Here is a 57,671-nt window from a genome sequence, read left to right as displayed (position 1 = left end):
GAAGCCGGTCGGCGTCGCCCAGAACAGGCCCACGGTTCCGGCGATGAGGGCGGCATAGGTCGCCATCATGCGCGTGGGGGCCTTGACCAGACGCAGGGTGAGGCGCGCGTAGCTGGCGCTCATGCGGTCGAAGCCGTGGTTGAACTTGTCCGCACCCGACTGGAGCGCGCGGCGCCAGCGCGGGGCTGCGGGTCCGACCCGCTCCTTGTGCTTGAGCAGCAGCGCGGCCATCGCGGGCGAGAGCGTCAGCGAGAGCACCAGCGAGATGACCGTGGCGGTCGAGATCGTCACTGCGAACTGCTTGTAGAACTGGCCCGAGATGCCGGTGATGAACAGCGTCGGCACGAACACCGCGCAGAGCACCAGTACGATCGCGACCAGCGCGCCGGACACTTCGTCCATCGAGCGGCGGGCGGCTTCGAGCGGGGTCAGCCCCTCCTCGATGTAGCGCTCCACGTTCTCGACCACGACGATCGCGTCGTCGACGACGATGCCGATGGCGAGCACGAGGCCGAACAGCGAGAGGTTGTTGAGCGAATAGCCCACCGCCATCAGCATGATCGCGGTGCCGACCAGCGAGACCGGGATCGCGAGGATCGGAATGATCGCCGCGCGCCAGTTCTGCAGGAACACGAGGATGACGAGGACGACGAGGATCACCGCCTCGAACAGCGTGTGGTACACCGCGTCGATCGACTGGCCGATGAACTCGGTGGGGTTGTAGATCACCGAGTATTCAAGCCCCTTGGGGAACTTGGCCTGCATGGCGTCCATCTCGGAACGCACCAGCTTGGCGGTTTCGAGCGCGTTGGAGCCGGGGCGCTGCATCACCGCCATGACGACGGTAGGGTTGCCCGAAAGGTATGTGTTGGTGGTGTAGTCCTGCGCGCCCAGTTCCACGCGGGCGACGTCGCGCACGCGGACCTGATGGCCGTCCGCATCGGTGCGCACAATGATGTCGGCGAACTGCTGCGGCTCGGTCAGGCGGCCCTGTGCCTCGACGCCGATCTGGTAGGCGTTGCCCTTGTCGAACGGGGGCGCACCGATGGCACCCGCCGAAATCTGCACGTTCTGCGCGCGCAGGGCGGCGACGATCTCGCCTGCCGTCAGGTTGAGCTGCGCGGCGCGGCCCGGATCGATCCAGATGCGCATGCCGTAATCGCGAGCGCCGAAAGTCTGGACGTCGCCCACGCCGTCGAGACGGGCGAGGCGGTCCTTCACTTGCGTCAGCGCATAATTGGAGATGTAGTCGCGGTCGTACGTGCCGTCGGGCGACTGCAGGTTGACCACCATCAGGAAGTCCGGGCTGGCCTTCTTGGTGACCACGCCCATCGAGCGCACCGCGTCGGGAAGACGCGGCTCGGCGATGGCGACGCGGTTCTGCACCAGCACCTGCGCGGCGTCGAGGTCGGTGCCGATCTTGAAGGTGACGGTGATCGTCACCTTGCCGTCGCCGGTCGACTGCGAGTCCATGTAGAGCATGTTGTCGACGCCGTTGATCTCCTGCTCGATCGGAGCGGCGACGGTGTCGGCGACGGTCTCGGCCGACGCGCCGGGATACTGCGCGTTGACCGTGACGGTGGGGGGGACGATGTCCGGGTACTGGCTCACCGGCAGGCCGATGAACGCGATGGCGCCGACGATGGTGATGATCACCGCGACGACGCCCGCGAAGATCGGACGGTCGATGAAGAAGCGGGAAAGTCGCATTGGGAGTGCCCCTGATGGGCGCGCGTCAGTCCGGGCTGCGGGCGGTGTGCCTGCAACTTGGGAAGCCGGGCGCGCCGGTTGGCGCGAAAGTCGGGTAAGCGGAGCCCCGGCGCCCTTTGCTGGGGACGCATGGGTTCCGCGCAAAAACTCCCGTCATCCCCGCGAAGGCGGGGACCCATCTGATGCCCGTTCGACAGGCACCGGCAGGAGATGGGTTCCCGCCTTCGCGGGAATGACGGGTCTGTTACTGTGCAGTCATCAGTTGAACGTCGCCTGCGCCGCCGCCGGCTCGGCCGGCGCCGGAGCGCTTTCGACCTTGCCGCGCTCGATCCGGCCCACCTTGGTAGTCACCTTGGTGCCCGGGATCGCCGCCTGGTAGTTGGAAACGATCACCGAATCGCCCGCATCCAGCCCGGAGCGGATCACGCGCAGGTCGTCCACCAGCGGCCCGACCTCGACCGGCTTGGCGGCGACGGTGCCGTCCTTGCCAACGACCATCACCACCTTGCGGGTCTGGTCCGAACGCACGGCGGCGTCGGGAACCAGCGTCGCCTTGACGGTTCCGCCATTGGCGAGGCGCATGTTGCCGAACATGCCCGGCGTCAGGAAGCCGTCCTTGTTGTCGAGGCTGGCGCGGATGCGGATGGTGCCGGAGCTGGGGTTCAACCCGTTGTCGGTGAAGTCCAGCTTGCCCTTCCAGCGATAGGCGGCTTCGTCCTGAAGACGCACCTCCACGTCGGAAGTGGCGCCCTTGGCCTTGTCGCGCTGCGCCTTGAGGAACAGCGATTCAGAGGCGTCGAAGGTGAAGTAGATCGGGCTGACGGCGTTGATCGTGGTCAGCAGCGTGGCGTTCGCCCCGGCATCGCCCGAGACGAGGTTGCCCGCGTCCACCCGGCGATCCGACACGCGGCCCGAGATCGGCGCGCGCACGGTGGCGAATTCCACATCGAGGCTGCGCGAACGCACCCGCGCCTGAGCCGCCGCAAGAGCAGCCTCGGCGGCACGGACGCGCGAGCGCAGGTTGTCGACTTCGCTGGCGGCCATCGCCTCGTCCCCGGTCAGACCGGCGACGCGGGCATAGTCCGAACGGGCGAGCGCGAGGGTGGCGCTGGCCGAAGCCGCATCCGCCCGCGCTTCGGCGAGCGAGGCGGCGTAAGGGCGCGGATCGACCACGAACAGCGCCTGTCCGGCCTGCACGTAGTCACCGTCCCTGAACAGCACCTGGGTAATGGCGCCCGAGACGCGCGGACGCACTTCGACCGTCTTGCTGGGGGCGAAGCGGCCGACATAGTCGTCCCACTCGGTGACGTCCTTCACCAGCGGATGGGCCACCTGCACCAGTGCGGGCGGGGGTAGGGCAGCGGCGGGTTCGGTGCCGCCGATGAACTTCCAGCCAAGCCCGGCGACCGCGACGAGCGCCAGCGCGCCGATGGCGATCTGGGCACGTCGTGATCCGGTGCGCTGCTCGGTGGTCTGTTCGCCGGAAGCGTATTCGGAGGGGATTTCGAGTTTGGTCGCGACTGTCACGCGGCGATGCTCCGGAAGGGGGCGCGGGTGCGCCCGATGGTGTCGATGACGGCGCCGATCTTGGCCTCGGACCAGCCTGCTGCGCGGGCTTCCTTCAGCGCCGAGACCGGCAGGGTGTAACCATGGTGCCAGGCGCGCACGGCCAGACGGCGCAGCGCTTCGAGGCGTTCGTTCGCCAGCGTGGGCGAAGGCGGCGTGGGGCCAAGGACGAAGCGCAGGAACCAGCCGCGCTTGCGCGCCGGTTTCAGCGACTGCATCCCGTCGGTCCGCGCAAGAGCGAGGATGCGCCGCTCGGTAAGGGTCAGCGTCTCGCTGGCGGTGTTGGCCGAAGGGGCCAGCGAGATGGGCAGCGCCTGCAGCGCTGCATCGGAGAAGTCGATGAAGGCCATATCCGTGCTCCTGCGTAAGTAGGGCGAGTTCAGGTGTGCCCCGGCACGCACCCCGGGACAGGGGGGAAGGGTGCGCGCCGGAGCGGCTTCCGGCTTGGGGCAGCCGGAAGGGTGCGGGTAAGGCTCTCCCGTCGCCGGACACGCGAATGTCCAGTCGTCGGCACGAGCCGGATGTGTGTCATCGAGCCGCTTCCCGGGAGGGAGTGCAGCTGTCAGGCGGCCGGTCGGGACCGGTCGGTGATGGGAATACCCGAGGCCGGGGGGAGGCGATTCGGGCGGTTCGTTTCTATACCAAGCGGTATATATTCAGGTCCGGGTCACGTCAAGCAGGTTTCTGTACCGACCGGTAAATTAGGACTCTGAAGAGGGTTTCAAGAGGCTGAACGCCCGTTGAACGAATTTTTTCCGCAAGTGCGAAGGCCCACCTCGCTGCGACTACGCCCTGCGGGCCAAGTCTCGCGACCCTCCCGCATGCGGGAGGGTGAAATGGTGCGCTATACTTCTCCCCTCCCGCTTGCGGGAGGGGTTGGGTTGGTTCAGCGCCCCGGCCACATCGCCAGGAACGTATCCGCAGTACCCTGCAGCTCTTCCGGCCCGGCGCCGCCCTGTGCCTTGACCGAAAGGCCCTGCAGCACCGTGGTGAGGCAGCCCGCGAGCTTGGCGGGGCAGACGCTGTCGGGCAGGTCGCCCTCATCGCGAGCCTGTTCGAAGCGCTTGATGACGGCGGCTTCCGAAGAGGCGCGGCGCTTGATCACGTCGGCGCGGATCGAGTCCGCCTCAGGCGTGCAGGCCACGGTGCTGATCACGCCGAGGCAGCCGTGAGGGTCCTTCTCGCCGCAATGAGTCGCCAGTGCGCCGGTCAGCAGCCGCTCGGCCACGCCGCGCGCGGTCGGCGCTTCGAGCGCCTTCCCCATGTAGGCCAGCTTGTCGCGCTCGTAGAGGTCGAGCGTCTTCTTGAAGAGCGCTTCCTTGTTGCCGAAGCAGGCATAGAGGCTGGGCTTGGTGATGCCCATGGCCTCGGTCAGCTCCGCCATCGAGGCGCCTTCGTAGCCGCGCGTCCAGAACACCCGAAGCGCGGCTGCAAGAGCCTCGTCGGGGTCGAATTCGCGGGGACGGCCCCGGGCGGCTGGGGGCACCGCAGTTGGTGCTGAGCATTTCATACCGGGCGGTATATAGGTTGGGGGTCGGGCAGAGTCCAGTGTGACGGGACTGTCATTTTGGGTAGCCTTCAAGGTCATGGTTGAAGGCGCGGTAACCGATAAAAGCTGTCGTCACCCTGAATTCCATGCGCCGGGATGCCGGGGCAAGTTCGTGTGCTGCATAACCTCAGTCATTCCCGCGAAGGCGGGAACTCATCTCCTGACGCTTCATGTCGCACCGTCATCAGTTGGGTCCCCGCCTTCGCGGGGATGACTGAAATGGTTTGGCTTCAATACGTTCCACTCACCCCGGAAGCATTGTGCCCGTATCGATGAACCGCTGGTGCCACGACAGCGCCTCGCTCGGCAGCGACGGCGCGTGTCGGCCATAGCTGCCGTGGTAGGCGCGGTCGTAATAGTCGCGCAGCGCGTCGCGGTACATCGGGTGCGCGCAGTTCTCGATCACCAGCGCGGCGCGCTTGCGCGGGGTCAGGCCGCGCATGTCGGCAAGGCCCTGCTCGGTGACCAGCACCGCCACGTCCTGCATGATGTGATCGACATGCGCCGCCTGCGGCACGATCGCGGAAATCGCGCCGCCCTTCGCCGTGGAGGGCGTCATGAAGATCGAGACATAGGCATTGCGCGCGAAGTCGCCCGAGCCGCCGATGCCGTTCTGGATACGGCTGCCCATCACGCACGTCGAATTGACGTTGCCGTAGATGTCCGCCTCGATCAGCCCGTTCATTGCGATGCAGCCGAGGCGCCGGATCAGTTCGGGGTGGTTGGAGATTTCTTGCGGGCGCAGGATCATCCGGCTGGCATAGCGCGCCATCTCGGCATTGATCCGCTCGGCCGCCTCGGGGCTGAGCGAGAACGCCGTGGCGGAGGCCACACGTAGTTTGCCCGCGTCGATGAGGTCCAGCATGCCGTCCTGGATCACCTCGGTGTAGGCCGTCAGATCGTCGAACGGGCCATTGACGAGGCCGGTCAGCACGGCGTTGGCGATGTTGCCGACACCCGACTGCAGCGGTAGCAGCGATGCGGGCAGGCGGCCCTTCGCCACCTCATGGCTGAGGAACTCGATGATGTGGTCGGCGATCTTCAGGGCGCTGGCATCGGGCGCGGTGAACGGCAGGTTGCGGTCGGGCGCGTCGGTCTCGACGATGGCGACGATCTTGGCGGGATCGCACTGCAGCGTGGCCTGGCCGATCCGGTCGTCGGGGCGGACCAGCGGGATCGGCACGCGGGCAGGGGGCAGCGCGGTGCCGTAATAGATGTCGTGCATCCCCTCCAGCGCCGGGTTCTGCCACGCGTTGACCTCGAGGATCACCTTGTCGGCACGGTCGAGCCAGGTCTTGTTGTTCCCCACCGAGGACGAGGGAACCAACGAGCCGTCCGGCCGGATCGCGGTCACTTCCACCACCGCGACGTCGAGGGGGCCAAGGAACCCCTGCCACGCCATCGGCGCCACTTGCGACAGATGCATGTCGAGGTAGTCCATCTCGCCCTTGTTGATCCGTTCGCGCGCGATCGGGTCGGAGTTGTAGGGCAGGCGCAGTTCGATGCCATCGGCCTTGGCCAGCGCGCCGTCGAGTTCCGGGCCGGTCGAGGCGCCGGTCCAGACCTTCACCCGCATCGGGCGACCGGCGGCGTGCTCGTCCTCGATCCGCGCGGCCAGCGCCATCGGCACCGCCTTGGGATAGCCGGAGCCGGTGAAGCCGCTCATGCCCACGGTCTGGCCGTGATGGATAAGCGCGGCGGCGTCGGCTGCGGACATGACCTTGGAACGCAGGTCGGCGCGGGCGATACGATCTGTCATGGGATGCCTCTCAATCTCGGTGACTTTCTGGGGGCCGCCGCTCCCATTCGATCCGTGCGTGTGTGAAGACAATATATCAAATATGCACACCACTTGTGCTATATACGTTCAGATGAGTGACCTGATCCGATCCTTGCGGCTATTCGTGCGCCTGAACGAAGAGGGCAGTTTCTCGGCGCTGGGCCGCCGCCAGAACCTCAGCCATACCACGATTGCGCGGGCGATCAGTGATCTGGAACAACATTTCGGCGTGCGCCTGTTTCAGCGCACCACGCGCAGCCAGGCGCTGACGGCGGATGGGGAGCGACTGCTGGAGCACGCGGTGGCGATTCTCGATCAGGTAGGGCTGGCCGAAGCGGACCTCGTGGGAGCGGTGGCGGCGCGCGGACTGGTGCGCGTGGGCGTAACGACGGCGCTCGGCTTCCATTACGCGCAGCGGCTCGGAAGCATCGCGGCGCAGCATCCCGATTTGATGATCGAACTGCTCGTCGCCGACTGGCGCGATGCGGCAGACCACGGTGGTCTGGACCTGTGGCTTTGGGTAGGAGACGGGAGAAACGCCGCCGGAAGCACGCTGCTGGGGCAGCTTCCGCGCGTGCTGGTCGCCGCGCCGGACTATGTCAAGCGTCATGGTGTGCCTGTGACGGCCGGTGAACTGAAGCAGCATCAGTGCCTGACATATGGCTACGCGGCGCGGCCGGCGCCATGGTCGATCGACGGCCGCGAACTCGAGGTGTCGGGTTTTCTGCGCGCCAATTCCAGCGAGGCAGTACTGCGCGCGACGCGAGGGGGACTTGGCATCGGGCTGTTGCCGCGCATCCAGGTCCAGGAAGACATCGAGCGTGGCCTCCTGAAGCAGATCATGCCTGATGCGGATATTCCGTCCATCCCGGTGATGCTCGCCAACGGCTTTCGCGGCATGCGCATGCCGATGCGTGCGCGTGTAGTGATGGACTTCCTTGAGACGGATTTTCCAATCTGACGCATGCCTCAAGAAGAAAGCATTCTGGTCCTTCAATGCGCTTTAAGTTGATAATGTATCTTATGTAAAATAACGAATGACTGATCGGAGGCTGGTCATCAGCCGACCCTCAAGCCGGACCTGCAGTAGATGGGATCGAGTTGGTCGAGCACGGCAAGCTCCTTGCAGGAATTGCATCCGTTATAGACCTCGAGAGCGCACCAAACTTTTCCCTAAGCCTCTAAAGCATTTGGTTCCCGGATATTTCCCTCGAAATCGGAGGGGAACGCAATTGGCGAATCCCGGCGCGTGATTATTCCCTAGCCTGTACGGAGCGCCAGCATGCTCTGCGCGGGAGGTGCACAATGCCCGTTGAGGCCAAGATCTCGTCCGACCTGTCCGGCGTGCGCATCGCCCCTGTCCAAGCCGTGGAAGGTTCGGTTTCGGTCGCCCCTGGCAGCAGCATCGCCCTGAACGTGGCACCCGAAGCGGTGACCGGCTTCAGCCGCGAAGGCACGGACCTCCTGGTGCACCTGCGAACTGGCGAAACCGTGAGAATCGCGAACTTCTACGTCGATCCATCCCGGTTCTCGCAACTGATGCTGGTCGAGGAAGATCACCTCGTGGCCGCGGACGTAGCGCAACTATCCGGCAGCAGCCTTGCCACGCCTGCCTACGTCCCGATGGATGTCATTGCCGGATTTGCCGCTCCGCCTGCGACCGAAGCCGCCGGCATGGTCGCCGGAGCGGCGTCCGGCGCCGGTCTGGGCGCGGGCGTGATCGTTCCGCTTGCGGTGCTCGGTGGCGGCGGACTCATCGCGGTCGCGGCAGGCGGCGGTGGGGGCAATCGCGGCGGCAACGATACGCCGACGACACCTCCCGACACGACCGCGCCGGCCGCACCGAGCAATCTCGTCGTTTCGGCAGCCGGAGACCGCCTCACGGGGCGCGCGGAGGCCGGAGCTACGGTGCTGGTCGATACCGATGGCGACGGAACGGCGAACTACACGTCGATCGTCGGTGCCGACGGCGCTTTCACGGTTGTCCTGGCACCGGCACTCGTCAATGCGGAGCCGATCAGCGTCACTGTCCGCGATGCCGCCGGAAATGTCGGTCCGGCGGCGGGCACGAACGCGCCTGATCTCACTCCGCCCGAGAACGCCACGCAACTCGGTGTCGCGGCGGACGGCACCGGAATCACAGGCACCGGCGAACCCGGAGCGACCGTCACCATCGACATCGATGGTGACGGCGAGCCCGACTACACGGCGACGATCGCCGCCGATGGAACATTTTCGGTCCTCTTCGCTGCTCCCGTCGACAATGGGCAGCCGATCACGGTCAGGGTCACCGACGCGGCGGGCAACATGAGTGACGCGGCGACCGTCCGGGCGCCCGACCTGACTCCTCCACCGGCCACTGCCCCCACCATCGCCCCCAGCAACGGTACCGCGTTGACCGGCACCGCCGGAAGCGGCATCGCGGTTATGCTCACGGATGCCGCAGGGCATACGGTCGGTCAGGCTACGATCGCGGCAGACGGAACATGGTCATTCACTCCGCAACCGCCGCTGACCAATGGGACTGTGATCCGCGTCGCAGCGGTGAACCTGGAGGGGCAGGCTGGCCCGGCGGCCAGCATAACCATCGACTCCCTCGCTCCCGACGCTCCGACCCTTTCACCAAGCAACGGCACCGAGATCGGCGGTAAGGCCGAAGCCGGAACCACCATCTTGGTCACCGATGGCAGCGGTACGCCGCTTGGGCAGGCAATCACCGGCATTGACGGGGCTTGGTCGATGACGCCCGCCAATCCGGTTCCCGATGGCACGATACTGATCGCGATTGCGCGCGATGCCGCAGGCAACAGCAGCCCTCCAACCAGCACCGCCGTCGATGCGATGGCGCCCCCGGCCCCGACATTGGCGCCGCCCAATGCGACGACGGTGTCCGGCACTGCGGAGCCCGGGGCAACTCTGATCCTGTCCGACGGCAACGGCGATCCGATCGGAGAGACGAGCGCCGATAGCGACGGGAACTGGACTTTCACGCCGTCGCCGCCGCTGGCAGATGGAAGCACCGTCGTGGTGGCTGCGCGCGATGCGGCGGGCAATGTCGGTCCTTCGACCAGCGCTGCGGTCGATGCCACTGCGCCTGCGGCTCCCGACATTGCCCCATCCAAAGGTGACGTGATTTCCGGCACCGGCGAGTTGGGCGCAACGGTGGTCCTCACCGACGGCAGCGGCAATTCCCTCGGCCAGACGGTCGTAGGCACAGGTGGAACCTGGACCTTCACGCCGGGATCTCCGCTGCCCGACGGCACCAGCGTCAATGCCGTGGCTCGCGATGCGGCCGGCAACGAAAGTGCTTCCGATAGTATCGTCATCGATGCCGTTTCTCCCGCAGCACCCGAAATCGCACCGACCAACGGCACGGTGATATCCGGCACCTCCGAGCCCGGAGCCCTCATCCTGCTCACCGCCGGCAATGGCGATCCCATCGGCCAGACGCTCGCCGAGGCAGACGGGAACTGGAGCTTCGTTCCCGGCCCCCCCTTGGCGGACGGCACGGGAGTCAGCGCCACCGCCCAGGATGCCGCGGGAAATGCCAGCCCCGCATCTACCACGACGGTCGACGCGATCGCTCCAGACGCGCCGAGCATAGATTCCACCGACGGCAATGCGCTCACCGGCACGGCTGAGCCTAATACGGTTGTCACCCTGACCGATGGCGACGGCAATCCGATCGGAGACACGAGTGCCGATGGCGGCGGAAACTGGAGCTTTACGCCCGGCGCTCGGCTATCGGACGGCACTGTCGTGACCGCCACGGCACGAGATGCGGCAGGCAACGTCAGTCCCGCATCGACTACGACGGTGGACTCCACTGCCCCAGCCGACCCCACGATCGATCCCACCAACGGCTCGCTCGTCACCGGCACGGCGGAACCGAATTCGACCGTGGTGCTGATGGACGGGACGGGCAATACATTTGCCGCCTTCTCGCCGCAGGCGAGTCCGGGCGGCTTCACGGTATTCGCAGCCTCGTCTGCGGTTCCCGATTATGGCTTGCCGCTTGGACAGGTTACGACGGATCCGCAGGGCAACTGGACGTTCACCCCCCTGCTCCCCTTGCCCGATGGCACGGTGGTCATCGCGGTATCGGTCGACGCCGCAGGCAATGTAAGCGGACCGGTCAGCACCACCGTGGACGGCGTGCCACCGGCGATTCCGACCATCGACCCGACGACCGGTGCGCTGCTGGAGGGCAATGCCGAACCGGGGGTGACGCTCCTGCTCAGCGATTCGCTGGGCAATCCGATCGGAGAAACGACCGCGGACGACAATGGCGACTGGACTTTCGTACCCACCCTCGCCTTGCCGCACGATACCGTCGTGGAGGTCGTCGCCGTCGATGCGGCCGGTAACACCAGCCTTCCGGCCAGCACGGTGGTCGATGCCGTTGCGCCCGTCGCACCGATCATCGCCGCGAGCAGCGGCGACGTCCTTACCGGGACGGCCGAACCCGGTACGACCATCATCCTGACGGACGGGCTGGGTATCCCGCTGGGCGAGGCCATCGTCGATCAAAACGGCGGCTGGATCTTCACGCCATCCACGCCCCTTCCCGATTCCACGGTGGTCGAGGCATTCGCCATCGATGCCGCAGGCAATATCAGCCCGGTATCCACCGTCACGATCGATGCGACCGCTCCTGACAGCCCTGTCCTGACGCTGGTTTCGGGCGGTGAACTTCTGCTCATATCAGCGGAACCAGGCGTTACCGTTCGGGTCGTGATCGATGGGGAAACGGCCAATCCAATACAAGTCACGGTCGATGGCAACGGTAACTTCAGCCTCCCGTTGCTCACCCCGTTGATCGCCAACGAGACCGTGAGCGCCATTGCCATCGACGCCGCGGGAAACCAGAGTTTGCCCACGGTCCTGATCGCCCCCGACATCGCGCCCTTGACGATAGCCGTGGTCGAGGCGGACGACGGCTACATCAACGCGAACGAGGCGGCAGACGGCATCCAGGTCGAAGTCACGCTCAGACCGACGATGCAGGCCGGGCAGCAGATCACGGCCGCGCTGAACGGCCAGGGCGGATATCAGGCGCAAGCCACCCATGTCCTGTCGGTGGGCGACATACTGGCCGGGGTCGTCGTCCTCACGATCGCGCCCGCAGGTGGTTTTCCCGAGGGAGCATCATCCGTATCGGCCAGCATCGGCGGAGGAGATGGGGCATCGCCCGTCAACTTCGTGATAGACACGAGCCCCCCCGCAACGCCCGTCCTGTCGCTGTTGGCCAGCGCTCTGACCATATCCGGCGAGCCCGGCTCGCAGTTGACGGTCACGGCGACCGTGGGCGGATTGACAACCAATACCGTGGTCACAGCCGACAACAGCGGCCTGGCTTCGCTCAACCTGTTGACGGACCTTGGCATTCGGCTCGACTGGGCGCAGTTGCTCGACGCTCGGATCTCCGTCACCAGCGAAGATCCGGCCGGCAACACGAGCAGCGTGGCGACGATCGATGTCGCGCCCAACATCGAAGCGCCGCCGACTATCGGAGGCTTCGGTCTGGCCGTCAGCCTCAACCCGCTCAACCCCCAATTCGGCATAAGCGGTACGACCGAGCCCAACTCCACGGTGGTGATCCGGGTCGTCACTCCGGTGCTCAACGTTGAATTGCTGCCCCTTACCGCCGATGGCAGCGGCCATTTCACGCTCAATCTCCTGAGCCCGGCCATCCTGACCCAGTTGGGCCTGAACGTTACGGACATCCTCAATCTTGGCTCCCAGATATCGTTGGGAATGGTGGCCACCGATCCGCAAGGGCATGAGAGCGCGATCTACGGCTTGTCCCTCAGTCCCAATGGCCTGTCCCTGAACCTGGGACAAATCGATGTGAACGGCTCGCTGGCGGACGACATCATATCGGGCACAACCGGGGCGGAGCACATCAACGGCAACAGCGGGAACGATCTCGTCCTGAACGTCGGCGCAGGCGATCACGTGCTGACCGGTCCGGGGCACGACACCGTCGAAGTGCTGGCCACCAACTTCTCCACCATCGACGGCGGTGCCGGGTTCGATACGATCCTGCTCGGGAACGGCATCGATCTCGATTACGGAGCGCCGGGGGTCGGCACGCTGTCGAACATCGAGCGCATCGATCTCGGCACGGGCGACAGCGGTAGCGTGTTGACCCTGACGGCGTCGGAAGTCAGCGCAATCACCGATGCGGGACACACCCTGCAGATAACCGGTGAGTCCAACGACGTGCTGAACATCACCGGTGCCGTCGACACCGGATCGACGCAGACGCTCGATGGCCTCGTATACGACGTCTATACATTCGGGGTGAGCACCATTCTGGTCGAGGACAACACAGTCCAGGTCGTCGTGTGAGGGCAGCGGGGGGAGGCTGCGCAGATGCTCTGTTCGTTCTTGGCATGATCGCTTTCATGACCGTTTGCCCAGCTCTGCGGCGGGCGGAGGCCATGACGGTGGAGGAAGCCGTAGCTGCCGCGATAGCGCGTCATCCGGCGCTCTCCGCGGCAGCGTCGGAGGTGAAGGCCGCGCATACCGAGGTGAAAGTGGCGCGATCCGGATACCTCCCGTCGATCTCCGCATCGGGTGGCCCACAGGAAGTGTCGACGGAGAAATGGGCTTATGAAGTGACCGCTGCGCAGATGGTCCACGACTGGGGGCAGACGCGCAGCAGGACCGACGGCGCGCGGGCGGCCGAACGGCAGGCCCGCGCAGAATGGTCGATGACACGCGACGAAGCGGTCCGAGACGTGATCGAAACCTACCTCGATGTCGTGCTGGCGCGCCTGCAGCGCGAAGTCGATCTCGCGCAGATTTCGACGCTCGAGGATCTGTCGCGCATGACCGGCATGCGGGCGGATGGCGGATATGCCGATCGCAGCGAGCCGGACCGGGCGCAACTCGAACTGGCCCGCGCGCATCAAAGGCTGGCCAGCGATGACGGACAAGCCGCCAATGCCGGTGCGCAGTTCGAAACGCTTGTCGGAACGCCCCCCGGACATCTGGAGCAGCCCGTACCGGCCTCGATGGTCCGGCGTATCGAAACGCAGAATATCGATACGCTGATCGACGAGGCTCCCGCCTTCCGCAAGGCGCTCGAGGAAACGCACTACGCCCGGGCCCAGTTCGACGATGCCCGCTCGTCGATACTGCCGCGCGTAAATCTCGAGGCGACTGCGCTCAGTCGTGAGATCGGCGGCAGGATGGCAAGCGATGCGGTCGTCGCACTGCGCCTGCGCATGACGCCGCTACAGGGCCTTTCGTTATTTGACCGGGCCGATGCAGCAAGGCAGCGCGTGAACGCCGCACAATTGAAAGAGGCCGCGGTTCGGCGCGATATCGCGCGCGAGCTGCGCAACCTGATGACGACGGCAACCGCGCTCGAGCAGCAGGCACAGGCACTGCGCGCCCAGGTTTCGGATGCCGGCAACCTGAGCGGCCTCTATCGCGAGCAGTTCGAGGTCGGTCGCCGCGACATCGTCGATCTCGTGACGATCCAGCGCGAGCATTTCGATGCCCGGCGATCGCTCAACGAAGTCATGCTGCAAATGGCCAGGACTCAATATCGGATAGCGGCACAGCTGGGCCGGCTGTCCGATCTGGTCGCTTTGCCGCCGGAACTGCCGTGACGGATGCCGGGCCAGACAAATGCGGATCATCGCCGCGCAGGCAGGATAGCTTGCGGGCAGGCCTGGTCCTCCTCGCGGCCGTGCTGGGGCGGCATACCAGCGTGGCCGAACTGGGCGACGGGATGCCGCTCGTCGATGGCACTATACCTCTGGACATGGTGCCAAGGGCCATGCGGCGGCTCGACATAGCCGCGCAGGTCCGGCGCTGCGATCTCGATCTGCCGAGTTATCTGCTACCGGTCCTGTTGTTACTCAAGGACGGGAACAGCGTGGTTCTTGCCGGGCGGGAAGGTGACGTGGCGCTCCTGCTGTTGCCCGATGCGGATGGCGGCATGCAGCGAATACCTGTGGCCGAGCTGGCGGTATTGCACACAGGCATCGCGGTCTTCGCCAAGCCGCGCTTCAAGTCGGAGCCCCGGGCCGCCGCATTTGCGTCCACCGATGGTCGGCATTGGTTCTTTGGTGCACTGAGACGGTATCGCCGTGCTTATCTGGAAGTGGCTCTCGGCGCGATGATGGCCAACCTGCTCGCCATCGCGACGGCCATTTTCGCGATGCAGGTCTACGACCGGGTCGTGCCCAATTCGGCGTTCGATACCCTCTGGATACTTGCGAGCGGGGTCGTCATCGCCATCGTGCTCGAAACTATGCTGCGTTATATGCGCGGGCATCTTCTCGATGCGATGGGCAAGAGCCTGGACCTGAACCTGTCGACACAGCTGTTCGCGCGCGTGCTGCAGACGAGACTTGCCGCCCGCCCCGCCTCGCTTGGAGCCTTCACCAGCCAGATCCGCGAGTTCGAAGGCGTCCGCGAATTCTTCACCTCGTCCAGTGCAGCCATCGCCAGCGACCTGCCATTCACGCTCATATTTCTCACGATCATCGCGCTGATCGGCGGCCCGGTCGTCGTCGTGCCGATTGCTACCGTCCTGCTGATGGTGCTGCCCAGCCTCCTCATGCAGGGCCGGCTTGCAGACCTTTCGCGCAGGAACCTGCGGGAAGGTGCGATCAAGAACAGCATCCTCATCGAGGCGGTGGAGAACCTGGAGGCGATCAAGGCCGGGCGCGGCGAAGGGCGTGCCTTGCGCTTGTGGGAATCGCTGACCGCCCAACTCTCGGAAACTGCGCGGCACAGCCATTCGTTGTCGAGCGCGCTGACTTATGGCGCAGGAATGGTGCAGCAACTTTGCTACGTCGGCGTCGTCGCCTTCGGCGTGTACCGCATCGGCGAAGGGGCGATGACCGTCGGCGCGCTCGTCGCATGCTCGTTGCTTGCGGCAAGGGCCGTTGCGCCGATGTCGCAGGCTGCGGGAATACTGGCACGATGGCAACATACCCGGGTCGCGCTCGAAGGGCTGGACCAGCTCATGGCCGCTGCGGTCGAGCGCCCCGGGAACCGTGTATTCGTCCGCGCAGAGCGATTGCGGGGACGGTTCGTCCTGACGGACGCCGCGGTTCGATACGACGACGAACCGCCGGTGGTGAAAATCGCCGCACTCACCATCGCCGCCGGAGAGAAAGTGGCGATACTGGGCGGGAATGGCGCCGGAAAATCGACGCTGCTGCGCCTTCTGTCGGGCCTTGGCGACGCGACGTCGGGCACCGTCATGCTCGACGGGATGAACCTTGCCCAGATCGACCCTTCGGATCGGCGGGCGGCAATCGGCTTCCTGCCGCAGGACATCGCCCTGATGCAGGGCTCGCTGCGAGAGAACCTCAATCTCGAGGGCCGCGCCATATCGGATGCGGAGATCTTCACGGTTCTCGACGATGTGGGGCTGGGGCGCTTCGTACGGGCCAATCCCATGGGGCTGGACCTGCCCCTGCTCGGCAACCGCAGTCTGTCCGGCGGACAACGACAGGCGGTGGGTCTTGCCCGGGTGATCCTGCAGGACCCGCAGATCGTGCTGCTCGACGAAGCGACGGCGTTCTTCGATCAGGCAGCCGAGGACCACCTGGTTACGCGCCTGCAACCCTGGCTGGGCGATCGCACGCTGGTCCTGACGACACACAAGCGTTCGATGCTGGCGCTGGTCGATCGCGTTATCGTCATGCGCGATGGCGGTGTGGTGATGGATGGCCCGATCGGCAGCGTCGTCTCCGGCAATCAGGTGGCCGCGCCCGAGCGCATGGCGGCGGGAGCGGCGCATGGCGGTTGAAACCTTCCCGGCACAAGGGTTCCACCGCGAACCGGACGATCCATTCCAGACCGGCCCGCATCCCCTGTTTCGCCCCTTGTTGTGGGCAGTAATGGCCAGCATCGTGATCGCCATCGTGTGGGCATCCCTTGCCCGTATCGACGAAGTCACGCGCGGTGAAGGAAGAGTCGTCCCGGTCAGTCGCATGCAGAAGATCCAGAGCCTGGAGGGCGGCATTCTGGCAGACCTTCTGGTCGGCGAAGGCGATATCGTGGCCCGGGGGCAGTCGCTGGTCCGGCTCGATCCCACGCATTTCAGGACCTCCTACGAAGAATCAGCGAGCCAGGCGGTCGTTCTCAAAGCCGCGATAGCCAGGCTTCAGGCGGAAGTGCTCGGCAAGGGTTCGATCAGCTTTCCTCCACAGGTCCAGGCCGATGACGCGCTCGTCCGTTCCGAGCGCGAACTGTTCGCTTCCCGGCGCAGCAAACTGGAGGAAGGGCGGCGCACCCTGCAGCAGCAGATTTACATCGCGCGAGGGCAATTGGCCATCGTGCAGCCTCTGACCGCCCGCAAGGTCGTCAGCGAGATGGAGGCGCTCAAACTGCGGCAGGACATCGCGACTTATACCGGCAAGCTGGTCGAACTCGAAAACACCTATGCGCAGGAGGCCTATACCGAACTGGCCAACAAGCAGGCCGAGTTGAGCGCCGTCACCCCGATCGTCCAGCAGCGCGGCGATCAGCTGCGGCGCACCGAAATCCGTTCACCGGTACGGGGGCGGATCAATACCGTCCTGATCAATACGCGCGGCGGTGTGGTTCAACCCGGCGAGCCGATCATGGAAGTCACGCCGATCGAAGATCGCCTGTTGATCGAAGCACGGGTTCGCCCGCGCGACGTGGCGTTCCTGGTCCCCGGCATGCCGGCGAAAGTGAAGATCACGGCATACGACTATACCGTCTACGGCGACCTTAACGGGCGGGTCGAGCGCATCAGTGCCGATACCATCGAGGAGGAGACGGTGCGCGGCAAGGACGCCTACTATCAGGTCTTCGTCCGCACCGACGGCGCGCATCTCATGCGGGACGGCAAGGCGCTGCCGATCATTCCCGGCATGGTCGCCGAGGTGGATATCCTGAATGGAAAGCGCAGTGTTCTCAACTATCTGCTACGCCCCCTTCTCAAGGCACGTTTACATTGAGCATCAGGCCGCCGAACGTCGTTCCTCCGAGGTCTCTTCACACTCGACATGGCCGCTGATTTCCGACCCTGCATCCCTTGAAAAGCGCAGGTTCCAGATGGTGGCGGTGAGTGAGATCGCAGTGACGACCCAAAACGCTACCGAAAAATCGCGCAACGTCGGTGCTGAATTGCCATTGGCGATCATGGCAAGGTGCAACGCCATGGCCGCCACGCAAATGCCCAGAGACAACATCAATTGCTGGAACGTGGAATAGAACGCCGTCGCGCGGCTCATGTGCTGCTTATCGACACCATCATAAGCGATTGTATTATAAGCCGTGAACTGGAAGGACATGAAGAAGCCGCACAGCACCAGAACCGCGAACATCGCCCAGGTCGGCCAGGCGGGGCCGAACAGGCCGCAGATGGCATAGCCGCCGGTTGCGATCACCCCATTCCAGATCAGGGCACGGCGGAAGCCGAAACGGCGAAGAACGCGCTGCGCGAAGCTCTTCATCGCCAGCGAGCCGATCGCGGTGGCGACGGTGATCGTCCCGCTCTTCGCTGCGGTGAATCCAAGGCCCACCTGCATCATCAGTGGGAGCAGGAATGGCTGGGCACCTTGGGTAATGCGCGTGATCGATCCCGCAATGACCGAAAGGCGAAACGTCGGGTCACGTAGCAGTTCAAGGTCGAGGATGGCACCCTCGCGGTTGCGGGCATGGCGGACATAGAAGATGCCTGCGATCAGGCCGATAGCCACCAGCACTCCTGCCATGACGCTTTCGCCGGGACGGCTGACCATCTCGAAGCCGAAGAGCAGGCACCCTAGCGAAAGGCCACTGAGGATGAAGCCGGGCGTGTCGAAGCGGCCAGGCTCATCCTCGCGAATGTTGGCGATATAGCGACCGACCAGCCAGAAGCCCAGCGCCCCCATCGGCAGGTTGATGTAGAATATCCACCGCCAGTCCAGATAAGTCACGATGAACCCGCCCAGTGGCGGCCCCAGTATCGGGCCGATCAACGCGGGAACCAGCAACCACGACATTGCATTGACCATGTCGCGCTTGGCGACGGAGCGCAGCAGGACCAGTCGCCCGACCGGTATCATCATCGCCCCTCCCACGCCCTGCAGGAAGCGCGAGGCGACCATCATTTCCAGGGAGCGCGACTGCCCGCAGGCAAGGCTTCCCAGCACGAACAGCAGGATTGCGGTACGGAAAACCGTGCGCGATCCGAAGCGATCGGCCAGCGAACCGGAGGCGGGAATGAAGATCGCAAGCGCCAGCAGGTAGGACGTCAGCGCAACGCTCATCTCTTGTGGACGCACGGAGAAGTCCCGCGCCATGGTGGGAAGCGCCGTGGCCAGCACCGTCGCATCGACGAATTCCATGAACAGGGCTGATGCAATGATAAGCGCGACAAAACGGTAGTTTGCGCCGGACTCCGCAGGTCCTTCATCACGCGTCTTGGCCAGTGCTCCGGCCGCAGGAACGATCCCGTCCCGCACTTCGGCATTGACCGAGGCGATACCGCGCCGCCGCGGCCTCAACATGGGACCAGAGGGCAGCGGGCAAGAAGATACATGTTCAGCTTTCCGGGTTACGGACGAATGGGCCTCTCCAGTCCAAGGGCCGTCCATCGTGTCGCGGGCGTACCGGAACCCTTCATATAAGTGCGATGCGCCGTATTGAAACCCCTTCCCTTCGGAAAATGGCCCTTCGCGCCGCGCTTTCAGCCGATTTCCATCCGCGTCACGACATTGCCGGAGGCTTCAGAAACGGGTCGTCCGGCAGGGGGATGAATTCCTTATCGTCCGCGTCTGGCAGTTTCATGCGGCCGGCTTTCCAGTCCTCCGCAGCCTGACGAAGCCTATCCTTGGAAGATGAGACGAAGTTCCAGTAGAGGAAGCGCTCGCCGACCGGCTCGCCACCCAGCACCATCACGGTGGATCGTTCCACGGCGATTACACTGGATACGTCGGCGCCAAGAACCAGCATATTGCCCGCTTCGTAGCGGCTGCCATCGACTTCGACCGCCCCGGTAGCGACATAGACCGCCCGCTCCGCGTGGCCCGGCGGCACTTCGGCTCTCGCGCCTGCATCGAGGTCCAGATGTGCGTAGAACAACGGAGAATGCGTGCGCGCCCCGGCAGTAAGGCCGTAGGCGCTGCCTGCAATCAACTGGCCGCGCACGCCCGCTTCGCTCCATTGCGGAAGATCGTCTCCGGCGTGGTGAGAGAACGAGGGCGCCACTTCCTCGTCGCCTTCCGGCAAGGCGACCCAGGCCTGGATGCCGTGGAGATGATCGCCGACGGCGCGGGCCTTTTCGAACCGTTCGCTATGCGTAATGCCGCTGCCCGCCGTCATCCAGTTCACTTCCTGCGGGCGGATCGTCTGATGCGAGCCGACACTATCACGGTGCACGATCTCGCCGGAGAACAGATACGTCACGGTAGACAGGCCGATATGCGGGTGCGGCCGCACATCGAGGCTGCGATCGGCGCCTGCCGCGACGTCGAGCGGTCCCATGTGATCGAAGAACACGAACGGCCCGACCATGCGCCGTTTGGCGAAAGGCAGAACCCGGCCCACGTCCAGACCGCCGCCAAGGCTGCGCCGCCGTTGCTCGATCACCATTTCGATCATGTCGTCTCGCCCGTTGTTTTCCTTGCCCGGCCAGATATGCGGCATCGCCGAGGGCCGTGCAACTTGCGAGCCGACACGCTGGGTATTCCGCATTTTCCGAGTCATCAGGTGATCCCACCTGATTAGAAAATGCTTTAGGCAGTCGTCATGACTGTCACGCCCATAGCCGAACGGATCGGCATCGTCGGAACCGGACGCGTCGCGCAGGCCTTCGCGCTGGGACTGCGTGACCACTCGCGGTCCCAATTGCTACTTTGGGGGCGCAACCCCACGCGCGCGGTGCAAGCTGCGCGGCACATCGAGCGATGCGTGATCGCGGATAGCTTGAGCACCCTCGCTGCGACCTGCGATCTCATCGTCATCGCCGTTGCCGACGATGCGATCGAGATGGTGGCGGCAGAGATGGCGAGAGAGAGTCTGCCCGGCGCGCCCTTCGTCTGCCATCTCAGCGGAGGAAGCGGAACTGCCCCCCTCTCCTGCCTGCAGGCTATCGGCGCAAGGACGGCTGCGGTCCATCCCGCCATGACTTTCACCGGCGAGCCGCAGATCGAGGTCGAGCGCATGGCCGCCGCCCACTTCGCAGTGACCGGGTCGAGCCCGGCCGCGACGGTCACCGGAATGACACTCGTGCGCGCACTTGGCGGCGTGGCCGTAGAGGTCACCGATGCCGACCGGCCTCTGTACCATGCGGCATTGTGTCATGGGGCCAACCATCTGGTCACCCTCATTGCTGGTGCAGGCGACGCCCTGAAGCTGGCCGGTATCGCCGCGCCGGGGGCTTTTCTTGCCCCTCTGGTTCGCGCGGCGCTCGAAAACAGCCTCGATCGTGGACTGGCGGCTCTATCCGGGCCTGTGCTGCGAGGGGACGCGGGCACCATCGAGCGCCATCTCGACGTCATCGCCAGGGACGACCCCGCGCTGATGTCACCTTACCGCGCCATGGCGCTGGCAACGCTCGACGCACTAGGCGACCGAGGCGCGCAGGAGCGCAAGGAGCTTGAACGACTCCTCGCGCCCGGCCGGATCGATTTCAGCCTAGAAAGCGGGCTTCCGACAGATCCAGTTCGCGAGTGAGCTTGCGGGCGGTTTCGCTGCTGATGTTTCGCGCGCGAAGCAAGTGCGCAAGTGCCGCCCTCTCCGCCTTGACCCCGACGAGGCGGAAGTCGCGGAGCAGTCTGTCTCCGGTGCGCGCCTCTGCGGATTGGCGCTCGCTCAGGCCTTCGATGCGTTCGCGGTAGAGGGTCATCACCTGCCCCCCGGCATCCGCGAACAGATCGGCCTCGCCGTGGCTTTCGGCGAGGGCGTGCTGGTGCCGCTCGATCGCCTGGATCGCGGCTTGCGCGACTGCGATCCTGGCGGAATCCTCCTCCGCCTGACGCGCCGGTTCGGGCGGCATGGCCAATCCCTTGAGCAGGAACGGCAAGGTCACGCTTGCCAGTACCAGCGAAACGACGATCACCCCTGCGGCAAGGAAGATCGCAAGGTCGCGAGTGGGAAACGGCGTTCCGTCGTTGAGGGTCAGCGGCAAGGTCAGCACACCGGCCAGCGTGATCGCCCCGCGCACGCCCGCCACCGAGGTCGCGGCGATCAGGCGCCAGTCCGGCGTCTGCACGCCGACGCCGCGCTTGGCCTTGCGCAGGATCGTCAGCTTCAGCGATGCCCACACCCACACGAAGCGCAAGGTCGCCAGACCCGCGACGATCGCCAGCGTGTAGATCGCGAGCCACCAGGCCTCGCTATGTCCGGTTACCGCGACGGTCTGGCGCGCTCCGGCGAGGATGCCCGGCATTTGCTCGCCCAGCAGCACGAAGATGATGCCGTTAAGGGTGAACTGGATCATGTCCCACACCGAGTTGCGGCGCATCCGGGTAACCGCGAGAGCCTGCCGCGAAATCTCGGCATACGTCATCGTCACGCCCGCGCTGACTGCCGCGAGAATACCGGAAGCGTGGAAATGCTCGGCCAGCAGGTAGGAGCCGAAGGGGATCAGCAGGCTGACCAGGATCTGGGAGCCGGTGTCTTCTCCCCAGCGCTTCGTCACCCACGCCTTCACGCGCGTCACCACCAGCGTCACCGCGACACCGATGACGAGGCCGCCGCCCGCGACCCACAGGAAGTTGAGCGCCGCGCTTCCGGCCGAGAACGTGCCGGTCAAAGCCGCCGCCACCGCGAAGCGCAGGCAGACCAGGCCCGAGGCATCGTTGAGCAGCGATTCGCCTTCGAGGATGTGCATCATTCGCTTGGGGATCGGCACGCGGGCGGCAATGGCCGACACCGCGATCGGGTCGGTCGGCGAAACCACGGCGGCAAGCGCGAAGGCCACCGCCAGCGGCATCGCCGGGATCATCCAGTGGATCAGGAAGCCCATGCCGATCACGGTCATGAGCACGAGGCCAAGGGCCAGTTCCACCACCGTGGAGGCATCCTTGAACAATTCGTCCTTGGGGATGCGCCAGCCGTCAAGGAACAGCAGGGGCGGCAGGAACAGGAACAGGAACAGTTCGGGATCGAGTTCGACCCGATGCGATGTGGACATTCCGATCACACCGCCCAGCACGATCTGGACCAGCGGCGTGGGTATCGAGAACGGCATCATCCTCGCAACGGCACCGCTGACGACGACCGCCAGCAGCAGAAAAAGTACGATCGAAACTGTCTCCAAAACCTCACTCCATATGACTACCCGTGCAGTCTAGGAGGCAGGGCGCCCGAGGGGCAACCCACTAATTGCAAAAAAGGCAATTAAATTCAGCTCTGAACGTATCTTCCGGACACACGAACGCCCGCCCCTTTGAAGGGTGCGGGCGCCTGTGACTTATCCGGATGGATCAATACTTCAGCGAGAGGGTCGCGAAGGCCGAGCGACCCGGTGCGATCGTCGCGAAGTGGGTCGAGTAGGTCTTGTCGTAATACTTCTTGTTGGCGAGGTTCTGCACGTTCACGCGTACCTCGATGTTGTCAGTGATGGTGGCGGAAGCCGTCGCGTCGAAGCGCCAGTAGCTGGGGATCGAGCGTGTGATGGTGCCGTAGGTCGAGGCACCGTAACCGCCGTACTGCTTGGAGTTGTAGATCGCGCCGCCGCCGATCTGGAAGCGCTCGGCGATGTCGAACGTCGACCATGCGGTGAAGCTGTGCTTCGGCGTGTTCGGGAACGGCTTGCCGTTGTTGATGCTGGGCGTGATGACGGTGCCGACTTGGGTGTACCCACCATCGACGATCTTGGAGTCCATGTAGGTGTAGCCACCGAAGACGCTCCAGAACGGAAGCGGCTTGCCGTTGAAGCCCACTTCGACGCCCTTGATGTTGCGCTTGCCCTGGAAGACCACATCGGCGCCGTTGGTGATGCGGGCGTTGTCGGTGTCGGTCTTGAACAGTGCCAGGTTGAGGCCGAAGGCGTCATCGAAGAACGACCACTTAGTGCCGATCTCGTAGGACTTGGTGACTTCCGCCTTGAGATCAAGGGTGGTCAGCGCGGTCAGCGCGTTGCCTTCCTGGCCTTCACCGATCAGGCTGCCGGCCGGCGTGGACGACTTGGCGATCGAGACGTAGACGCTGCCGTTGGACATCGGCTTGAGAACGACGCCCGCCTGATAGTTCAGGAAGTGCTCCTTGTTCGACAGCACGACCGGAGCAGTGGTCGTCGAAATGGTCGTCGCCGTCGTGTCGAACCAATCGTAACGCAGGCCCAGGTTCAGCAGCAGGAAGTCGGTTACCGTCACGGTGTCTGCGGCATAGAGCGCGTAAGTCGTCGCTTCGGTCTTGCCGCTGATGGCGCTCTTGACCACGGGCACGACGGTGCCGTTGGTCTGCACGTTCTGCCACGGATCGTAAGGGTTGGGGTTGGTCAGGCTGGTGCAGTTGTAAGCCGCAATGTTCAACGTGCCGCAGCGACCGTTGGCACCACTCGTTGCCGTGGCGGTCGTGACGTTGGTGTTTACGTTGAAGGTACCGCGCTTCGACTGTTCCCAGCTGGCCTCGAAGCCGGTCGCGAACGAGTGCTCGATACCGCCGGTCATGAACTTGCCCGACAGGTCGAGTTGGCCGACCATCGAGTCCACGTCGCTCCAACGCGTGTTCGCTCGGCGCCACACCAGGCCGTTCTGCACGTTGCCCTGGCTGTCGTCGGGCTGGGTGATGATGTATGCCTGTTTGACGTTGGCATACTTGCCGGTCGCGCGCAGGCGGATCGTGTCTGACAGATCATGCTCGGCGCGCATCAGCAGTTCGTCGGTATTGGTCTTGCGGAAGTCGCGGTTGGCCAACCCGTAGAAGGTGCTACGCTTGACGTCGGCGGGCTCGATCTTCAGCAGGCTTGCCGAAGTCACCTGGGCAGCAGTGCGCTCGAACGGAATGCCCGGATCGGGAATGTCGTCGCTCTGCATGTGATAGTAGTTGATGAAGGCGCGGGTCGAAGTGCCCAGGCCCAGCGCCACCGAGGGCGAGATACCCCAGCGGTTGTAGGTCACCACGTCTCGCTTGGCGACGTCGGCATCGTGCCACATGCCATTGATGCGGATCGCCGCCATGTCGCCAAGTTGGTAGTTCGCGTCGATGGTCGCGCGCTTGTAGTCGTCGGTGCCGTAGCTGAGGTCGGCGCGCGCATCGGTGCCGAGGTGCGGCATCTTGCTGACGAGATTGAGGCTGCCGCCGGCGCTGCCGCGACCGCCCATGGTGGAATCGCTGCCCTTCACGACTTCGATCTGCTCGATCGCGAAGATTTCGCGCGACTGGCCGCCGACGCTGCGCACGCCGTCGATATAAGTGCTGCCCTGGGCGTCGAAGCCGCGGATGAACGGGCGATCGCCCTGCGGGTTACCGCCTTCACCGGCGCCGAAGGTAATACCCGGCACGGTCCGTAGAGCCTCGACGAACGTGGTCGAACCGCTTTCGCGGATCACCTGCGACGGCACGACGATGACCGTCTTGGGGGTGTCGAGCAGCGGCGCGGTGTACTTGGGCGAATCCGCCTTGTTCACACGGTACGGCGTTTCCTCGATCGCGGTGTCGGACACGGTGACCCCGCCCAGGCTGCGCGCGGCGGTGTCGCCTTCGGCATCCTGTGCGAGCGCAGGCGCGGCAGCGAAGCCCACGCACGAAAGCGCGAGATAGGCAGGCGCGACGCGCGCCGATGATAGGCGAAGGCGAGACTTGGACACTTTTTTACCCCTCATGCTTGTGTCGGAAATTTCGCCGCCGCTAATGCGAATGATTTGCGACAAAGGCAAGGGATAAAATGCCGCAATGTTGCGACAATGTTTGAGCATTGATGCAGCAAGGCCTGAAAGCTTGATCGGAAATCCGCCAAAGACGGGATTTTCGATAAGACACCAGCTTCATCTCGGGATGCGGATCTGGCTGTGAGATGGCCACGCGCCCGGGCTGCACCGTGTAAAAGCCGCATCCGCCGGTTACCTTTCCGGCGTTCAGCGGTTACCCCCTGCCTATGGAGCAACAAGCCCTTGTCTTCGCGCTGATCGGCATTCTCGGGATCGGCGCGCAGTGGATCGCCTGGCGTACCGGCTGGCCCGCAATCGCCCTCATGCTCGCCGCCGGTGTCCTTGCCGGGCCGGTGACCGGGCTGATCGTGCCGGAACGAACTTTCGGCGAACTCCTCGAACCGATGGTTTCGGTGGCGGTGGCGCTCATCCTGTTCGAAGGCGGCCTCAGCCTCAATTTCCGCGAATTGCGCAAGACCGAGGGCGCGGTGACGCGGCTCATGGTGATCGGCATCCCGCTGGGCTGGGTGCTCGGCACCCTCGCCTGCTATTATGTGGCGGGGCTCGTCTGGCCGGTCGCGATCCTGTTCGCGGGCATCCTCGTGGTGACCGGGCCGACGGTGGTGATCCCGCTGCTGCGCCAGAGCAACGTCGCCCCGCGCCCGCGCGCGATCCTCAAGTGGGAAGCGATCGTCAATGACCCCTTCGGCGCGCTCTGCGCCGTCATCACTTACGAGTACCTGCGCCGCGTCGACGAAGGCGGCACCCTGCTCTCGGTCGTCGCCGCGCTGCTGGGCGCGGCGGTGGTTGCCGGGCTCATCGGCTATGCCACGGCGCGCGCGATCGCCTGGGCTTTCCCGCGCGGCCACGTCCCCGAATATCTCAAGGCCCCGGTGCTGCTGGTGGCGGTGATCGGCACGTTCGTGCTGTCCAACCTGATCCAGCAGGAGACCGGCCTGCTCGCCGTAACGGTGATGGGCGTCGCGGTGGCCAACATGCGCCTCGATTCCCTGCGCGACATTCACCCGTTCAAGGAGAACGTCACCGTCCTCCTCATTTCGGGCGTGTTCGTGCTCCTGTCGGCGTCGCTCAACTTCGAGGTGCTGCGCCTGTTCGAGTGGCGCTTCATCGCCTTCCTCCTCGCGCTGCTGTTCCTCGTCCGCCCGGCAACGGTGCTGGTCGCGCTGGCCTTCAGCAAGATCCCGTGGAACGAGCGGTTGCTGGTCGCGTGGATCGCGCCGCGCGGTGTCGTCGCGGTCGCAGTCTCGGGCCTGTTCGCGTTGCGTCTCGATCAACTGGGATATGGCGATGGCAGCATCCTCGTCACGCTGTCGTTCTCCGTGGTGGTGGCGACGATCGTGGCGCACGGGTTCAGCATCCGCTTCGTCGCGCGCTGGCTCGGCGTCATGGGTGCGCCGCAGAAGGGGCTGCTGATCGTCGGCAGCACACCGTGGAGCCTGTCGCTTGCCCGCCAGCTCAAGTCGCTCGACCTGCCGGTGATGATTTCCGACGCCAGCTGGCAGCGCCTCGCCGCACCGCGACAGGCGGGTATTGCCACCTATCACGGCGAGATCCTGGCCGAGACGACCGAGGAACGGCTGGACCTCACGCAGTTCCAGGTGCTCGTTGCGACGACCGAGAACGAGGCCTACAATGCCCTCGTTTGTAACGAATTCGCGCCGGAAATCGGCCGCGATGCTGTATACCAGCTGGGCGGCAGCGGCGATGACGAGGACCACCGCAGCCTTCCCGAAGCCCTGCGCGGGCGCGCGATGTTCGCCGCCGGACACGGCGTCGAGGAGATCATGGAGCGCGAGACGGCGGGCTGGACCTTCCGCAAGACGCGGATCAGCGAGCAGTTCGACTTCACCGACGCCCGCTCCTCGCTGCCGGACGAGGCGGATATGTTGTTCGTGCTCCGCAAGGACGGCCGCATCCGCTTCTTCACCCATGCGTCGAGGCCGACGCCGCAGGCGGGGGACATCGTGGTGTCCTACGGCCCCTCGCGCCATTCCGATCCCGAAAACCCGGCCCAACCCCACAAGAAGGAGGCGACCGCATGAGAGGCTTCAAATTGCAGAAAGGCGCCGCGCACTGGCTGTCCGCCGCCGCGATCGGGCTTGCCGTCAGCGCCTGCCAGCCCGGCAAGGCCCCGCAGGACGACCAGAGCGAAGCAGCGGCCGATGCCTCCGAAGCGATCGAGCCGGAGTTGGTAAAGAAATCGATCATTCGCGCGGAGATTGATCCCGCGCCAAGCGAAACCCCGGTGCTGCAGCCGGAAACGATCGTCGTCCCGTTCCCCGCCAAGGGTTCCGAGCCTGACGCGGCGGGCCTCGCGATGATCGACGATCTGATGACGCACCCTTCGTTCCGGGCTGGCGGCCCGATCACCATCTGGGGTCACAGCGATTCCAAGGGGTCCGATGAGCAGAACCTCGCCGCCTCGCGCCGCCGGGCCGAGGCCGTGCGCGGCTATCTGGTGAAGAAGGACGTGCCGCGCGACCGCATCACCGTGATCGCCCTCGGCGAAGCGCGGCCGATCGCGCCGAACCGCAACCTCGACGGCACCGACGATATGGAGGGCCGGGCGAAGAACCGGCGGGTGGAGATCAAGGTCGATCTGCCCACACCGCCGCAGGCCGAGGAAACCCCGGCCGCGAAGCCGGAGTAAAGCGGGTCAGACCGGTGCGATTTCGGTGACAGGGTCCACGTCAGCAAGGCTCTTGCGGAAGGCCGATCGGATCAGCCACGGCTCCAGAATCCGGCCGACGACGTAGAGCACCGTGAAGATACCGGCGAACACGAAAGCCGGATTGCGCGATTCCTTGAGCAGCCACGCGATGCCGAGGAACAGGAACGGCAGGAAGAAGCAGAACTGAAGGGTCGGGCTGTTCAGGTCGTAGCGCAGTTCGGCGCCTTGCCCGTCATCCTCCACCCACAGCGTGCCGTGGTTGAATATGGCCATCCGGTCCTGCGCGATCGGGTCCTTCTTGCTGAAGGCCAATGTGTCGCCATCGATGCGGAAGGTCGTGCCGACCGCGCGAAACAAGTGATCGAGGCGGGCGAAGACGTCCCGGGGCGCACGCCGCACATCGAGCGCTAAGGATCCCCGAACACGCCAGATCCGGTCTATGAAGGGAAGGTCCACGCGAAAGTCTCCCTTATTCGGCCGGGACGGCGGCGGGCTGGAAGCGAACCTGAATGGTGGACTTCGTGGTCCTCCAGGCTTCGGTGAAGGGGTAGGTCATCTGCTCGCGGATCGACATGCGGCGGCCGCCTTCCATGCCGAGGAGTTCCGCTTCGCCATCGACGCAAGTGCCGAACATGCGGTCGATGAAAATGTAGGTGCCCGCGTAGTTGCTGCGGCTCGCCTCGAAGTCCTGCGAGTGGTGGACGCTGTGGTGCTCGGTGGTGTTGAACAGGAAGCGCCACAGCCGGGGGGTGTTGAAGCGCACGTTGATGTGCTGGTACGTGCCGACCGCCATGCCGATCGCTCCGGCCAGCAGCGCCGCGCGCGGCAGGAAATCGAAGAACCCGCCGATGCCGAGCCCGATCAGGAACAATTCGACCGGATTCCCGACCGCACCCTTGTTGATGTTGAGCTGCGTGATGTAGTGATGGACCGAATGGGTGAGCCATAGCGGATACCAGTTGTGCATGCCGCGATGCATCCAGTATTGCCCGAAATCGAAGATGAACGAGATCAGGAACGCCTGAAAAAGCAGGGGCATCTCCTTGAAATAGGCGAATTTCTCCCAGTCGAAAGCATGCTGGATGGCCCCGACCATGGCGTCGCTGCCGATGTGCTTGCCGGCATACTTGACCAGCGTATAGCTGATGCCGACGTAGAACAGGTCGGTGACCAGTTCCTTCCATGTAAGCCGCCAGCTATCGTGGCGCGGGTTCACCCATTCGAGGCAATAAAGCAGCGCCTTAAAACCGATCCCGATGCCGATCGCGGTCGAGGCCTTGGCGATGGAATCGGGTGCGCAGAGCCAGAAGGTCACCAACGCGATCAGCACTGCAGGCTGAAACCAAGTGAAGACGAACTGTTTCACCGGGCTGCCCTCTACGCGCGGGATGTTTTCCCAGCCCACCGTGACCGGCGACTGCGTGCCGATCAGCCTCTTGCCTACGCGAACTCCGTCCATATCACCCGCCCTCGTAATACCCGACCACCCACATCGGTAATACTAAACTTTGATATGGTAATACCAAACCTTTGCGGCTGTCCATTCCCTCTTTGTGCACTGCAAAAATAATGTCACGAAATCCGGATTTCTGCCGTCTTCCGCTATACAAGTGGGCTCCGGCCCCGCGCATCGCCCTTTGCGCTGGCCATCACTCGGGCGGGAGCGGCACCGCACAAAGGCCCTTGTCGATCAACTGCCGCGCCGCGCGAAAGAGCAGTGGCTCATGTCCGGCCGCGCTGATCAACTGGATGCCCAGCGGCATAGCGAAGTCGCCCGCTAGCGGCAGCACCAGCGCGGGCAGCCCCATCAGGCTGATCGGCTGCGTGTAGATGCCAAGGTGGCTGCGAGCCGGGATCGTCTTGCCCTCGAACGTCATCACCGGATCGGCAATGGTCGGTGCGAAGCCCGGCGCGGCGGGGGTGAAGAGGACGTCGGCCAGCTCGAACTGGCGGCGCAGGCGCGCCTGAATCCAGCTCCGGAAACGCTGCGCGGCAAGGTAATCGTCGCTCGGCAATAGCAGACCTGCCAGCATGCGATCGCGCACCGGGGGCTCGAATTGCATCGGGTCGGCCTCCAGCGCGGGGCGGTGCAGGCTGGCACCCTCGGCCGCGATAATGACCGAGGCGGCGGCGCGGGCAATCTCGGAATGGGGCAGTTCGAAGCTGATGCGGCCGAGGCGGCTCCAGAACGCATCGAGCGGTCCGCGCATCTCTTCGGAAATGTTGTCGTCGAACCAACTCATCAAGCGGCCGAAGGAAATCTCGCCGCGCAGGGGCTCCTGCCGCTCGGGTGCGCCTTCGCGCAGGATCGTGCGGACCAGCGCCACGTCATCGAGATCGCGGCCGAGCACGCCCACGACATCGAGGCTCTCCACGAAAGGATACATGCCTTCGCGCGGTAGGTCGCCGTAAGTGGGCTTGAGGCCGATTACCCCGGTCAGCCCCGCAGGCACGCGCAGCGATCCATTGGTGTCGAAAGCAAGGCTGAGCGGGACCACGCCAGTAGCCACCGCCACTGCCGAACCGCCCGCCGCGCCGCCCGCGACGCGCGAAGGATCGTGGGGGTTGCGCGTCGTGCCGTACTCGGCATTCATGGTGACGAAGCCGTAGCCGAATTCGTCCATGTTCTGCGTGCCGACAAGCACCGCGCCCGCTGCTTCGAGCAGCGCGATCGCCTTGGAGTCACGGCTGGCGAACGCCGCATTGCGCCGTGTGCGCGACCCTGCGGTGGTGATCTCTCCGGCCACGTCGAACAGGTCCGCCACGCCGAAGGGCACGCCTGCCAGTGGGCCGGGATCGAGCCCAGCCTCGACCAGCTTGTCGACCGCCGCCGCCCGCGCCAGCGCACGCCGGCGCAGCAGCCGCGTGAAACCGCTACGCTCGCCGCCGAGTTGCTCGGCCTTGTCGAAAGCCTTCGTCGCCAGTTGCACGGCCGAAATTTCGCCGCCGCGCACCCTGGCGGCCATGACGATAGCGGATGACGGCGCGAGGGACATGCTCAAGCCTCGAACCGCATGGCGCTGGCACTGCGCGGATCGAGCGCAAAGGCGCGCAAGGTGGCGACGTGGTCCTGCAGGACGATCAGGTTGGACAGGACGCCCGGCAAGCACTCGTCAGGAGCGGAAACGCCCGCCTCGGCCATGCGTGTGCGCAGGCTGCCCTCGCTCGGAGGTGCCGCTTTTCCGCTCGTTTCGGCCACCAGCATGATCTCCCTCGCTCGCCATCGATCGAAGGGCCACCCTTACAGTCTTGCGATCTAGCGGCAAGGGGGCCTTTACCCGAACCGATAGGCCGAGATGTCCGCCATCATGACGTTGTCACCGAACACCTTGCGTCCGGCCGAGACCCCACCCGCCCCGGCCGCTACCATCAGCGGCAGCAGATGCTCCTCGCGCGGGTGCGACTGGCGGCCCGCAGGCGCCTCGGCCCAGTGAGAAAGCAACGTTTCACGCTCTTTGGGCGTGGCTTCGACCGCTCCCGTCAGCCATTGGTCGAACACCGCCGAGGGGCGGGTCGCCGCAGGTGTCCGGAAGCCGCGCATGTTGTGGTAGCTCATGCCCGAGCCGACGATCAGCACGCCCTCCTCGCGCAGCGGCTCCAACGCCTTGCCTGCGGCGATATGCTCGGCGGGATCGAGGTCCGCCTTGAGCGAAAGCGGCACGACCGGGATCGTAGCGTCCGGATCGACCAGCAGGAAGGGTACGAATACACCGTGATCGAAGCCGCGGGCGGGATCGGTGCGGGCGGGCAGGCCCGCACCCTTCAGCAGTTCCACGACGCGCTCCGCCAGCGCGGGGGAGCCCGGCGCCGGGTATTTCAGCTCGTAAGTATGCGGCGGGAATCCGTAGTAATCGTAGATCATCCCCGGCTCTACCGCGGTAGATGCGGTGAATGCCGACTCCTCCCAATGGCCCGAGATCACGACGATACCCTTCGGCTTTTCCGGGAGTGTCGAGACGAGCGCGCGCAGCCACGCCTCGGTCTTGTCCCACGTGTCGGCGGGGCCGCCCATCACCGACCAGTCCATGAAGAAGCACGGACCGCCTCCATGCGGAATGAAAAAGGTGGGCATCTGCGTCGAGGAAACCGTCATGTCGGCCGTCTGAGCATTCATCTTGGCGAATCGTCCCTGGTTGATCTCGCGGGCAATTTTCGACCCCACGGGTCGCTGGGTGCAAAGTCGGGTCGAGCGCGCTCTCGTGCAAGGACCCATAGTTGACGGCGCGCGAAGGAATTGTTGCGGCGCACCTATAAACACTTGGGATCGGCGCGCGGCGGGCCTTTACTCCGGCAATCGGAACCGGAGACCTGCCCATGCCGAGCGCTTCTACCCGCCTTGCGATCGCTGCCACTACCGGCAACCTCGTGTGCCTCACTGCCGCGATCAGCGCGACCTTCGGGACGTTCCTGGTGCCGATCTCGCAGGACCTGGGCTGGTCGCGCGCGGCGGTGTCGGGCGTGCTGGGCCTAATCGCGATCATCGCGGCGGCAAGCTATCCGTTGATCGGGCGCACCATGGACCGTGTCGGAGCACGACCCATGATCATGGGAGGCAACGTGGCCCTCGCGCTGCTGGTGGCCAGCCTGTCGCAGACGAGCGGCAGCCTCTGGCTGTTCTACCTCCAGTACGGTCTCATCGGGCTGGCGGGCGCGACATGCGCCTCGCCGATGATCGCCAAGATCGTGTCGAACTGGTTCGACGCCCGGCGCGGGCTGATGCTGGGGGTGACTGCCGGGATCGGCAACGGCGTCGGCGCGACCTTGATGCCGGTAGTGGCAGGCATCCTGCTGCCGCTGATCGGGTGGCGCGCGACGTACGGCGCGATCGGCGCGATCGTTCTGCTGCTGGGCTTTCCGATCATGTGGTTCTGGCTGCACGACACGCCCGGCCACGTCTCCCGCAAGGACGATGAACCCGAGCGCGTGTTCGAGGGCATGACGTTGCGCGAGGCGGCATCGACCCGCCGCTTCTGGCTGCTGTTGCTCGCCGTTGCGAGCGGCGCGGGAGGCATGACGGCGGTGTTCACCCATGTCGTGCCGATGATGACCGATCGCGGCTTCGGCCTTGGCCAGGCGACCGGCGTTGTCGCGACTTTCGCGCTTGTCACGGCGGCGTGGCAGGTGGTGACCGGCGGAATGCTGGACAAGCTGCGCACGCCGCTGCTGATCGTGCCGATGTATGCCGCCGCCATGGCGGGTCTTGGGCTTCTGCAGTTCGGACAGGGCGGTCTTGCCGCCACCGCCGCAGGCGTCCTGCTCGGTATCGGCATGGGCGCGGAATATGCGGCGTTGCCCTACTTCTGCTCGCGCTACTTCGGCCTCAGGCATTTCGGATCGATCAACGCGGTGCTCTACGCCGCCGTCATCCTGGCACAGGGACTGACCCCGGCGGCGATGGATCTCAGCTACGGGGCCACTGGCTCCTATAACGAGGCTGCACTGGCGATCATCGTGGTGCTGGGAGCGGGAATGGCCCTGCTGTTCTTCCTCCCTGGCATCGGTGCCGACGGGCGCACCCGCGTACGTCCGGTCAAGCCCGTTGCCTCCGGAGATCTCGCAATGGCGGCAGGTTGATGCTCAGGGATGCCCGCTGAGCGTACGGACCCGATCGATCGACGACAGGCTCTCCCCCACCCATCGGTCGAAAGCGTCGATGAGGGTCTGGGACAGTTCCACATAGTCCCCCGGCCGCTCGGACAGCGTGACGAAACCACGCTCCGCCGCACCCTTGAGCACGTTGCGGACATGGGTGCGCGAGACACCGCCCTGCCCGCCGGCCCGCGAATAGAAGCCCGGCGCCGTGCGATTGTCCGGATTGCCGCGTACGGACTGCATCAGGATCATCAGCACCCGAAAGCCCACTGCCTCCTGCACGAAATAGTCCATCGGCGGGTTGGCGCTCATGATCTCGTTGGCGATCTCGAGCGTTCTTAGCCCGGCGATGCGGAAGGCCTTCTGGTAACTTGTCCGTCGTTCCAGCACCGGACGGTAATCGACCTCCGGACGCAGCAGCGCGAGCGGTGCGTGGAATACCCCCAGCCATTCGCAATCGGCCGCGACCCCGCGCTCGGTGGCGCGCAGCAGCCGGGCTCGGCGATCCCTGGGGTCAGGCACGACATTCAGCAGCAGGTCCCGGCGCAAGTTGGCAACGAGATCGGCGATCCGCCTGCCGGGTGCTATACCCATGTTGGGCAGCACTTCGTTCAGCACCTGCATCGATACACCGCCCGCCGGATCGTCGGGATCGCGCAGCGCGTCGAGCGAGGCGATCAGCATGAACGTAACCCCCTTCTCGTATTCGATAAGCGTGCGCAGCCGAGCGTCGTCAATGTAAAGGCCTGCCAGCCCGTCGATGAGCAGCACCTTGGCATCCTCGAAGCGCGGATGCGCGCGTACTTGCGCGATCGAGATATGCGTATCGCCGGCACTACCGGCCCTCCAGTTCGTGTCCATCAGCCCCTCGTCGCCGCAACAGCCCCCGACGAAGCCGCGGCGAGGCTTCGTTAACGATAAGCTAGTGGATTTTACGGATTTTCGTAGCCGTTCAAGCAGCGATGGCAAAAAAATGACCCGGTGGCCGATAAGGCCCCGGGTCAGGCTGAAAGGCGGATAAGTTCCGTCCTTCGGGTCGCCTCGGTCGGATACCCCGATGGAGCCGAAAGGCAACGGAACAATTTCGTAGTATTTCAGAGTCCTTGGCCACGTATCTTCAGGTCGGGTCGATGACGGTGCCCTTGCCCGGGAAGATGCGCCGCTCGATGCGTGCGTGGACGCCCAGCGTGCCGTCCACCACTTGCGTCACGCCGAAATCGGCCGCCACGCTCATCAGCGAATAGGCGTCCTCCTTGCTCAGCCCCTGCTGTTCGTGGAGCAGGTGGAGCATGTCCATCGAACAGTTCTTCATCGCCTGGTCGAGATCCTCGCCGAAGCCGTGGACGATCCAGTTCTCGGGCGTCTCCAGCAATGGAGATGGGAAGGAAAAGTCCTTGCGCAGGATGATCTGGAACAGGCAGTCGAGCGACGCCTCGATCGCGGTGCCACTGATCTCGCCGTCACCCTGGCTGACGTGGGGGTCGCCGATCGAGAACAGCCCGCCCTTGACCTGGCACTTGTAGAACATCGTCGAGCCCGCGCCGATGCGCCAGTTGTCGATGTTGCCGCCATGCAGCCCCGGCGGGATGGTCGAGACCGGCGCATCCACCGCCGGCGCCACGCCCGCCGTGCCCAGATGCGGACGGGCGGGGATGGTGATGCCGGGCAGCGCCGGGTGCCGGTCGCACACCGGGCAGTTGGTGATGGTGCCGGGGACGAGGTATTCGCCCGGGAAATCGTAGGCATAAAGGGCGTGGGCGGTGTTCGCGCTGGGGTCCAGCTCGTAGATCGTCACCCGCTCCTTCCTGCCGAACTCCTCATACAGATGCCCCCAGTTCGCCGCGAGGTTGGAGCCGTAGTTGTTGCGCGGCGTCATCTGCAGATAGCGCACCTCGATCATGTCGCCCGGCTCGGCGTCCTCGATGTAGATCGGGCCTGTCATGATGTGGACGCCGGGCGCGCGGCTGGCGGGATCGACCTCGCGGAAGATGCGCTCCACGCCTTCGTCGAACATCAGTTCGGGCGCATCGCCTGCATGGTGCGTGATCGCCTCGGCCTGCACCAGATCGCCACTTTTGATCCTGAGCGCCGGCTTGATCTCGGGCGAGAAGTAGCCCCAGTGGATCGTCTCCGGCGTGGCCTTGAGATGCCAGATCGCCGAGGGCCGCGTGTCCGCCTTCGCCGATGTCAGAGTGGTGACCGAAGCCATGCAGTGTCCTTTGTAGAGTGGAGGATCGACCGCTTCACTCTCTCCCGAGGGACGAAAAGGGTCTTGGCCGTCAGCGCACTGGTAGTTGGCAGCGCGGTGAACTGCGGGGGCTGCGAGAGGCCGCGCCTGCCCCTTCGACAAGCTCAGGGTGAGCGGGGTTGGGGGTAAGCCTCCCGACTCCGCTCCGGGAGAGTGAATTCGGAGGAAACCTCCAATTCCGCTCAGGCTGAGCCTGTCGAAGCCCCCGCGCCACACGCCCGCCCACCTCGCGTCAACAAACCGGACGCTTGCCGCCAAGAGCCGCGCGCGCATCTGGCGCAGACCGTGAGGCACACGAGAAGGAAGCCCAAACCCCATGCCCAACACGCTCATCTTCGTAGACCTGCCCGCCGACGATCCGGCCGCCGCCGGGCGCTTCTACGCCGAAGTCTTCGGCTGGCGCGACGATCATAAGCCCGAGGGCGTCTATCACCGCATGGTGCCGGGCGGCATGTTCCCCAATCCCGACGGCACCGACAGCCAGATCGGCAACCTGCATGTCGGCATCTTCGACCCCGCCAACGCCCGCCCGCACCCGGACGCCGAAGGCATCGCCCCGCGCGAAATCGCCAAGGAGGGCCGGAAACCGCGCATCTGGGTGCTCATCAGCGACGACGACACCCCCGAACGCATCCTTTCCGCCGCCGAGGAGCGCGGTGCCACGGTGCTGTGGCGCAACCACTTCTGGGGTACTTTCAACGGCCTCAACCACTGCTTCCGCGATCCCTGGGGCAACGAGATCCTGCTCTGGGGCAAGGCCGGAGATCCTCCCAGGATTCCAGACGATTACACCCACGAGTAAGCCTTTCTCGCAAATGCAATATTGCCTTCGCAGGTGCCGCATGCACAAATGCACCTGACGGCACTCAACGGCACCTAGCGTACCCATAACAGCACTCAGGATGGTCACCATGCCCGCGCCAACCATGACGGACGACTTCATCGAATCCCTCTCCGCCTCGGCCGTGAACCTCGAGGACGCGGTCACGCTGCCGCCCTCGTGCTACACCTCTCAAGACTTCTACGAATTCGAGAAGGACGCGCTCTATTACGCCGAGTGGCAGTGCGTCGGGCGCGAGGACTGGATCCCGAAGCCGGGCGATTACTTCACCACCCGCACCATCAACGAGCCGATCATCGTCTCGCGCACCCTCGAAGGGCAGGTGCGGGCGATGTCGGCGGTGTGCCAGCACCGCGCGATGCTGGTGGCCGAGGGCAGCGGCAACGCACGCGGGTTCCTGTGTCCCTACCACCACTGGAGCTACTCGCTCGACGGCACGCTGGTGGCGGCCCCGGCGATGAACAAGACCTGCAATTTCGACCGCAAGGCGAACAGCCTGCCGCGCTTCGCGGTCGAGATCTGGAACGGCTTCGTCTTCATCAACTTCGACGAGAACGCCGCGCCCCTCGCCCCCCGCCTGATCGGGGTGGCCGAGGCGATCGCGGGCTACGACCTCGCCTCTGCCGAGGGTCCGAAGCCCGATGAGGGCGCCAGGCTCCCGTGGAACTGGAAGGTGATGTTCGAGAACAACAACGACGGTTACCACGCCAGCCGTCTCCACGCCGGGCCGCTGCATGACTTCGTGCCGTCCGGCAAGGCCGAGTTCCCGCATTCCGAACCCGAGGACGCCGGGTTCCTGCGCTTCAACGGCACGCTCCACCCCGACGCCAGCTTCAACGCCACGCAGCGCGCGGTGCTGCCGATCTTCCCGGGCCTTTCGGATGAAATGCGCAACCGGATGACCTTCGCCAACGTGCCGCCCTCGCTCAGCCTCATCATGATGAGCGACATGGTGATCTACCTGATCCTGCGGCCCGACGGCCCGGAATCGCTGGAAATGGACACCGGCCTGCTGTTCGCCCCCGGCGCGATGAAGGACCCTACGTTCGACCACAAGCTCGACATGAACATGCGCGCCACCGCACACATCATCGCGCAGGATTTCCACGTCGACGAACTGGTGCAGAAGGGCCTGCGCTCGCGCTTCGCCCCGCGCGGCCGCTATTCGTGGCAGGAAGGTGCGCAGGGCCAGTTCAACAAGTGGCTGGTCCACCGTTACCGCGCTGCACACAAGCGTCTGGCGGGATTGGAAACAGTGAGTTAGGCTGCCCCCTACAGGGTTACACAACAAGGATAATTCCGGCATGACCGGCGTGCGCTTGACCACCAATGCTTATCCCCACGACCAGCGATTGCAGGCGTGGCGTTTCGCATTGCAGCGCGTGTCGCTGGAACTGGAATCCGAGAACGAGGACATCTACGGAGACCTCGTCAGCTTCACCAGCGGGCAGAAGATCCAGTTCGTCCGCTGCACCGGCACCGCGCAGGCGATGACCCTCGACTTCCGGCAGGAGGCGCGCTGTTTCTGGCTCGTCCTCCTGCTCGAAGGGCGCATTGCCGCCAGCAGCGGAGACCGCGAAGTGGAAATCGGCGAGGGCGACATGGTCTACGGCGGCGGCGACACCCGCTGCCGCATCGCCATGGAAGGCGATTTCCGCCTGCTCATCGTCAAGGTGCCGCACAGCCTGCCCGCGCTCAAATCCCGCTCGCAGCTGCCGACCGAGATCAGCGACCTCATCGCCGACACCGCCGTGGGTCGCATGATGTCGAGCCTGCTGCGCACCGTGGCCGACACCATCCTCGACATATCAGACGACCAGATCCGCCCGGTCGAACTGGCCCTGCCCGAGATGATCGCCGCCACCCTGCTCGACCGCGCGCCCGCCAAGCAATTGGGCGGCGCGGCGGGCGGGCGCGCGGCGATCCTGGAGCGGGTGTTCCAGTCGATCGAGATGCGGCTGTCCGACCCCAACCTCAACACCCACCAGATCGCCGCCGAGCACAACATCTCGCCGCGCTACCTGCAGAAGCTGTTCGAGAGCCACGGCGAAAGCTTCGGCCATTACGTGAAGCTGCGCAGGCTGGAGCGCTGCCGCCTCGATCTCGGCAGCCCGCTCCATGCGCAGCGCTCGATCTCGGAAATCCTGTTCCAGTGGGGCTTCAACGACAGCGCCTCGTTCTCCCGCGCCTTCCGCGAGCAGTACGGGATGAGCCCGCGCGAGTATCGCAAGTCCCCCGAGATCGCGACGAGCGCGGCCGAAACTCCGCGCCGCGGACGGCCCGAAAAAGCGCGCGACGTGCGCATGGACAACCGCGAGCCGCCCAGCGTCCTCAGCGGACTACCCAGCCTCGACGATGCCGCAAGATCGCGCCGCCACCACTTTCTGCCCGCGCGGCCCGACACTATCCACTGGGGCTATTTCAGCCGCTCGCTGCAACCCGCGCTCGAAGTCCGCTCGGGCGACTACGTCACGATCGAAACGCTGACCCACCACGCCAACGACGATGCCGAGCGCATGATCGAGGGCGATGCGGGCGCCGAGGCGGTGTTCCACTGGACCACCGACGGCAAGGCGGTGGAACGGCGCGGCGCCGGGCCGTTCGACGCCTCGGCCCTAGGTCGCGGCCCCGGCGAGGGTTTCGGCGTCCACATCTGCACCGGGCCGATCGCGGTCGAGGGCGCCCGCCCCGGCGACGTGATCGAGGTCCGCATCCTCGACATGGAGAACCGCCCCAGCCAGAACCCGCTGTTCGCCGGGCGCGCCTTCGGCTCCAACGTCGCGGCCTACTGGGGCTATCACTACAATGACCTCCTGACCGAGCCCAAGCAGCGCGAGGTCGTGACGATCTACGAGATCGACAACGAGCCCGGCGGCGCCACCGCGCAGGCGGTCTACTCCTATCGCTGGACCCCGCAGACCGACCCTTCGGGCGTGGTCCACGAGCGCTACGACTATCCCGGCGTGCCGGTCGATCCCGAGACCATCACCCGCAACTTCGACGTGCTGCGCGACGTGACGATCCCGGTGCGCCCGCACTTCGGCGTGATCGCGCTGGCGCCCGCACATTCGGAACTGATCGATTCGGTGCCGCCCGCCAACTTCGGCGGCAATATCGACAACTGGCGGCTGGGGGCGGGATCGAGCTGCTTCCTGCCGGTGGGGGTGCCGGGCGGGCTGCTGTCGATGGGCGATCCCCATGCCAGCCAGGGCGACAGCGAACTGTGCGGCACCGCCATCGAATGCTCGATGACGGCGGTGATCCAGGTGATACTCCACCCCGCCAAGACCAGCCGCAAGTACATCCGCGACATCGATTATCCGCTGATCGAAACCAAGGACGAATGGGTGATCCTGGGCTTCTCGCACCCGGAATACCTCAAGGAACTGGGCGCGAACGCACAAAGCGAGGTCTACAAGCAATCGTCGATCGATGCCGCGATGCGCGATGCGTTCCGCAAAGCGCGGCGGTTCCTGATGACCTTGCGCGATCTGACCGAGGACGAGGCGATCTCGCTGCTCTCGGTGGGGGTGGATTTCGGGATCAGCCAGGTCGCCAACGGCAACTGGGGCGTGCATGCGGTGATCCGCAAAAGCCTGTTCGCCGCCTGAAGCAGCGACCGTGCGCCCGCATGGGCAGGCGCACGGTCGAGGCGGGGGCGCGCGGCGTCAGCCTTTCGGGGGGACGAGTTCGAGCATCGCCGTGGTCGCCCCGCTGCGGCCGACCCATGCATTGCTGCGGGCAGCATCCTCGCGCAGCCGGGTCATGTTCCTTTGCGCATAACCCTCCGAATTGGCGAAGAGAACGCGCACGATATACTGTTGGTCATGCCCCACCCCGCGCGGCAGCGGGTGAAGCGTGGCGATGCGCTCCACCGCGCGCACCGTTGCGCGGTCGAGGTCGCCGTGACCCGAAGTCTTGTAGAGTTGGACTTGTGAAGGCACGCCGTCTTCGCTGCAATTGAACTTGACGGCGACGATGCCTTCGCTGGCCGGCATCGTGCCCATCGGAGCCGGATACCTGACCTTACGCTCGAATTGTCGGAACACGTTCTCCGACCAGTTCTGGACGCTCGGCGGCGCAATGACGGAAAGCGTATCGGTCGCGGTTTCTGCCCGGCCGCCACTCGGCGCTACGCACAAAGTAAGACCCACGACAGCGGCTGCAACAAACTTCTGCCTGTTCATTGGAGTACCCTCCCAATGCGTCTCACATCGACCTCAGACAAGCAATATATGACGCGCAAGACGCAATTTTACATATTTTCATGAAAAACGACTCGTTTATTGCGCGAACCCTGGATCAATATTAAATCAAAATACGCACGCTGAGAGTCGACCAGATCACATAACGCGAATTAGTGTAGATTACTTTGCCTCGACATTGCTGCATATGCCGAGCGCCAGCATCAAAATCGCCATGGTTTCATGTGCATGCCAAGGGTTTGTCAGAAACGCCCTCATCCGAGATTATTTTGCAGCCACTGCCGTCGTCAGATGCATCCAGGTGTCGAATTGCCCTTGGAGCATCGCGAACTCCCCTTTGGCGTAGCCCAAGGCATCCTCTCCCAGCAGCAACACCAGCGGCGGCTCCGGCGCGGCGATGGCCGTCACAATCGCTTGCGCAATCATCATCGGATCGCTCGGTTCCTCGCCATGATGGCCGGTCAGTACCTGCCGCGCGACGTGCGCAGTCCCGGCATAGTCGGCGATCGAGGGCTCGGCCCCCAGCAGCCGCGAGGCGGCGAACTCGGTGCGCATGCCCCCTGGAGCTACGTTGGTCACCTTGATGCCGAGCGGCCCCACCTCCTGCGCCAGCGTGCGCCCGATGCAGTCGAGCGCGAACTTGCTGGCGCCGTAGATACCGGTGCCGTTCCAGCAGGCCATGCCGCTGATAGACCCGACATTGACGATATGGCCGGACTTTCGCGCCCGCAGGTACGGCAGCGCCGCCTGAATCACTGCCAGCGCCCCCCAGACGTTGACGTCGAACAGCGCCTTCGCGTCATCGATCGGCGTTTCCTCGATGGCCCCGGTATAGCCGAGGCCTGCGTTGTTCACGACCACGTCGAGGCCGCCGGTGCGCTCCTCGGCCGCATCGAACACCGCCTTCACCGCGCCGAGGTCCGTCACGTCGAGGACCATGCCGATGGCCCTCTCCCCCATCGCCTCGAAGGCGGCGACGGCATCGGCGTTGCGCACCGTGCCGACGACGGTATGCCCGGCGTCCAGCGCGGCTTGCGCAATGGCGCGGCCGAGCCCGGTGCTGACGCCGGTGATGAACCAGTTGCTCATGTCGAACTCCCTCACGAATACCCGGCGCACCTAGCGCGAGCAGGCCGACGCATCTATGCCCCTCGCGCCCGATGCCTTGAGCGGCGACAACAGCATGGGCGCAGGGTGACAAGAACCGCGCCGCGCCCCATTCTAGCCTTTGCCGAGAAATCCAGTCAGGGGAGCCCGATGATCCAAAGCCAACCGCGTCCCGAGAGCTTCGGCCTCCCGTCCGACACCGGAGGACGCGACCTCGGCATCTTCATGCCGATGGCGAACGGTGGCTGGATCCTGTCGAAGAACGCGCCCACGCTCGACGGGTCCTACGACTATAACCTCAAGGCCGCGCGGCTGGCCGAGGACATCGGCCTCGATTTCATCATGGCGATGGCTAAGTACCGCGGCTACGGCGGCGAGACGCAGCACTGGAACACGTCGCTGGACTCGCCGATGCTGATGGCGGGGCTGGCGCAGGCGACGAGCCGGGTGAAAGTCTGGGCGACCGTCCACACGATCCTGCAGAACCCCGCCGTCACCGCCAAGATGATCGCCACGCTCGATCAGATCAGCCATGGCCGCGCCGGGCTTAACGTGGTGACCGGCTCCTACAAGGGAGAATTCTCTCAGATGGGCGCCTGGCCCGAGGGCGTCGATCATGACGAACGCTACGTGCTGGCGACCGAGTGGATACGCGGCATCAAGGCGTTGTGGACGCAGGACTCCGTGACGATGGCGGGCAAGCACTTCACCCTCGACGACTGCATGTCGAACCCCAAACCCTCCAGGGCACCGTTCCTCGTCTGCGCGGGCACCTCGAAAGTCGGCATAGAGTTCACCGCCAACGAGATGGACGCGCTGTTCCTGTCCGGCGGCAACGTCGAGGAACTGGCGAAGGCCAGCGCCGACGCCAAGGCGGAGGCGGCCGGGCACGGCGCGAAGATCCGTACGTACTCCATGATGACCGTGGTGTTCGGCGACACCGACGAGGCCGCCGAGGAAACCGCCGCTCGTTTCCGTGCCGGCTTCGACGAGGAAGCTCTCCACGGTATGATGCGTGCCTACGGCTTCCTCGATAGCGAGATCGGCAAGGAGAACGCCTTCACCCAGAAGGCCCGCTCCACTTTCATGACCCCGCATGTGCTGGGCACCCCGGAGACGGTGACGGCGCGCCTGTCGGAGATTTTCGAGAAGACTTCGCTCGACGGGCTGATGCTGATCTTCCCGGATTATCACGCCGCGCTGCCCATATTCGGCGAAAAAGTGCTGCCGACCTTGCGCGAGCGCTTCCCGAGCCGGATGGAACCCGCGCATGGCTGACTTGCCGCACATCGACCCCGCCGGGATGATCGCTCCCGCCCGCACTGCCCTGATCGTGGTGGACGTGCAGGTCGACTTCGCCGCGCCCGAGGGCCTGATCGGTCGCTTCGGCATCGACCTCGCCCCGGCCGAGGCCGCGATCGACCGGATCGAGATGCTCATCGCCGCCGCCCGCGCGGCCGGAGTTACGTTAGCGTTCATGCGCGTGATGACGCGCCCCGAAACCGATTCCGAGGCTCTGAAGACGCTGATGGCCCGGCGCGGCACGCCCGGCGAGGAAGGCATCTGCCGGATCGGCAGCGGCGGCGAGGACTACTATCGCCTGTTCCCCCAGCCGGGCGACATCGAGATATCCAAGCTGGTCTATTCCAGCTTCCACGGCACCGATCTGGAACAGCAACTTCGCGCGCGCGGGATCGACACGTTGGTGATGACGGGCCTCACCACCGAGTGCTGCGTCGATTCCACCACGCGCGACGCCTTTCACCGTGACTTTCATACGTTCGTGGTGTCCGACGCCTGCGCAGCCTACGAACCGGACCTTCACGCCCACGCGCTCAAGGCGCTGGCCGCGAATACCTCGCTGCTGGTGACCACCGACGCGGTCATGGCTGCGTGGAGCGCGTGAACACCCTCTCGACGATGCGGGCCATGGATGCCATCTTGCTCCGCGTGGAGAGAAGTGTCGGCACCGCGCTTGTGTCGATACGCATGATTGTACTCAGCCGGTGGCCGGTGCCGAGAAACACCGCCGCCTCCACCCGCCCCGCCACAGGGATCATACCAGGATGAACACCCGTCTGCTCGTCATGATCGTGCTTCAGGCTTTGTGCCTGATGTACTTCCTGCTCTCGGCGGGGACGTTCAACTCGCTGGGCATGGTGCTGCCCTCGATGGTCGAGGCGTTCGGCATGACCTGGGCGCAGGCGGGCTTCGGCTTCACCCTGCTGGGCACGGCTTGCGGGATCGTCAGCCTCGCCCCCGCGCTGACGATCCGCAAGCTCGGCATCGGGCGCACGCTGGCGGCGGGGACGGTGATCCTGTTCGTGGCCTTCTGGCTGCTCTACACCTCGACCGGCGTGATGGGCTACTATCTGGGCACCACACTGCTCGGCATCGGCTACTGCTTCTGCGGGACCGTGCCTGCCGTGCATATCCTGTCGAGCAGTTTCCGGCGCCGCTCGACGGTGCTGGGGCTCTACTTCACGATCGGCAACCTCGGCGCCGTCGCCGGGCCGCTGCTGTGGTACGGATCGCAGAGCGCCGGGTTCGACTGGCGCTTCTACTGGCTGCTCTTCGCCGTGGCTTCGGTCGTCGTGGGGGGCTTTTGCACCCTCACCGCCGGACGCCTCCACATCGCCGCGCCCGAGGAGCACGTCGCGTCCCCGGGTGCACCGGCCGAGTGGACCGTGCGCCGCGCGCTCGGGACCGTGCAGTTCTGGGTCGTCGTGCTCGCCTATACCGCGTGCCTTGCGATCAACACGACCACGCACGGTTTCGCCTACCAGCACCTGATGGAGCACGGCATCGCGCAGGATCGCGCCTCGCAGCTCATAAGTCTTGCGGCTCTGGTCTGCGCGATCGGATCGGCACTGGCGGGCATCGCGGGTGAGAAGACCAGCGCGCGGACGCTGACGATGTTCTCGCTGGGGTGCCTGGGAGTCTCCGCGGCTACGCTGGCGATGATCGACGGACCGATCTCGCTGATGCTGTGGATGGTGACGTTCGGCGGTGGGCTGGGCTTCAGCTACGTCAGCACCGTCATGCTGCTGCAGTCCTATTTCGGACAACGCGCTTCGCTGGAACTCTATTCGATCATGATGGCGGTATCTACCTCGGCCGCGATCGGCCCGGCGCTGGGCGGCGCGGTGAAGGACCAAACCGGCAGCTTCTCCGGCATCTTCCTCGGCCTTGCGGTGCTGAGTGCGGTACTGTTCTGCGCTGTCGCGATCCTGCGCAAGCCGGGCGAGCGCGGGGTGCAGGCTGTGCAGGTCGTGGCGGCGGAGTAAAGACCCATTTGTCTCGGGGAGGTGGCGCCGCCGAAGGCGGTGGCGGAGGGGGAATTGCGCGAGGTTCTCCCCCCTCCACCACCCGCTGCGCGGGCGGTTCCCCTCCCCGAGCAAGCTCGGGGAGGAATTTTAGGGGATTTCCGACCTCAAGGGCATCGACGGCGCGGCACCCCTGCGCCCTACCGAGAGCGACGCCGCAGCGTTAGCCAGTCGCAGCGCCGCTTCCAGACCCACGCCCTGATCGATGCAGGCGGCGAGCACGCCGCAGAAGCAATCCCCGGCGCCGCTGGTATCGACCACCCGCTCGGCCGGAACCGCAGGCACGAACGTCGCACTCTCCACCCCGATCGCCGCTGATCCCAGCGCGCCGAGCGTCACCACAACAGTCTGATCCGGCCGCGCCAAGAGGCGGCGTGCCACGAGCAGATCGTCGAGCGTCTCCGGCTCGCGGTCCAGCGCGAGATAGTCGGCGAACTCGGTCTGGTTGAAGATCATCATGTCCGCCATGCCGAACAGCCGCGCGCCCGCCGGGATGGCCGGAGCGGCGTTGACGATCCTGCGGACATGCGCGGCCGCATCGCTGGCGAACAGCGCGGCAATGGCATCGATATCGGTTTCCAGCTGGACGAGCAGCACCCGCGTCACCGCGTCGATCGCACCGAGCGCCACCTCGGCGCGTGCCAGGAGGTTGGCCCCGGCCTCGACCGCGATCATGTTGTCGCCGCCGGGTTCGATCAGGATCGTGGCGCGACCGCTGCCCTGCCCTGCCAGCACCTCGACATGCGCGGTATCGACGCCATCACCGCCAAGCGCCTCCAGCAGCAGGCGCCCCGCCGCATCGTCGCCGACAGCCCCCGCCATACGGGTGACCGATCCGAACCGCGCCGAGGCCACCGCCTGGTTGAGTCCCTTGCCGCCGATCGCCTGCGCGCTGTCCTCTACCAGCAGGGTCTGCCCCCAGGCGGCCTTCGCCGGCAGGCGCAGCGCTATGTCGAGATTGAGGGAACCGAAGACGGTGACGCTCATGCTGACTCCCGGATCGGCTCCCTCGCCCAATCTATCAGAACTTGTACCCGACCGAGAAGAGTGCTTGGCGCGGCGGGATGTAGGTGTCCGAGATCTGCCCGCTGCCGTAAGGATCGGTGAAGCGCGAGTTGATGCCGTTCGTGTCGAACAGGTTGGTCACCGTGGCCGAGACGCTGAAGCCGGTATCGGCGAAGGCGTAGCTGGCGAACAGGTTCACCTGCGAGTAGTCGGGTGTATCGTCCTGCCCCGGCGTGTTGAATACGCGCGACTGGAACTTGCCGCGATAGATGTACTGCGCGCGGGCGGTGAATTCGCCGGGGCCGATATCGCCGGTCCACGAGAGCGCCGCCGATCCCTGTACCGAGGGCATCTTGGGGATCTTGTTGCCGTTGATGTTCTCGCGCGCTGCCTCGCGGACATAGACCGCATTGCCGAAATTGGCGAAGAAGCCGCCGACGCCGCCATAGCCCGCCGCGACCTGTGCCGCGTCGGCAGCCGTGGCGTTGAGGGCCAGATAGTCCTCGGTGAACTTGCCGTGCAGCAGCGACAGCGAGCCCTCGAACCTCAGGTGCTGCGTGGCGTGCCAGTCCATCTCCAGTTCGGCGCCGTAGACTTCCGCCTTCGGGGCATTGCTGATGCCCTCACCGAACAGCACCGCGTCCTCCTCGAGGAACTGCAGGTCCTTGTAGAAGTAGTAGAACGCCGAGGCATTGATCTGCAGCGTATCGCCGAAGAAGCGGTTCTTGGAACCGATCTCGATCGAGTCCAAAGTCTCGGGCTTGTAGGTCGGCTTCACGCCGGTCTCCATGCCGAAGATGGTGTAGGAGCTGTTCCCGCTCGCCGCCGCGCTGTTGATGCCGCCCGGCTTGAAGCCGCGCGTGTAGCTGGCGTAGACCATGTTGCTGGGGGTCAACTGGTAGTCCAGCGCGAACTTGCCGGTCAGGCGTCCGGTGCTGGTGCCGAGGGTCGGCGCAGGCTGGAGATAGGCCCCTGAAGTCTGCCCGCTGGTACCGCCGGACATGCTGTCGCTGACGCCGCTGTACTTGTCGTGGTTGTAGCGGATGCCCGCCGTCACCGTCAGCGCGTTCGTCAGTTCGAGACTGCCTTGCGCATACCCGGCATAGGCCTCGCGGGTGATGGCCGAGAGTTCGGCATAAGTGATCGCTTTGACCAGCGGATCGCTGAACAGCGTGCCCGTGGCCAGCGGCGGGTTAAGCCCGTCGCCCTTGTTGTCGCGATATTCGTTGATGTAGTTCTTGTTCTTCGAGCGCAGGTAGACCCCGCCGACGATCCAGCGGAATGGCCCCTCGTTGTCCGAGGCGATGTTGTATTCCTGCGTCCAAGAGGCGGTGTTCTGCTGCCAGGTGGCGATGTGGTCGTAGTTGTAGAAGCCACCGCTGGCCTGCAGGAACAGTGCCGGGTTCAGCCCGTCGCCGTCCCATGACAGGTCGCTGTGCAGCTTCTGGTAGCCGGTGATCGAGCTGAACGTTGCGCCGCCCAGGTCGAACTTGACCACGCCGTAATAGAGCTGGGTGCGGATATAGGTCTTGCCCGGGAAATCCTGCGTCAGTTCGCGCGGGTCGGGATTGGGATCGAGCACGTTTTTCTGCGCGGTCGCGTTCTGGTCGCCCTTGTACTGGATGGTTGAGAGCAGCACCGAGACGCGGTCGGTCGGGGTCCACTTGACGGCCAGCTTGCCGCCCCATTCATCGGCATCGTCGAGTTCATAGCCGGGCTGCCCGGCGACATCCGTGGCCTTGGCATAGCCGTCATGGCGCAGGCGCTGCCCGGCGGCACGGATCGCCAGCGTATCGGTGATCGGCACGTTGATGGCCGCATCGGCCTTGAGCATGTTGTAGTTGCCGTAGCCAAAGTTCGCCGAGCCGGACAGCGCCGAGGCGTCGGGCTGCTTCGACACCACGTTGATGGTGCCGCCGGTCGATCCCTGCCCGTACATCGTGCCCTGCGGACCGCGCAGCACTTCGACTTGCGCGACGTCGATGAAGGCAGCGTTCGCGGCGATCGAATTGAAGATGTAGACGCCGTCGACGTGGAACGAGACACCCGGCTGGGTCGAGGGGTTCTCCGGCGTCTCCGAACCGATGCCGCGGATCGAGATCATCCGCTCGCCGCCGCCGCTCTTGGCGACGACGAGGCCCGGCACGCTGCCGTTGAGGCCGGTGACTTCGGTGATGTTCGCCTTGTTCAGCGTATCGTCGGTGACCGCCGTGACCGAAAGCGACGCCTTCTGGAGAGTGACGTTGGTGCGCTCCGCCGAGACGACGATCTCGCCGATCGGACCGCCGCCGCCCTCAGCCGCCGCCGCTGCGGTATCGGCGGCCGCGTCCGCCGCTTCGGCCCGTGCCGAAGCCGGACAAGTCGCTGCCAGCAATGCGAGGACGGAGACGCCGGTGGCGCCCATGAATCGAGCAGTCGTGGTCACAATAACCCCCATCTGTGAAGGCGCACCGCATGGGTACGCGCGTTGGCACCGCCTTTCCGCTGCCGAAGATCCCCATTCCCGAAGGGCTGCCGACCGGTATTCCGGTTCGCCCTGCACTCGTCGCTTGCGCTTTTCCCTGAACCTTTTGTCTGACCCTGCCCCCCCCCGTGAATTGTGGGGTGAGTGGGCCGCCCGTCGAAACTTCGGCGAATCACACGCCGACGCAAGCGACAACTGGCCGCGTGCGCTCGCGATCAAACGGCGGGGCATCATGCGCAAAGAACCGGCCCTCAAGGCGCCTGGGTGACGATGGCCGCAATGCGGATTGCCTCAATTCTCATGAAACCCTGTGCAGTCTGACCCGTTGCCTCTGCCAAGAGCACGGCCAGAGGGGAAGTCAATTGCCGGAATACGTTTCGTGAGCAGCAGGGTACGCCGCCTTTGCGCGGGCTTCGGCACATCATTCCTGGCCTTCGCCCTGACGGCCAATGCCCAGCCCTCCCCCGCCGATCAGTTCGGGGACCTTTTCGCCGCGGTGCAGGAAGGCCACGTCTTCGAGGACGGCAAGACGTTCGCCGACGCCGTGCCCAGGCGCGCACCCGACGCGATCATGGCGGAGTACGCGGCGAAGCCGCCGACCTCTCCGACCGACCTGCGCTATTTCGTGCTCGACAACTTCACCGTCCCCGGTGTCAACGACAAGCCGCTGCCCCCCTTGCGCGAACACATAAGGACATTGTGGCCGCAGCTTTCGCGCGACGCGGTCACGCCGCCGCCCGCAAGTTCGGCGATCGCGCTTCCGTCGCCTTACGTCGTGCCGGGCGGGCGGTTCCGTGAGATCTACTACTGGGATTCCTACTTCACGATGCTGGGCCTCGTCGCCGATGGCCGCGACGATCTGGTCGAGGGGATGATCGACGACTTCGCCAGCCTGATCGAGCGCTTCGGTCACATCCCTAACGGCACCCGCACTTACTACCTCAGCCGTTCGCAGCCGCCGTTCTTCGCTCTCATGCTGGACCTCTCGAAACAGACCGACGGCACCGTCCGCGCCCGGCGTCTCGCGGCCTTGCGCAAGGAGCATGCCTACTGGATGGCCGGCGAAAGCTGTGCCCGTGCGGCGAAAGCGTGCGAGCGGGTGGTGCGCATGCCCGACGGCAGCGTGCTCAACCGCTACTGGGATGACCGCGATACGCCGCGCGACGAATCCTTCGCAGAGGACCGCGCCACTGCCAAGGCCTCCGCACGGCCTGCCGCCGAAGTCTACCGTGACCTGCGGGCGGGCGCGGAAAGCGGGTGGGACTTCAGTTCGCGCTGGCTCTCCGACCCGCAGGACCTGGCGACCATTCGCACCACGCGGGTGGTGCCGGTCGATCTCAACGCTCTGATGTGGGCGATGGAGAAGCGTATCGAGAAAGGCTGCAAACAGGCAGGCGATCAGCCCTGCACGCGCGAATTCTTCCAGCGGGCCGCAGCGCGCAAAGGCGCCATCGACAGATACATGTGGCAGAGCCGCCAGCGGCGGTTCGCCGACTGGCTTCTCGACGAGAGCACGCCAGGCAGCGTCCAGTCGTCCGCCACGCTGTTTCCGCTCTTCGTCGGCATGGCGTCCCCCGCGCAGACCACGGCCATCGCCGCAACCACGCGGCGCGCACTTCTGGGCGAAGGCGGCATCCGAACGACGATCCTGCGCACCGGCCAACAGTGGGATGCTCCCAATGGCTGGGCGCCGCTGCAATGGGTCGCCCTGGAGGGGCTGCACCGCGGTGGGCAGGACGCTCTGGCGAAGGACGTCGCCGCGCGCTGGCTCGGCACTGTGAACTGCACATACCTGGAAACGGGCAAGATGCTGGAGAAATACGACGTGGAGGAACGCCGCGCGGGCGGCGGCGGCGAGTATCCGCTGCAGGACGGCTTCGGCTGGACAAATGGTGTCACGGCGGCAATTCTCGAACGCTATCCGGCACTTGTACCCGGCACTACGCTGCGAACTTGCGCCCCGACTTCCGGCAGTGAACAGTAACGCCGGTAGCTGCGCCGTTTCGGGACTCGCTGTTCTTTCGTACAGCTTGCAGATGTTATCGTTTACATCTATATGTGATTCATGCGTGGCCCCGAGGGGCCTTTTTGTAGCCAGGCGGTGATCTCCTCCCTCCGCCACCTGTGCCGGACAAGCGCAGAGCCTTCTCGGGTCGCAACCGCAGACGGTAAAAGAGAAACCCCGGGAGCTTCCGCACTCCCGGGGTTTCCGATTCTCAGGCCCTCAGTATCAGGACATGCCCATCCGGCGGAAATCCGGCAGTGCTCCGTCGCCGCCCGCGAAGTCGTCGAAGGCATGTTCGGTCACCCGGATGATATGCTTTTCGATGAACGGCGCACCTTCCGCCGCGCCGACCTGCGGATGCTTGAGCGCGCATTCCCATTCGAGCACGGCCCAGCCCGCGAAGTCGTACTGCGCCATCTTCGCGAAGATCGCTCCGAAATCGACCTGCCCGTCGCCGAGCGAGCGGAACCGGCCCGGGCGTTCCACCCAGCCTTGATAGCCGCCGTAGACCCCCGCCTTGGGCGAGGGACGGAACTCTGCGTCCTTCACATGGAAGCACTTCACGCGCTCGTGATAAACGTCGAGGAAGCCGACGTAGTCCATTTGCTGCAGGACCATGTGGCTGGGGTCGTAGAGGATATTGGCGCGCGGGTGATTGCCGGTTGCCTCGAGGAAACGCTCGAAAGTCACGCCGTCGTGCAGGTCCTCGCCAGGGTGCAGTTCGAAGCCGATGTCGACGCCGCATTCGTCAAAGCGGTCGAGGATCGGCTGCCAGCGGCGGGCGAGTTCGGCGAAAGCCTCGTCCACCAGCGCGGCCGGGCGCTGCGGCCATGCATAGAAGTAGGGCCACGCCAAAGCGCCCGAGAAGCTCGCCTGCGTCGTCAGGCCAAGGCGCTCGCTGGCCTTTGCCGCCAGATGCATCTGGTTCACCGCCCATTCCTGCCGCGCGCCGGGATTGCCGCGCACCGCTTCGGGAGCGAAGGCGTCGAACGCCGCGTCATAGGCCGGATGGACCGCGACCAGCTGGCCCTGGATATGCGTGGACAGTTCGGTCAGCGCCAGACCATGCTGGCCAAGGATGCCCAGCACCTCGTCGCAATAGTCCTGGCTGTCCGCCGCCTTTTCAAGGTCGAACAGCCGCGCGTCGTTGCTGGGCACCTGCACGCCCTTGTAGCCGAGCGAGGCCGCCCACGCCGCGATCGAATCGAGCGAATTGAACGGCTCGTCGTTACCGGCGAACTGAGCGAGGAAGATGCCCGGCCCCTTGATGGTCTTCATGTCCTGCGAACCTCTTTATTTCCTGTCAGACCGTTTTCCGCGCCCGAAACGCACGATCCAACCGCATCGCACTGTCGCGATAGAAGGTGGCGAGCGATTCGAGGAGCCTTTCCGGGCAGTCCGCCCGCAAAGCGCTTGCGAATACGACCATAAACGACGTTTCTTTCCCGTTTGCGACGCTGGTTACGGTCGTTTAATGAAAACGATACCACCGGCTAATTACCGGGAATTCCGCCATTCGCGCAAGCCCGGCACAGCCATCGCTTGACAACATGCGAGGATTGGGCCTTTTTAAGAAAAGAAAAGGTTTACATTGGTGGCGCGCGGCGATGGCCGGTGCGCCGTCGCAGGCTGAGGTATCCATCTAAATGCTGTCGTTCGGCGTCGATCTCATCACGTTCTTCCATCCCGGTTTCTGGGGGATGGCGAATGAGCAGGAGGTCGTCACTTTCGGCCGTGAACAGCCCCGCGCCTTCTGGGACCGCATGCTCGACACGCTGGCGCAAAGCGGCGTCACCGGCATCGAACTCACCTTCTCCCCCTTCGGCCCGGAAGGCCTGATCGCCGCCTATGGTTCGATCGAAGCGGCCAGGGACGAGCTTGACCGGCGCAATCTCGCCATCGCCAGCGGCTTTTTCGCCGACGTCGCCATCGAGGGCGGCATGGGCGATGCGCAGACCGAGGCCCGTTGGCTCGACAGCGCCGAGGAATCGGCGAAGGCGCTTGCCGCCTGGGGATCCGACATCATGGTCATGGGCCTGCCCATGCGCACCAGTTGGGACGCCGAGCCGCCTGTCTTCGTCGACATGGAATTCGCCCGCAAGGCGGCGGACTTCTGCAACCGTCTCGGCGCGCTGACGCTGCGGCACGGGGTGCGCCTCGCGCTCCATACCGAGGCCCACTCCACCTTCTGTCAGCCGCGCGACATCGACCTGCTGCTGATGCTGACCGATCCGGTCTACGTCGGCTTCTGCCCTGACAGCGCACACATCCTGCTTTCGGGCGGCGATCCGGTCACCGTCGTCGCGCGCCACATCGAGCGTGTCGTCACCGCGCACTGGAAGGACGCCAAGAGCGCGATGCCGATCAACATCCCGATCGATCATGGCATCCATCACGCCCACCGCGAATATTTCTGCGCCATCGGCGAAGGCACCGTGGATTTCGACGGCTGGGCCAAGCTCATGCTATCGAAGGCCGACCAGAAGTGGGCCATCCTGGAGATCGACGCCGTGCCGGATCCTCTGACCGAAACCCGCAAGTCGCTGGCTTTCGCCGGCGAAGTGCTGGACCGTCTTTCCAACGAGACCGCTGCATGAACGGCGCACTGACCTGGCGCGAGAAGCTCAGCTACGCGCTGGGCAACTTCGGCATCAACCTGCCGTTCGGCATGACCAATGCCTACCTGCTCTACTTCTACACCGACGTCTACGGCGTCAGCGCGGGCACGGTCGCCTCGCTGTTCCTGATCGCGCGCTGCGTGGATGCCGTGTTCGACCCGATGATGGGCCTGCTGATCGACCGCACTGAAACCCGCTGGGGCAAACATCGACCGTTCCTCCTATGGCTCGCCGTACCCTTCGCGGTCTGCGGCGCCATCGTGTTCTGGGCACCGCCGCTGGAGGGCTGGCAGAAGATCGCCTTCATCTTCGCGACCTATACGCTGATGGGTATTCTCTATTCCGCCGTCAGCCTGCCGCTGAATTCCATGCTGCCGACGCTGACCCGCGATCCCAGGCAGCGCAACACTGTCAACGCCCTGCGCGAGTTCATCGGTTCCTCGGCCACGGTCGGCATCGGCTACGCCGCGCTGCCGCTGGTCAAGACTTTCAGTAATGGGGACGAGGCGCACGGTTTTCTAGTCCTCGCCGCGATCACCGGCGCGATCACGCTGGTCTGCATGCTCAACGCCTTCGCCAACACGCGCGAGCGGGTCGAGGTGGACCATTCCGTCGCCAAACTCACCACCGCGCAGTCGCTGCAAGCGACGAAGGGCAACTGGCCCTGGATCGCGACGATGCTGGTCAACTTCTTCTTCTGGATCGGCTTTACCGGCCACATCCAGTCCTTCGTCTACTTCGCGCAGAGCGTGCTGGGCGAGGCGGAGTTCACCTCCACCCTCATGCTGACGATGCTCGCCGTTCTGGTCGGCACCGGCTTTGCGGGCGTCTGCGCCAACGCTATCGGCAAGCGCATGACCGGCGCGATCGGCGCCGCGGTCGCCACCGTCTTCACCGCGATCATGCCGCTCTCCAACGACCACACCTGGCTGATCGCGACCAACTGCGTCGCCTATATCGGGCAGGGTCTGATCGGCGGTCTGCTGTTCTCGCTGATGGCCGACGCGGTGGACTACGGCGCGTGGAAATCGGGCTACCGCGCGCAGGGCTTCTTGTTCGCCGCCTCCAGCTTCGGCGTGAAACTGGGCATGAGTGTGGGCGGTGCGGCAGGCGCGTGGTTCCTCAGCCTTGCCGCCTACGACGCCAAGGCGCCCGTCACGCCCGAGGTCGTCACCGCCGTCATGGCCGGGCACGTCTGGCTGCCTGCCGCCAGCTATGTGGCGATGGGCCTCTCGCTCATCCTGTTCCGCTTCCTTCCTGCCTACAAGAACGCTTGAGAGCCCCGAGCATGCGCACTGAGTTCGATTACATCATCGTCGGCGCGGGCAGCGCCGGTTGCGTCCTCGCCGAGCGCCTGAGCGCCGATGGCAAAAGCCAGGTGCTCCTCCTCGAAGCGGGCGGCCGCAACGAGGAACTGATGGTCCGCATGCCGCGCGGCATGATCAAGATCTGGACCAAGCCCAAGTGGTACTGGCCCTTCCCCGCCGAGCAGCAGGGGACACGCCCCGCCGGCGAAACCTGGTTCTACGGCAAGGGCCTCGGCGGTTCGAGCGCGGTCAACGGCACGTGGTACTTTCGCGGCCAGCCCCGCGACTACGACGCATGGGAAGCGCAGGGCAATCCCGGCTGGAACTGGGCCGAGATCGAGCGCTGCTACGAGGAACTCGAAGACTACCACGGCAAAAGCTACGGTCGCCGTGGCAAGCGTGGCCCGCTCGAAGTCACCGAAGTGCCGGAGGGCGACCCGGTCCTGACCGGCGCGATCCTGCAGGCGGCGCGCGAGGCGGGCATTCCCGTCCTAGACGACGTCAACGCGCCGGGCACCGAAGTCGCCGGTCGCACGCAGCAGACCGTGGACCCGCGCGGTAATCGCGTCACCGCCTATACCGCCTTCCTCAAGGCCGCGGCCAAGCGCCCGAACCTAACCATCCTGACCGGCGCGCTGGTGCGCCGCGTTACGTTCGCGGGCAAGCAGGCCACCGGCGTCCTCGCCGAAATCGAGGGTAAGGATGTTGCCTTCACCGCAGGCCGCACCATCCTCACCGCAGGCGTGCTACAGAGCCCCAAGCTGCTCCAGCTTTCCGGCATCGGCCCCGCCGACGTTCTCGCCCGCCACGGCATCGATGTGGTGCATGAGAACCCGCACGTCGGCCGCAACATGAACGAGCACATGATGGTCGCCCTGTCATGGCGGCTGAACAAGGCGCGCGGCCTCAACCACGAATTCCGCGGCTGGCGCGCCTACTGGCATGGCCTGCGCTACATCCTCACCGGCAAGGGCCTCATGGCCTCGCTGCTGCCGGAAGTCTCGGTCATGGCCTCGCTGGAGGCGGACAAGGACTGGCCCGACCTGCAACTCGGCATCTCGCCCTATTCCATGGCGTCGTCCGAGGACGACAAGCCCGAGGCCGGGCGCGGACAGACCGAGGCGGTCCCCGGGATCACCGCCACCGCCTTCTGCCTGCGCCCCAATAGCCACGGCTACGTCGAACTGGCGAGCACCGACCCCGCCGCCCCGCCGCGCCTCGTGCCGAACTGGTTCGCCGCGCCCGAGGACCGCGCCACGATCCTGCGCGCGATCCACAAGGTGCGCGAGATCATGGCCCAGCCCGCCCTCGCCCCCTACATCGGCGCCGAGACCGTGCCCGGCCCCTCCGTCCAGACCGACGAGGAGATCCAGCAGGCCGCGAACTGGATGGTTTCGACCGGCCTCCACGGCACCGGCACTTGCCGCATGGGCTCGGCCGAGGCCGGTCCCAATGCAGGCGTCGTCGATGCGGGCCTTCGGGTCCATGGCGTCTCCGGCCTTTACGTGGCCGACTGCTCGGCGATGCCGACCGGCATCTCGGGCAACACCAACGGCCCGGCGATGGCCTTTGCGTGGCGCGCGGCGGAGGTGATTGCGGCGGCGTGACGAAAGTTGCGCATCGCGCAACTTCGCTTGCTCCGCCCCTCGCGGCTATGTAACGTTTACATCCAATGGCGAACATCAAGGACATCGCCCGCGTCGCGGGAGTATCGGTAGCGACAGTGTCGCGCGCGCTCAGCACCCCCTCGCTGGTGCGCCCGGCCACGATCGAGCGGATCGAGGCGGCCATCGCCGACCTCAACTACGAGCCGAACCACCTGGCCGCGGGCCTGCGCCGCCAGCGCAGCGACAACGTGATCGTCGCGGTGCCCAGCATCTACAACCCGTTCACCTCAGCCTTCGTCGAGGGGATCGAGAACGTCGCGCGCGCCAACAAGATGCGCGTGCTGCTCGGCATCACCGAGGGTGACGTCGATGCGCTCAACAAGTTCACCTCGATGATCGCGGGCAAGCAGGCCGACGGGCTCATCCTGCTGGAAAAGAACCTCCCCGACATCGTCCTCAATCCCCCGGCCAAGAGCAAGCTGCCGCCGATGGTCGCGGCTTGCGAGTATCCGCCCGACCTAAACCTGCCGCGCGTGCGCACCGACAACCATGAGGCCAGCGCCCTGATCGTCGGCCATCTGGCGGAACTGGGGCACCAGCGCATTGCCGCGATCACCGGGCCGCTCGACCAGTTCATGTCGATGGACCGTCTTTCCGGCTACAAGCTGGGCCTTTTGCGCGCGCGGATCGAGTTCGACGAAGCGCTGGTGGCGCGCGGCGATTTCTCGCTCCAGTCGGGCTACGATGCGATGGTGCGCCTGCTCGACAGCGGCGCGGAGTTCACCGCCGTCGCCTGCGCCAACGACGAGATGGCCATGGGCGCGATGAGCGCGCTGCATCAGCGCGGCATTTCCGTGCCGGACGAGATGTCGGTGGCGGGTTTCGACGACTTGCGTTTCGGCGCCTTCGCCATCCCGCCGCTGACCACGGTGCACATCCCCACGGTGGAGATCGGCGAGGCGGCGATGCGGCTGATGCTGGATTCGCTCCTGCAGCAGGACCACGAGGGACCGGCGCGCGAAGTGGTGCTTCCGCATCGCCTGATCGTGCGTCAGTCGACGGCCGCGCCAAGAAAAAAACGCAAGAAAGCCTGAATCCTCCCCCCTCCCCGTGCCAGGGAGGATGCGCGCGCGTCGTCCCTCCAACCCCGTCATCCCAGCGAAGGCTGGGACCGCTGGCCTGTTACGGCCAACTATCGTCAGGACGCTCTGCCGAGGGCTCGGCTTTGCGCGGCCAGCGG

Annotated in this window: 41 protein-coding genes (1 of these 41 running past the window's edge); 20 read left to right on the top strand and 21 right to left on the bottom strand. The window is 65.2% G+C overall.

Annotation, left to right across the window (positions count from 1 at the left end; all coding sequences use genetic code 11):
• The 5 genes from LH128_RS24645 to LH128_RS24625 all read right to left on the bottom strand — a co-directional run.
• Positions 1 to 1,710 carry the 5' portion of an efflux RND transporter permease subunit gene (locus LH128_RS24645; protein WP_008832408.1) on the bottom strand. 1,473 nt of this gene lie to the left of the window's left edge, so only the first 1,710 of its 3,183 coding nucleotides appear in the window; the start codon lies at positions 1,708 to 1,710; its stop codon lies off the left edge, out of view.
• A 258-nt stretch (positions 1,711 to 1,968) separates the two neighbouring features.
• Positions 1,969 to 3,237, bottom strand: coding sequence for an efflux RND transporter periplasmic adaptor subunit (locus tag LH128_RS24640; protein ID WP_008832407.1), 1,269 nt, complete (start codon positions 3,235 to 3,237; stop codon positions 1,969 to 1,971).
• On the bottom strand, positions 3,234 to 3,626 hold the full coding sequence (locus tag LH128_RS24635; RefSeq protein WP_008832406.1) for a hypothetical protein: 393 nt from the start codon (positions 3,624 to 3,626) through the stop codon (positions 3,234 to 3,236). The genes LH128_RS24640 and LH128_RS24635 overlap by 4 nt, the downstream gene beginning before the upstream one ends.
• A 536-nt stretch (positions 3,627 to 4,162) precedes the next feature.
• Entirely contained in the window at positions 4,163 to 4,786 is a 624-nt protein-coding gene (locus LH128_RS24630) for a TetR/AcrR family transcriptional regulator (protein ID WP_036525008.1), read from the bottom strand.
• 283 nt (positions 4,787 to 5,069) lie between these two features.
• On the bottom strand, positions 5,070 to 6,584 hold the full coding sequence (locus LH128_RS24625) for an acetyl-CoA hydrolase/transferase family protein (protein ID WP_008832404.1): 1,515 nt from the start codon (positions 6,582 to 6,584) through the stop codon (positions 5,070 to 5,072).
• 112 nt (positions 6,585 to 6,696) lie between these two features.
• Here LH128_RS24625 and LH128_RS24620 point away from each other — a divergent pair, with 112 nt between their 5' ends.
• The 5 genes from LH128_RS24620 (at position 6,697) to LH128_RS24600 (ending at position 17,569) form a co-directional block, all read left to right on the top strand.
• Positions 6,697 to 7,566, top strand: a complete 870-nt coding sequence (locus LH128_RS24620; protein WP_036525011.1) for a LysR family transcriptional regulator — start codon at positions 6,697 to 6,699, stop codon at positions 7,564 to 7,566.
• A gap of 344 nt (positions 7,567 to 7,910) precedes the next feature.
• Positions 7,911 to 12,959, top strand: a complete 5,049-nt coding sequence (locus LH128_RS24615; protein WP_008832402.1) for an Ig-like domain-containing protein — start codon at positions 7,911 to 7,913, stop codon at positions 12,957 to 12,959.
• 56 nt (positions 12,960 to 13,015) lie between these two features.
• Positions 13,016 to 14,230 carry a TolC family protein gene (locus tag LH128_RS24610; protein WP_155986209.1) on the top strand — a complete coding sequence of 405 codons (1,215 nt, stop codon included), beginning with the start codon at positions 13,016 to 13,018 and terminating at the stop codon, positions 14,228 to 14,230.
• A 50-nt stretch (positions 14,231 to 14,280) separates the two neighbouring features.
• Positions 14,281 to 16,389, top strand: coding sequence for a type I secretion system permease/ATPase (locus LH128_RS24605; protein ID WP_008832400.1), 2,109 nt, complete (start codon positions 14,281 to 14,283; stop codon positions 16,387 to 16,389).
• Positions 16,379 to 17,569 (top strand): HlyD family efflux transporter periplasmic adaptor subunit, encoded by a 1,191-nt coding sequence (locus LH128_RS24600; RefSeq protein WP_008832399.1) that lies wholly within the window; start codon positions 16,379 to 16,381, stop codon positions 17,567 to 17,569. The genes LH128_RS24605 and LH128_RS24600 overlap by 11 nt, the downstream gene beginning before the upstream one ends.
• A 3-nt stretch (positions 17,570 to 17,572) precedes the next feature.
• Here LH128_RS24600 and LH128_RS24595 read toward each other — a convergent pair whose 3' ends face one another.
• Together LH128_RS24595 and LH128_RS24590 are read right to left on the bottom strand one after the other, a co-directional pair.
• Entirely contained in the window at positions 17,573 to 19,105 is a 1,533-nt protein-coding gene (locus tag LH128_RS24595; RefSeq protein WP_008832398.1) for an MDR family MFS transporter, read from the bottom strand.
• A gap of 199 nt (positions 19,106 to 19,304) precedes the next feature.
• Positions 19,305 to 20,198 carry a pirin family protein gene (locus LH128_RS24590; protein ID WP_036525302.1) on the bottom strand — a complete coding sequence of 298 codons (894 nt, stop codon included), beginning with the start codon at positions 20,196 to 20,198 and terminating at the stop codon, positions 19,305 to 19,307.
• A gap of 147 nt (positions 20,199 to 20,345) precedes the next feature.
• Between LH128_RS24590 and LH128_RS24585 the strand changes: the two genes are divergently transcribed.
• Positions 20,346 to 21,272, top strand: a complete 927-nt coding sequence (locus LH128_RS24585) for a Rossmann-like and DUF2520 domain-containing protein (protein ID WP_008832396.1) — start codon at positions 20,346 to 20,348, stop codon at positions 21,270 to 21,272.
• Here LH128_RS24585 and LH128_RS24580 read toward each other — a convergent pair.
• Together LH128_RS24580 and LH128_RS24575 are read right to left on the bottom strand one after the other, a co-directional pair.
• Complete coding sequence (locus LH128_RS24580) at positions 21,229 to 22,860, bottom strand: Na+/H+ antiporter (protein WP_008832395.1); 1,632 nt, start codon at positions 22,858 to 22,860, stop codon at positions 21,229 to 21,231. The genes LH128_RS24585 and LH128_RS24580 overlap by 44 nt on opposite strands.
• A 166-nt stretch (positions 22,861 to 23,026) precedes the next feature.
• Positions 23,027 to 25,354, bottom strand: a complete 2,328-nt coding sequence (locus LH128_RS24575; protein WP_008832394.1) for a TonB-dependent receptor — start codon at positions 25,352 to 25,354, stop codon at positions 23,027 to 23,029.
• A gap of 287 nt (positions 25,355 to 25,641) precedes the next feature.
• On the opposite strand from LH128_RS24575, the gene LH128_RS24570 reads away from it, so the two are divergent.
• A complete protein-coding gene (locus tag LH128_RS24570; RefSeq protein ID WP_008832393.1) occupies positions 25,642 to 27,477 on the top strand; it encodes a cation:proton antiporter in 1,836 nt (611 codons plus the stop codon).
• Positions 27,474 to 28,085, top strand: a complete 612-nt coding sequence (locus LH128_RS24565; RefSeq protein ID WP_008832392.1) for an OmpA family protein — start codon at positions 27,474 to 27,476, stop codon at positions 28,083 to 28,085. The genes LH128_RS24570 and LH128_RS24565 overlap by 4 nt, the downstream gene beginning before the upstream one ends.
• Positions 28,086 to 28,091: 6 nt before the next feature.
• Here the strand turns inward: LH128_RS24565 and LH128_RS24560 are convergent, their stop codons facing one another.
• From LH128_RS24560 to LH128_RS24540, 5 genes are all read right to left on the bottom strand, one after another.
• Positions 28,092 to 28,562 (bottom strand): hypothetical protein, encoded by a 471-nt coding sequence (locus LH128_RS24560; RefSeq protein WP_008832391.1) that lies wholly within the window; start codon positions 28,560 to 28,562, stop codon positions 28,092 to 28,094.
• Positions 28,563 to 28,575: 13 nt separating this feature from the next.
• On the bottom strand, positions 28,576 to 29,565 hold the full coding sequence (locus LH128_RS24555; RefSeq protein ID WP_008832390.1) for a sterol desaturase family protein: 990 nt from the start codon (positions 29,563 to 29,565) through the stop codon (positions 28,576 to 28,578).
• A 190-nt stretch (positions 29,566 to 29,755) separates the two neighbouring features.
• The gene (locus LH128_RS24550) at positions 29,756 to 31,102 is read right to left on the bottom strand and encodes an AtzE family amidohydrolase (protein ID WP_008832389.1); all 1,347 of its coding nucleotides are present in this window, start codon (positions 31,100 to 31,102) and stop codon (positions 29,756 to 29,758) included.
• Positions 31,103 to 31,104: 2 nt separating this feature from the next.
• Positions 31,105 to 31,311 (bottom strand): hypothetical protein, encoded by a 207-nt coding sequence (locus LH128_RS24545; RefSeq protein WP_008832388.1) that lies wholly within the window; start codon positions 31,309 to 31,311, stop codon positions 31,105 to 31,107.
• A 69-nt stretch (positions 31,312 to 31,380) separates the two neighbouring features.
• On the bottom strand, positions 31,381 to 32,220 hold the full coding sequence (locus tag LH128_RS24540; RefSeq protein WP_008832387.1) for a DODA-type extradiol aromatic ring-opening family dioxygenase: 840 nt from the start codon (positions 32,218 to 32,220) through the stop codon (positions 31,381 to 31,383).
• A gap of 200 nt (positions 32,221 to 32,420) precedes the next feature.
• On the opposite strand from LH128_RS24540, the gene LH128_RS24535 reads away from it, so the two are divergent.
• Entirely contained in the window at positions 32,421 to 33,680 is a 1,260-nt protein-coding gene (locus LH128_RS24535) for an MFS transporter (RefSeq protein ID WP_008832386.1), read from the top strand.
• 3 nt (positions 33,681 to 33,683) lie between these two features.
• Here LH128_RS24535 and LH128_RS24530 read toward each other — a convergent pair whose 3' ends face one another.
• Positions 33,684 to 34,559: a hypothetical protein gene (locus LH128_RS24530; RefSeq protein ID WP_008832385.1), complete on the bottom strand. Its 876-nt coding sequence runs from the start codon at positions 34,557 to 34,559 to the stop codon at positions 33,684 to 33,686.
• A 256-nt stretch (positions 34,560 to 34,815) separates the two neighbouring features.
• Positions 34,816 to 35,907, bottom strand: a complete 1,092-nt coding sequence (locus LH128_RS24525; RefSeq protein ID WP_008832384.1) for an acetamidase/formamidase family protein — start codon at positions 35,905 to 35,907, stop codon at positions 34,816 to 34,818.
• Positions 35,908 to 36,262: 355 nt separating this feature from the next.
• Between LH128_RS24525 and LH128_RS24520 the strand changes: the two genes are divergently transcribed.
• The 3 genes from LH128_RS24520 to LH128_RS24510 all read left to right on the top strand — a co-directional run bounded on the left by LH128_RS24520 (position 36,263) and on the right by LH128_RS24510 (position 40,398).
• Entirely contained in the window at positions 36,263 to 36,748 is a 486-nt protein-coding gene (locus LH128_RS24520; protein WP_008832383.1) for a VOC family protein, read from the top strand.
• Between the two features lie 109 nt (positions 36,749 to 36,857).
• Positions 36,858 to 38,051: an aromatic ring-hydroxylating oxygenase subunit alpha gene (locus LH128_RS24515; protein WP_008832382.1), complete on the top strand. Its 1,194-nt coding sequence runs from the start codon at positions 36,858 to 36,860 to the stop codon at positions 38,049 to 38,051.
• 40 nt (positions 38,052 to 38,091) lie between these two features.
• Entirely contained in the window at positions 38,092 to 40,398 is a 2,307-nt protein-coding gene (locus LH128_RS24510) for an acetamidase/formamidase family protein (RefSeq protein WP_008832381.1), read from the top strand.
• Between the two features lie 57 nt (positions 40,399 to 40,455).
• Here the strand turns inward: LH128_RS24510 and LH128_RS24505 are convergent, their stop codons facing one another.
• On the bottom strand, positions 40,456 to 40,974 hold the full coding sequence (locus tag LH128_RS24505; protein WP_081798960.1) for an energy transducer TonB family protein: 519 nt from the start codon (positions 40,972 to 40,974) through the stop codon (positions 40,456 to 40,458).
• A gap of 282 nt (positions 40,975 to 41,256) precedes the next feature.
• Entirely contained in the window at positions 41,257 to 42,081 is an 825-nt protein-coding gene (locus LH128_RS24500; RefSeq protein ID WP_008832379.1) for an oxidoreductase, read from the bottom strand.
• Positions 42,082 to 42,249: 168 nt separating this feature from the next.
• On the opposite strand from LH128_RS24500, the gene LH128_RS24495 reads away from it, so the two are divergent.
• The 3 genes from LH128_RS24495 (at position 42,250) to LH128_RS24485 (ending at position 45,386) form a co-directional block, all read left to right on the top strand.
• On the top strand, positions 42,250 to 43,377 hold the full coding sequence (locus LH128_RS24495; RefSeq protein WP_008832378.1) for an LLM class flavin-dependent oxidoreductase: 1,128 nt from the start codon (positions 42,250 to 42,252) through the stop codon (positions 43,375 to 43,377).
• Positions 43,370 to 44,005 carry a cysteine hydrolase family protein gene (locus LH128_RS24490; protein ID WP_008832377.1) on the top strand — a complete coding sequence of 212 codons (636 nt, stop codon included), beginning with the start codon at positions 43,370 to 43,372 and terminating at the stop codon, positions 44,003 to 44,005. Before LH128_RS24495 ends, LH128_RS24490 begins: the two co-directional genes overlap by 8 nt.
• A 160-nt stretch (positions 44,006 to 44,165) precedes the next feature.
• Positions 44,166 to 45,386 carry an MFS transporter gene (locus LH128_RS24485; RefSeq protein ID WP_008832376.1) on the top strand — a complete coding sequence of 407 codons (1,221 nt, stop codon included), beginning with the start codon at positions 44,166 to 44,168 and terminating at the stop codon, positions 45,384 to 45,386.
• A gap of 129 nt (positions 45,387 to 45,515) precedes the next feature.
• Here the strand turns inward: LH128_RS24485 and LH128_RS24480 are convergent, their stop codons facing one another.
• Positions 45,516 to 46,412 carry a ribokinase gene (locus LH128_RS24480; protein WP_008832375.1) on the bottom strand — a complete coding sequence of 299 codons (897 nt, stop codon included), beginning with the start codon at positions 46,410 to 46,412 and terminating at the stop codon, positions 45,516 to 45,518.
• Between the two features lie 34 nt (positions 46,413 to 46,446).
• Positions 46,447 to 48,855 (bottom strand): TonB-dependent receptor, encoded by a 2,409-nt coding sequence (locus LH128_RS24475; RefSeq protein ID WP_231958287.1) that lies wholly within the window; start codon positions 48,853 to 48,855, stop codon positions 46,447 to 46,449.
• A gap of 418 nt (positions 48,856 to 49,273) precedes the next feature.
• Here LH128_RS24475 and treF point away from each other — a divergent pair, with 418 nt between their 5' ends.
• Positions 49,274 to 50,878, top strand: coding sequence for an alpha,alpha-trehalase TreF (treF, locus tag LH128_RS24470; RefSeq protein WP_008832373.1), 1,605 nt, complete (start codon positions 49,274 to 49,276; stop codon positions 50,876 to 50,878).
• A gap of 246 nt (positions 50,879 to 51,124) precedes the next feature.
• Here the strand turns inward: treF and LH128_RS24465 are convergent, their stop codons facing one another.
• The gene (locus LH128_RS24465) at positions 51,125 to 52,177 is read right to left on the bottom strand and encodes a sugar phosphate isomerase/epimerase family protein (RefSeq protein WP_008832372.1); all 1,053 of its coding nucleotides are present in this window, start codon (positions 52,175 to 52,177) and stop codon (positions 51,125 to 51,127) included.
• A 368-nt stretch (positions 52,178 to 52,545) separates the two neighbouring features.
• On the opposite strand from LH128_RS24465, the gene LH128_RS24460 reads away from it, so the two are divergent.
• From LH128_RS24460 to LH128_RS24445, 4 genes are all read left to right on the top strand, one after another.
• Positions 52,546 to 53,496: a sugar phosphate isomerase/epimerase family protein gene (locus LH128_RS24460; protein WP_008832371.1), complete on the top strand. Its 951-nt coding sequence runs from the start codon at positions 52,546 to 52,548 to the stop codon at positions 53,494 to 53,496.
• The gene (locus LH128_RS24455; RefSeq protein ID WP_008832370.1) at positions 53,493 to 54,794 is read left to right on the top strand and encodes an MFS transporter; all 1,302 of its coding nucleotides are present in this window, start codon (positions 53,493 to 53,495) and stop codon (positions 54,792 to 54,794) included. Before LH128_RS24460 ends, LH128_RS24455 begins: the two co-directional genes overlap by 4 nt.
• A gap of 11 nt (positions 54,795 to 54,805) precedes the next feature.
• The gene (locus LH128_RS24450) at positions 54,806 to 56,431 is read left to right on the top strand and encodes a GMC family oxidoreductase (RefSeq protein WP_008832369.1); all 1,626 of its coding nucleotides are present in this window, start codon (positions 54,806 to 54,808) and stop codon (positions 56,429 to 56,431) included.
• A gap of 65 nt (positions 56,432 to 56,496) precedes the next feature.
• On the top strand, positions 56,497 to 57,525 hold the full coding sequence (locus tag LH128_RS24445; protein WP_008832368.1) for a LacI family DNA-binding transcriptional regulator: 1,029 nt from the start codon (positions 56,497 to 56,499) through the stop codon (positions 57,523 to 57,525).
• Positions 57,526 to 57,671 lie beyond the last annotated feature (146 nt).

It is taken from the genome of Sphingomonas sp. LH128 (assembly GCF_000293195.2).
GTDB classification, from domain to species: Bacteria; Pseudomonadota; Alphaproteobacteria; order Sphingomonadales; family Sphingomonadaceae; genus Novosphingobium; species Novosphingobium resinovorum_A.
Note: the sequence above shows the minus strand (reverse complement) of the source record. Positions and strands in the feature narration are given on the sequence as shown.

Coding starts and splice junctions, on each gene's coding strand:
- LH128_RS24635 (WP_008832406.1), bottom strand. CDS start 3,626: ATGGCCTTCATCGACTTCTCCGATGCAGCGCTGCAGGCGCTGCCCATC.
- LH128_RS24630 (WP_036525008.1), bottom strand. CDS start 4,786: ATGAAATGCTCAGCACCAACTGCGGTGCCCCCAGCCGCCCGGGGCCGT.
- LH128_RS24625 (WP_008832404.1), bottom strand. CDS start 6,584: ATGACAGATCGTATCGCCCGCGCCGACCTGCGTTCCAAGGTCATGTCC.
- LH128_RS24620 (WP_036525011.1), top strand. CDS start 6,697: ATGAGTGACCTGATCCGATCCTTGCGGCTATTCGTGCGCCTGAACGAA.
- LH128_RS24615 (WP_008832402.1), top strand. CDS start 7,911: ATGCCCGTTGAGGCCAAGATCTCGTCCGACCTGTCCGGCGTGCGCATC.
- LH128_RS24610 (WP_155986209.1), top strand. CDS start 13,016: ATGACCGTTTGCCCAGCTCTGCGGCGGGCGGAGGCCATGACGGTGGAG.
- LH128_RS24600 (WP_008832399.1), top strand. CDS start 16,379: ATGGCGGTTGAAACCTTCCCGGCACAAGGGTTCCACCGCGAACCGGAC.
- LH128_RS24595 (WP_008832398.1), bottom strand. CDS start 19,105: ATGTTGAGGCCGCGGCGGCGCGGTATCGCCTCGGTCAATGCCGAAGTG.
- LH128_RS24590 (WP_036525302.1), bottom strand. CDS start 20,198: ATGATCGAAATGGTGATCGAGCAACGGCGGCGCAGCCTTGGCGGCGGT.
- LH128_RS24585 (WP_008832396.1), top strand. CDS start 20,346: ATGACTGTCACGCCCATAGCCGAACGGATCGGCATCGTCGGAACCGGA.
- LH128_RS24570 (WP_008832393.1), top strand. CDS start 25,642: ATGGAGCAACAAGCCCTTGTCTTCGCGCTGATCGGCATTCTCGGGATC.
- LH128_RS24565 (WP_008832392.1), top strand. CDS start 27,474: ATGAGAGGCTTCAAATTGCAGAAAGGCGCCGCGCACTGGCTGTCCGCC.
- LH128_RS24555 (WP_008832390.1), bottom strand. CDS start 29,565: ATGGACGGAGTTCGCGTAGGCAAGAGGCTGATCGGCACGCAGTCGCCG.
- LH128_RS24550 (WP_008832389.1), bottom strand. CDS start 31,102: ATGTCCCTCGCGCCGTCATCCGCTATCGTCATGGCCGCCAGGGTGCGC.
- LH128_RS24545 (WP_008832388.1), bottom strand. CDS start 31,311: ATGCTGGTGGCCGAAACGAGCGGAAAAGCGGCACCTCCGAGCGAGGGC.
- LH128_RS24540 (WP_008832387.1), bottom strand. CDS start 32,220: ATGAATGCTCAGACGGCCGACATGACGGTTTCCTCGACGCAGATGCCC.
- LH128_RS24535 (WP_008832386.1), top strand. CDS start 32,421: ATGCCGAGCGCTTCTACCCGCCTTGCGATCGCTGCCACTACCGGCAAC.
- LH128_RS24530 (WP_008832385.1), bottom strand. CDS start 34,559: ATGGACACGAACTGGAGGGCCGGTAGTGCCGGCGATACGCATATCTCG.
- LH128_RS24525 (WP_008832384.1), bottom strand. CDS start 35,907: ATGGCTTCGGTCACCACTCTGACATCGGCGAAGGCGGACACGCGGCCC.
- LH128_RS24520 (WP_008832383.1), top strand. CDS start 36,263: ATGCCCAACACGCTCATCTTCGTAGACCTGCCCGCCGACGATCCGGCC.
- LH128_RS24515 (WP_008832382.1), top strand. CDS start 36,858: ATGCCCGCGCCAACCATGACGGACGACTTCATCGAATCCCTCTCCGCC.
- LH128_RS24510 (WP_008832381.1), top strand. CDS start 38,092: ATGACCGGCGTGCGCTTGACCACCAATGCTTATCCCCACGACCAGCGA.
- LH128_RS24505 (WP_081798960.1), bottom strand. CDS start 40,974: ATGAACAGGCAGAAGTTTGTTGCAGCCGCTGTCGTGGGTCTTACTTTG.
- LH128_RS24500 (WP_008832379.1), bottom strand. CDS start 42,081: ATGAGCAACTGGTTCATCACCGGCGTCAGCACCGGGCTCGGCCGCGCC.
- LH128_RS24495 (WP_008832378.1), top strand. CDS start 42,250: ATGATCCAAAGCCAACCGCGTCCCGAGAGCTTCGGCCTCCCGTCCGAC.
- LH128_RS24490 (WP_008832377.1), top strand. CDS start 43,370: ATGGCTGACTTGCCGCACATCGACCCCGCCGGGATGATCGCTCCCGCC.
- LH128_RS24485 (WP_008832376.1), top strand. CDS start 44,166: ATGAACACCCGTCTGCTCGTCATGATCGTGCTTCAGGCTTTGTGCCTG.
- LH128_RS24480 (WP_008832375.1), bottom strand. CDS start 46,412: ATGAGCGTCACCGTCTTCGGTTCCCTCAATCTCGACATAGCGCTGCGC.
- LH128_RS24465 (WP_008832372.1), bottom strand. CDS start 52,177: ATGAAGACCATCAAGGGGCCGGGCATCTTCCTCGCTCAGTTCGCCGGT.
- LH128_RS24460 (WP_008832371.1), top strand. CDS start 52,546: ATGCTGTCGTTCGGCGTCGATCTCATCACGTTCTTCCATCCCGGTTTC.
- LH128_RS24455 (WP_008832370.1), top strand. CDS start 53,493: ATGAACGGCGCACTGACCTGGCGCGAGAAGCTCAGCTACGCGCTGGGC.
- LH128_RS24450 (WP_008832369.1), top strand. CDS start 54,806: ATGCGCACTGAGTTCGATTACATCATCGTCGGCGCGGGCAGCGCCGGT.
- LH128_RS24445 (WP_008832368.1), top strand. CDS start 56,497: ATGGCGAACATCAAGGACATCGCCCGCGTCGCGGGAGTATCGGTAGCG.